The following is a 53171-nucleotide window of genomic DNA, read 5'->3' as shown; positions in this document are numbered from 1 at the left end:
CGTGCTGGTGACCCCGACCTTTACTGCTTCCTTGCTTCAACTCCGATCGGCGGCTAGGCCGAGGCGTTGTCCTCGTCCTCCGATTCATCCTGGCTGCGGGTCAGCTGCTTGGGGGTGGTGTGGCCAAGGACCTGGCCGCTGGCCGGGGTCTGGGCGGCGCTTTGCACCGTGCCTTGCGCGTTGGGCGCCACCGCGCCGGCGGAATTCACTGCGCTCAGGCTCAAGCCCAGGGTCAGCATGGATACCGAGGCAAGCATGGTGGTGAAGCGGCTGCGGTTATTGGCCCGCTGTTGGGCTTCGGAGGGGCCATCGAAATTCGGGGAGTACATCACTGTCGGAAGGTTCCTGATTCTGTCGTCGGGGATCCGTTTGGACCCGGTCGGCATGGTTCAACACGCGTTGCTCAGGGCCGGCGTGATGCGCAAGCAGGCGAAGGTAGTGCCTTGGTCATCAGTGTCCTCCTCATCTGTGGTGGATTGATTCCATCCTTTCTGTTCAAACTTTGTGTTAGCTGAGTTACTGACCCGGAACAGCTGAAATCCCACCGAAATCCGCGTCTTTACAGGTCAGCGCGTTCACGAACCGCGAACAGTTAAGAAACCTTAACTTTGGATCCCTGCTGCACCGACGCGGGATCAACTTTTCCGACTGCAGGGTCTTGTCGGATCTCGAGGCTGGTTATATGGTTAGTTACATGAGTAATGAACCGAGTAACAGGACGAGGGGAACCGCTGTTGTTCGGACACATAGAGGAGGCGTTCAGTGATCGACGACTCGAAGCCGATCTTCCTGCAGATAGCCGAGCTGATCGAAAATGACATCGTCTCCGGGGTGCTGGCCGAGGAGGCCCAGGTGCCCTCCACCAACGAATTCGCCGCGTTCTACCGGATCAACCCGGCCACCGCGGCCAAGGGCGTCAACCGGCTCGTGGAAAACGGGCTGCTGTACAAGAAACGGGGAATCGGCATGTTTGTTGCCCACGGAGCCCGCGACCGGCTGATCGAAGCCCGGCGCCAGCACTTCAGCAAGCAATACATCCAACCCCTGGCCGCCGAAGCCCAGAAGCTGGGCATCGGCACCCAGGAACTGATCGACATGATCCAGGCCGCCCACGGCCAACTATCGGGCAAGGAAGTGTAAGCCATGACCAACGCACCGGCGATCCAAGCCACCCACCTGACCAAGAAGTTCAAGGACGTGCGGGCCCTGGATGATGTGAGCCTCTCGCTGGAGGCGGGACGGATCTACGGCCTGCTCGGCCGCAACGGGGCCGGCAAGACGACACTGATGTCCATCCTCACCGGCCAGGGCTTTGCCACCGACGGCTCGGTGAAGATCTTCGGGCATGACCCGTTCGAGCACGATCCGACGCTGGCCCGCACGTGCTTCATCCGGGAATCACAGAAGTACCCGGATGACTTCAAGCCCTGGCAGGCCTTCAAGGCCGCGTCCCTGTTCTACGAAAACTGGGACGAGGACCTGGCCCAGGATCTGGTCGCGGCGTTCAAGCTGCCGCTCAAGCGCCGCATCAAGAAGCTCTCGCGCGGACAGCTCTCCGCGGTGGGCGTGATCATCGGCCTGGCCTCCCGGGCGGAGATCACCTTCTTCGACGAACCCTACCTGGGTCTGGATGCGGTGGCCCGGCAGATCTTCTACGACCGGCTGGTCGAGGACTTCGCTGAGTTCCCGCGCACCATCGTGCTCTCCAGCCATCTGATCGATGAGGTCGCGAACCTGCTGGAGCACGTGGTGGTCATCGACGGCGGAAAGATCATCGTCGATGAGGAGGCCGACGCGCTGCGCGGGGCGGCGGTGACCGTGACCGGCAACGCCGAGGCGGTCACCCAATTCATCGGCGGTTACCCGGTGATCCACCGGGACGCGCTGGGGTCCCTGGCCAGCATCAGCATCCGGGCAACACTCTCCGAGGCCGAACGCCAGCAGGCCAGGCAGCTGGGACTGGAGCTGACCCCGGTCTCCCTGCAGCAGCTGGTGGTCCGCAGCGCCATGGGCGCCATGGGCGAGGGTACGAGCAAGCAGAATGTTGAGGCAATGAAATGAACCGGATCATCCAAGTTGCACGCATGCAGCTGATCAACAAGTGGACGTTTATCGGCATCCCGCTGCTGATTTTGGGCGCATCGTTCATGTTCACCATGGCGATCTTCTGGCTGGTGCGCCAGGCCGGCGGGCAGAGCGAAGTGACCTACAGTGGTGGTGCCCAGGCCCCGATGTGGTACTTCCTGGCCCTGGGCATCCAGTCGCTGACGATGACCTTCCCGTTCTCCCAGGCCATGAGCGTCTCGCGGCGCAGCTTCTACCTGGGCACCCTGGCCCTGTTCGGGCTGTGCGCGCTGGTGCTCTCCAGCTTCTACTACCTGATGGGCCTGGTGGAGCAGGCCACGAACGGGTGGTGGCTGAACGGGCGGTTCTTCGCCCTGGAGTGGGTGGCGGAGAACAACTGGTTCATCCAGATCATGTTCTACTTCGCGCTGATGGTGCTGTTGTTCATGATCGGCTTCTGGGTCTCCACCATCTACCTGCGCTGGCGCACCACAGGGCTGCTGGTGTTCTTCATCGGCCTGGGCGTGCTGGTGCTGGGCACGGTGTTCTACATGACGCTGGGCGAGCGGTGGGGCCAGTTCTGGAGCTGGGCCGTCACCTGGACCGCCGGGGGAGTGGTGCTTGGCGCCGGCGCGGTCGCCGTGCTGATGGCCGGGGCCTCCTACCTCACCCTGCGCAGGGCCAGCGCCTAAAACCACCGGCCCCACCCGGGCCCCGCACCCCGCGAAGGCGTGCGGGGCCCAGCGCCGTCCGGACCCAGGAATGCCCCGGAGGTTGCCGACGGCGTGCAGACTGTGAGATCGTGTCGGGGCGCTGGCTGCGGCACAGAGCGGGCACGGGTCATGCTCCCAAGCGCGCGGCCCCAATAAATCCGCGAGTCACTGCGGAGGATTTACCCTGAGCACGTACCTGGTAACGGTGATCTTGGACCGCTTCCGCGGGCCCGTGGGTGTCCGGCCTGAACCGTTCGGTCGGGAAAGCGGAGTACAGTGAATATGTGGCTTTGGACTTCACCGCAGTTGATTTTGAGACGGCAAATGGATTCATCGGGTCGGCCTGTTCGGTCGGGCTGATCAAGGTGCGTGGCGGGCGCATCGTGGAAACCGAGCAGTGGCTGCTCAAGCCGCCGGCCGGTTTCGACCACTTCGACCCGCGCAACGTCTCGATCCACCACATCACCGAGGACATGGTGGCCACCGCCCCGCGCATTGGCGAGAAGCTGACCGACCTGCTGCAGTTCGTCGGGGATGACGTGCTGGTCGCGCACAACTCGGCGTTCGACTCCGGGGTGATCCGGGCCGCGGCCGAGGCCAGCGAACTGTCGGTCCCGCAGATCCAGCACCTGTGCACCGTGAAGCTCTCCCGCAAGGCCTATGACCTTCCCAGCTATTCGCTGCCGTTCGTGGCCGAGGAAGCCGGGCACCCGATCGAAAACCACCACGAGGCGCTCGCCGACGCCGAAGCCTGCGCCTGGGCCATGATCGATATCGCCGAACGCGGCCAAACCCCCACCGTGCACAACACTGCCGAACACTACTCGGTGCCGCTGGGCCTGACCCGTCCCTGGCAGCCGGGCGATGAGATTTCCCGGGCCATGCGTGACGCGCAGGGTTGGCTGGCCCGCGGTAATGCCATGCCCCCGCGCGACGCGTTCGCGTTCTGGCCGCAGGAGGGGGACAACCCGGCGCCGAACCTGGAGGCCGATGCCAGCCACCCGTTGTTCGGGCAAACCGTGGTGTTCACCGGGAACCTGGGCGTGCCGCGGCCCCAGGCCAAGGAATGGGCCGCCGCCCGTGGCGCACAGACCGCCTCGCGGGTTACCCGCGCCACGACCGCGCTGGTGGTCGGGGACGGCTTTGTCCCCGAGGACCTGGCCAATGGCCGGCTGACCAACAAGGCCAAGCACGTGCTGCGCCTGCGTGCCGCCGGGCAGAAGGTGGAGATCATTTCCGAGGGCGAATTCATGCAGCTGGTCGAAGGCTTCGCCCTGCAGTAATCTGCCGCGGGACGCGGCGCGACTGATCCTCCCGCAGTCTTCGCTCCAGTCCGCTGATCTGCAACGATGGGTCTATGACTTCTCGCGACCTGCTGACGCTGCGCATTGAATTGATGGAATCCCAGCCGCTGATCTGGCGGCGCATCCAGATTCCGGCCGACCTGGACCTGGCCGCTGCCGGTGACATCATCCAGATCGCCATGGGCTGGGACAACAGCCACCTGCAGTCCTTCCACAGCGCGGACCCCACCCAGGGATGGGGCAAGCCACAGACCGGAACCAGCTGGTATGACCAGCTTGCCCTGGACGAGGAGCTGGAGGGCCAGCCGCAGGAGGGCACCACACTCGGCCAGGCCCTGGCGGTCAACCCGGGAACCTTGTTCTACGTGTACGACTTCGGGGACAACTGGACGCACCGTCTGACCCTCGAATCATCAACCCCCTGCCCGGACGAGCAGTGCGCCGCCCGGGTGCTCGAGGGGGAAATGCGGGCGCCGGTGGAAGACAGCGGAGGATTATCGGGCTGGTACGACAAGCTGGAGGAGTTCCACGCCGAACAGCCCACCGAGGAGCAGCAGGAAACCATCGACTGGCTGCGCTGGCGCTCCGGCGATGAGCTCGACTTCGACCCGCTGACCTACAACCAGCAGGCGGCGAACCGCGAGCTGGAACTGTACTTCAGCCTCGTCTCGGGAGACTCGGTCTTCGGCCAGTGGCTGCGCGCCAAGCCCTCGGGGGTACGGCGCTACGCGCTGATCCTGGCCAGCGAGGCCGGAATCACCGACGCGGCGGAGGGGGCGCCGATTCCCGAATGGTTCTTCACGGAGATAGTTCGGCCTTTCCAGGTGCTCATTGAGCTGGCCCAGGGCGAAGGCATCAAGCTCACCCCCGCCAGCTGGATGAACCCGAAGGCCGTGGCGGAACTGGTGAACCGCCTGCAGTGGGAGGGCATCGACTACGAATCCTCCTCCCGCAAGCGTGAACACTCGATGCATACGGTGGCCCACTTGCGTGAGGTGGCGCGCATGGCCGGACTGGTGCGGGTCTACCGCGGGCGTGTGCTCGCCACGAAAAAGGGCAATGAACTGGCCGGGGATGAACAGCGCCTCGCCCGCCATCTGCTCAACGCCATCAACACGGCGGAAAAGGATGAGGGCCTGCGCGATGGCACCATCGCCTACTGGTTGTGCCGGGCCGCCGGGATCGAGGCGCTGAGCGACGCGGCGTCCGACTACATCACCGAGGTCATGAACTTGCTGGGTTACCGGATGGGGCCGCTGGGTCAGCCGTTGGGGCGCCATGCGGTCGTGCACCGCAGTACTCTCGCCCACCTGTTTGAGGAGCTCGCCCGGTGGCACCGACGCGACTCCGGGGGCTACTTCTCAAAGCCTGCCCAGGAACACGTGGACGAATTCGCGCGGATGGTGCTGCAGGCTCCCGTGTCCTGAGGCGCGCCGTAACGGGGCGAGAGACGAACCGGTCCACCGCCTGACTACGCTGTTGGCCTGCGGCCCCTAATGGGCCGTGCATTATGGCTTTGGTGTGCCCAGAATCTGGAATCCGCCTCATCCGTCGATTCACATGTCGTCACAGAAGCGGAAGATGACGGGATGTGACGCCCGAAATGTCGCCATAAGACTGATCATTGCAGCTTGTGACCTGCCCTTTGAGCCGTTCTCCATCCCTGCGCCAGACTGGTGGACAACGAAGGCGATGACCTTCAAACCATCCAGAGCGGCCGAGAGATCTGGCTCTACGACGTCGCGGCAACCACCCCCTGGGGCACGGTGCTACTGCCAGAAACGATGGAGAATTTCCTGGCTGACCCCTCCTCAGTGAGGCTGCGCGGCCGGGACGCTTCGTCGCGGTAAAGACGAGGAGTACACATGATCAGCCTGCGCAACGTATCGACAAGCTTCGGCACCGGCAGCGACGCTTTTACGGCCGTGGACAACGTGTCCCTGGACATTCCCCAGGGCTCGATCCAAGGAATTATCGGTTTCTCGGGAGCGGGAAAATCGACCCTGATCCGCAACATCAATCTCCTGCAGCGCCCGGACAGCGGTTCGGTCCAAGTTGGCGGCGTGGAATTGACCGAACTTTCAGAGGAAGAGCTGCGGCGCGAACGCCATCAAATCGGCATGATCTTCCAGCACTTCAACCTGCTCAATAACCGCACTGCCGCCCAAAATGTGGAGCTCTCGCTCAAGTTTGCCGGGGTTCCCGCCCGCCAACGGAGAGCGAAGGCCCAGGAGGCGTTGGCCATTGTGGACCTGGCCGACAAGATCCATTCCTATCCGGCCCAGCTCTCCGGCGGCCAAAAGCAGCGCGTGGCCATCGCCCGCGCCCTGGCCACGCAGCCCAAGGTGCTTTTGTGCGACGAACCCACAAGCGCCGTTGACCCGCGCACTACCGCCTCGGTACTCCAATACCTGCTGGACATCAACGCCAACCTGGGAATCACCACCGTGATCGTCACCCACGAAATGAACGTGGTCAAGGCCATCGCCGACAACGTGGCGGTAATGGAGGACGGGCGGCTGGTTGAACAGTTTGACCTGGCCGAGTTGAGGCAACCGGGTTTCAGCCCGCATACCGCGATCGGACGCTACCTGATCAGTGACGAGATCGTCCTGCAGCGCCCCACCGGCCATGAAGAACACCGCACCCCGCAGCTGTCGGCTGCCGCATCCTAGGAGACGTCTTGAGCACAATCTATCTTCCGCTTGCGGCCGCTGCGAGCAGCAACGGCGCAGTGGCCACCTTCAGCATTGACCGCCTGCTGGAACTGGGACCCGAGATCGGCGTCGCGATCGGCCAGACCCTGGCGATGCTGCTGGTCTCCATTCCCCTGGCGATCCTGATCGGTACCCCCTTGGGAATCTGGCTCTATTCCATGTCACCGCAGGGCCTGCGGTCCCGACCGCGGCTGCACCGCATCGTCGACGGTGCAGTGAACACCATCCGCTCCTTCCCGTTCCTGATCCTGCTGATCGCGATCATCCCGGTCACCCGGTTCATCGTCGGAACAACGGTGGGTACCGCCGCGGTGATTGTCCCGCTGACCATCAACGCGATTCCCTATTTTGCCCGCTTCGTGGAACAGAACATCACCCAGCTGGGGTCGGGCGTCGTTGAAGCCGCCAATGCCATGGGCGCCACCCGCGGGCAGATCATCCGCGACGTCCTGCTGGTGGAGGCCCGGCCGGCGCTGTTTGGCTCGATCACCATCATGACCGTCTCCTTCATCTCCTACTCGGCCATGGCAGGGCTGGTTGGCGGGGGAGGGATTGGCGACTTCGCCATCCGCTACGGCTACTACCGCTACGAGACCGGTGTCATGCTCCTGGCCATCGTGCTGATGATCGCGCTGGTGCACCTGGTGCAGGTCTCCGGCACGGCGCTGGCCCGGCGCTACGACAAACGATAGCCAGCACCCGTTACTTCACCTTCACTACTTCAAAGGAACACCATGTCACTGACTCGTCGCAGGATCATCACCTCAGCAGCCGCCTTGGCCGTCACCGGTCTGCTGGCTTCATGCGGTTTGACCGGCAATGTCAATGCCGGGAACGACAAGACCATCAAACTGATCGTCACCGAATCGGCGCCCACCCAGGAGCCCACAAAGATCGCCGAGCGCATCCTGGAGGAACAGGGATGGGATGTGCAGGCGACCTACGTCACCGACATTGTCCAGCCCAACCACGTGGTGGCGAACGGTGATTATGACGCGAATTTCTTCCAGCACGCAGCCTACCTGGAGCAGTTCACGGCGGATCAGAACATCGAGGTGGACCCGGCCTTTTACATGTACGGTTCACCGGCCGGGCTGTACTCGACCAAGCACAAGTCGGCGAAGGAACTGCCCGATGGGGCCAAGATCGCCATCCCGGTGGATCCCTCGAACAACGGCCGGGCCCTGGCCCTGCTGGCCAAGGAGGGGCTGCTGAAGATCACCGAGGGCAAGAGCGTCATCCACCTTTCGCAGAACGACATCCTGGAGAACCCCAAGAACTTCTCCTTCGTTGAGGTGGACCAGCAGTCGCTGTCCAAGACCCTGCCCGACGTGGATGCCGGCTTCCTGTTTGTGAGGCTCGGCGGGGAGATCGGGCTGACCCCGCAGGATGCGCTGCTGTTTGAGGAAGAGGAGGACGCCCTTCCCTACAACAACCTGGTGGCGGCAAAACCCGGTTTCATGGAGACCGAGAAGGGCAAGGCCCTGGAAGCCGCCTACCATTCCGATGAGGTGCGCGAATGGTACGAAGACTACCTCGACGGCGCACTGCCCACCCCCTGGGATCGCGACCCGGCAGCGGACCTCGCCACCTGGAACACCCAGAACTAACGAACACATCTAAAACGCCTGCGAGGGACAAGCCACCGGCTTGTCCCTCGCAGGCTCTACGCATTGCCGGGGTCATGGCCATCGCTCGTGCCCAATAACCCGTTCTCGTGAACGGTGGGCAGGAGCGCGTCACCCCGACGGGCCAGCGGGCCGAGGACCAACCGCTCGATCAGCCGACCAGGCCCATCCAGCGCTCATGCAGTTCGGAAATGATGTCATCGAGCACCGAGGCGGGGCGTTCGGCGATCAGGTCGGTGCCGTACACGGCGGCCAGCAGGGCGACGGCGTACGCGTCGGCTTCTGGATCCCGGGGCTGCTCGGCCTGCGGATCCTCGTCTTCGTTCTCATCGGCCCCGCCAAAGTAGGCGGCATAGGCTTCGGCGGCGGGACGGTCCAGGGAAGCGGCAACGGTGTCCACGATCCCGCGCAGGGCCTCGGCAGCGCTGCCTTCCAGTCCCTTCAGGTGCCCCTGCCAGTCCCCGGCTGCGGCGGTGGACTTCTCCAGGGCCGAACGCAGGATCAGTGCGGCGGCGGCGGCGGTATTCGCCGCCGGTTCCCCGTGGCTGAGGAACGCGGCCGACTTGGCCAGCGCCTTCGTGTTGGCCTGCGGTACCCGGGCGATGAGTGCGGTGACCGCGGCGCGCGGCAGCACCCCGGTGCTGTCGTTCTGGGCGCCCGTGGGACGTGCCGCATAGCCCATGTCCGCGCTGTCCAGCCCGCTCAGGTTCGCCGGGTCCCCGGCCGCGATGCCCTCGGGGCGCTCCACGGCGGCGAATTCGGTGTCGATCCAGCGCTCCAGCGGCTGCGGCGCGGATTCCGGGAAGGAGCCGGTCAGCTGCTTGTAGGCGCGCAGGGAGGCCAGCCACATGCAGGCGGCCTCATCGCTGGCGACCCCGCTGTTGGCCCACTCCAGGGCTTCGAGCAGACCGTCGGCCACGTACAGGGCCAGCAGTTCGGTGGCCCCGGGTTCGTGTCCCTCCCGGGCGTGGGTCGCGCCGTCGGCCAGGCCAAGCAGGACCGCGAAAACCTTGTCGGAGTAGTCGTCGGGCAAAACTTCAAAATCACCGGTTTGAGTCACGCCTCCCATTCTAGCCACGCCCCGGCCGCGCGCAGGTGCCCGGCCCCGGCCGGGTGCGGACCTAGGGTTCGGGGGAGGTGCAGATCTCCATGAAGCGGGCCACGGCCGCGGACATCGGGCGGCTGGCCTCCCAGATCGCCCGCAGCGGCCGGTTCAGGGCGGTGCCGGCAATGGGCAGCTGCACGAACCCGGGGTGGGCGGCGCTGCCTTCGATGGCCAGCCGGGAAATCACCGCCGGTCCCAGCCCGGCGGCCACCGCATGGGTGATGGCCGAGTTGGAGTTGAACTCCACGATCGGGGTGACCCGTTCGGTGCCCACATAGCTGTCCAGGAAGGCGCGGGTGCCCGAACCGGCCTCGCGCTCCACCAGCGCGGTGGCGGCCAGTTCGGCCAGGGTGACCGGGGTGCCGCGCTGCACCCACGGGTGGTGTTCGGGGGTGATGAGCACCAGCTGGTCGGTGTAGACGGTCAGGGCCACCAGCCCCTCGGGCACCTGCGGGGTTTCCACGAATCCCAGCGCGGTGTCGCGCTGCTGCACGGCGCTGATCACCTGGTCAGAGTTCATCACCCGCATCCTGGTGCGCACCGCCTGGTCGGCCTGGCGCAGCCTGCGGATCCAGGTGGGGGCCAGGTGCTCGGCAATGGTCATGGAGGCGGCGAAGCTGAACTCCTCGTCCGCCGAGGTGGCCAGCGCCTGCGCCCCGGTCCACAGGTTCTCCATGCTGCCCAGCACCTCGCGCGCCCACTGCACGGTGAGCTTGCCCTCGCTGGTCAGCTTCGAGCCGGTGCTGGCCCGCGCCACCAGCTGGTAGCCCAGGCGCCGCTCCAGGGTGCGCAGCGCCCGGCTGGCGTTGGGCTGGGCCATGCCCACCGCCCGCGCCCCGGCGCTGAGGCTGCCCCTGTCCTCGATGGCCACCAGCAGGGCCAGGGCCGCGGGCTGCAGCCAGTGTTCTATCCTTGGAGGCTGGTTCGGCAATTCGTCCATATCAAAATCATATGACAGTGATAGCCAGCGCGTGGCTACCGGCCCCACGCCAGGCATGAAAAGTTCGAGGTATGCAGAAAAATCAGCTCACCGCCCCCGCTAAGTCCACGTCAAGCCCCGCTGCCGCCAGCCGCCCGGGGACCTGGCGGGTGTTGGGGCCGGGGCTCGCGGCCTGCCTGGCCGGCGGGGCGATCTCCCTGCTGGCCGCCCAGGTGCTGCCGGTCAGCGCCCTGCTGATCGCGATCCTGCTCGGCGCACTGTGGCGCAACCTGTTCCCGGTGCCCGACGCGCTGGCCCCCGGGGTGGCCGTGGCGTCCAAGCGGCTGCTGCGCATTGGCATTGTGCTGCTGGGCCTGCAGCTGTCGCTGTCCACGATCCTCGGCCTGGGCGCCGGGGTGCTGGCCGTGGTGGTGGCCAGCGTGGGCATCGCCTTCTTCGCGAGCCTGCTGATTGGCAAGTGGCTGGGCCTGGAGCTGCCGCAGCGGCTACTGATCGCCGCCGGCTTCTCCATCTGCGGGGCCGCGGCCGTGGCCGCCACCGAGGGCACCGTGAAGGCCAAGCAGGAGCAGGTGGCCACCGCGATCGGCCTGGTGGTGCTCTTTGGCACGCTGATGATCCCGCTGGCACCGGCACTGGGCGCCCTGGTGGGCTTTGACGAGGAAGCCACCGGGATGTTCATTGGCGCCTCCACCCATGAGGTGGCCCAGGTGGTGGCCGCCGGCGGTGCGGTGGGCACCTCGGCGCTGGCCGTGGCGGTGACCGTGAAGCTGGCCCGCGTACTGATGCTGGCCCCGGTGATGGCCGGGGTGGGGCTGTACATGCGCCGCAAGCACTCGGTGACCGCCGACACCAAGCCGCCGGTGGTGCCGCTGTTCGTGGCCGGGTTCATCGTGGCCATGCTGGTGCGCACCGTGGGGATCCTGCCCGAGCCGGTGCTCGATGTCGCCGCGCTGATCCAGACCTTCCTGCTGGCCACCGCCATGTTCGGTCTGGGCCTGGGCGTGCACCTGCGCACCATCTTCAAGACCGGCGGCCGCTCGCTGGTGCTGGCCGCCGCCGCAACCGTGGTGATCATCCTGGTCGCCCTGGCCGGAACCTTCATCTTCCCGCCCGCCGGCTAGGCGTACACGGCGAAACCTGACGACAAGGCCTCCCTGTCACCTGCATACTCCAGGTGATGGGGAGGCCGTGTCGTGCACGGCACCAGTCAGCGAACCGCGCGCTGTTCACGCACAGCGCGCTCGCCGGTGGATCAAAGCGTCGCAGGGATTGCATAAGGTGAAGGTATGCGTTTGCTTCATACCTCGGACTGGCATCTGGGCCGGTCCTTCCACGGTGCTTCCCTGCTTGAGAACCAGCGGGCGGTGCTCGAAGAGCTGGTCCGCCTGGTGGAAGAGCGCCACATTGACGTGGTGCTGATCTCCGGGGACGTCTATGACCGCGCCCTGCCGCAGGTGGATGCGGTGAAACTGTGCAACTCCATTCTCGGGCAGCTGCGGGGCGCCGGGGCGAAGGTCATCATCACCAGCGGCAACCACGACTCGGCCGCCCGGCTGGGCTTTGCCGCCGAACTGATTGACGCTGCCGGGGTGCATATCATTGCCGATACCACCAGGATGAGCGCCCCGGTGATGGTGCAGGGTGAAGACCACCAGATCGCGGTGTACGGCATCCCGTACCTGGAGCCGCGCATGGTGATGGCCGAGTTGGAGGCCGAGAAGCTCTCCCATGAATCGGTCGTCGCCGCCGCGGTCACCCGCATCCAGCAGGACCTGGCGGCCCGCCGGGCCGCGGCCGACACCCCGGTGCTCGCCTTCTCCATGGCGCATCTGTTCGCCGCCGGTGGCGTGGGCAGTGACTCCGAACGGGAACTGAGCGTGGGCAACCTCGACGTGGTGCCGGTGGAGCTCTTCGGTCCCTTCGACTACTCGGCGCTGGGGCACCTGCACGGCCGGCAGCGGCTGAGCGATACCGTGCGCTATTCCGGCTCGCCCCTGGCCTACTCATTCTCCGAGGCGAACCAGCGCAAGGCCGTGTGGATCATTGACACCGACGCCAGTGGCGTAAAGGAAATCGAAGCAGTGGAGATGCCGGTTCCCAAGAAGCTGGCCGTCCTGAGCGGCAAGCTGCAGGACCTGCTGGAGGACCCGGAGCTGGCCTGGGCCGAGGAAGCCTGGTGCCAGGTGACACTGACCGACACCGACCGCCCGGCCGAGGCGATGACCCGGATCCGCACCCGCTTCCCGGACACCGTGGTGCTGCTCTTCGCCCCGGAAGCCTCCACCCGCAACACCCGGGAAAGCTACGCCCAGCGCCTGGCCCGGGCGAAGTCCACCGAGGAAGTGTGCACCGACTTCATTGACCATGTGCGCCACCGCCCGGCCGATGAACATGAGCAGGAACTGGTGGCTTCGGTCATCCGCAGTGTGCGTGAAGCAGGAAGTGAAAAATGAGGATCCACCAGCTGACCATCCAGGCCTTCGGGCCGTTCGCCGGCATCGAGCACATTGACTTTGACGAATTGGGCGCCGCCGGGCTGTTCCTGCTGGACGGGCCGACCGGCGCCGGAAAATCCAGCATCCTGGACGCCATCTGCTATGCCATCTATGGTGCGCTGCCCGGCAACCGGCAGGGCAACCGGCAGATTCGTTCGGACCACGCCGCCGCGGGCCTCGCCCCGGAAGTGGCCTGCGAACTGTCGGTGGGAACCCGGCGCTTTGAGGTGACCCGCTCCCCGGCATGGATGCGTCCCTCCAAACGGGCCAAGAGCGGCTTCACCGAGGAGAAGGCCAAGAGCGCGCTGCGTGAATACGTTGACGGGGAATGGCAGGCGCTGTCCACCCGCAACGACGAAGTCGGTCAAACCCTGGGCGCGGTGCTGGGCCTGGACAGGGAACAGTTCACCAAGGTCGTGATGCTGCCGCAGGGCGGATTCGCCGACTTCCTGCGCGCCAAGGACACCGAACGCGAAAAGCTGTTGGCCCGGCTCTTCGACACCAGTGACTACGCCAAGATCGAGGAGGAGTTCGCCGCCCGCCTGCACCAGGAACGCAAGCGCACCGAGACGATTGAAGCCGAACTGGCCGCCATGGAAAACCAGGTGCGTTCGGACGCAACCGGGGCACTACAGGCCGCCGCGGTCGAGCTGCCCGGCGCCGACGAACCGGACCTGGACTTTGACGGGCTTCAAGAGCGTCTGGAAACCCTGCGCCAGCAGCGGGCCGAAACGGCAAAGGCCCGCCGCGCCGATCAGGCCACGGCCTCACGGCGCCACCAGCAGCTACAGGAACGGCAACGGATCTTCGGACGGCTGGCCGAACTGCGGCAGCTGGAAACCGCGCACGCCGCCAACGCCGAAGCCGCGACGGCCGCCGAGGAACGCCTGCACTTGGACGCGAAGGCCACCCAGATCAGCGCCTACCAGCGGCAACAACGCGATGCACAGCAGAACGCATCCGCGGCCCGGCAGCAGCTTGAATCCCGTGCCGCTAACTTCACAGAGCGATTCCCGGAACGCGAGATCCAGTACACGCAGCAGACCCTGCAGTCCTTGGCGACCGAAGCCAATGAACTTGGCGAGCAGCTTGGCAGCATCCGTTCGGCCCTGCCCGCCGAGGAGCAACGCGAACAGTTGGCCCGTGAGCTGCTTCGCCAGCAGGAGCTGACCGGCAAGGAACAGGAAAAGTCCGAACGGGCCGAGGCAATGATTGCCACGTTGGCCAAGGAACGAGACGAACTGCAGGCCAAGGACCTGGATGAGGTGGCCGCAGCCGCCAGCGTGCAGCAGGCCGAGCAGGCCCTGCAAAAGGCCACCGAGCAGGTGGCCGCGGTGAAGCGGCGCGAGGAGCTGCGGGACATCAAAAACAAAGTCCAGGTTTTGTACGATGGGGAAGCCAGCAGGCTCCGGGACCGGCAGAGCAGCCTCCTGGAAGCGCAGCAGACCCTGCTGAATCAAAGTGCCGCGCGCTTGGCTGCGGGCTTGGTCGAGGGCGAGCCATGCCTGGTCTGTGGGGCCACCGAACACCCTGGGCCTGCCGTGGCCGAAGCCGGCGAGGAACTGGTCGATGAGGATGCAGTGGAGCATCTGCGCGAGCAGGTCGAAGCCCAGCGTGAAAAGACCAGGCAGGTGGAAGCAAAGCTGCATGCGGCCACCACCCGCTATGAGGAAGCCGCCGCGGTGGCTGGGCAGACCACTCGTGATGAGGCTCAGCAGCAGGTCGCGCAACACCAGGAAGCGCTGAAAGAGGCCCAGAACGTTCGGGCCGGTGTCGCCAAGCTGGTGGCCCAGCTGGCGAAGGTTCAGCATGAGAGCGAGAAGCAAGCACAGACCGCCGCCGCCGCGAAACTTGCCCATGGTGTTGCGGTGGAAAAGACCGAGGCGCTGGGCCGGGAACTCAATCAGCTTGATGCCCGGCTATCCGAACTGCGCGGCGGTTACGGGTCATTGGGGGAGAAGCTGGCAGACCTGAAGGCCGACCACTCGGTGCTCAGTGCGCTGCACCAGGCGCTCTCCAAGTCCCTGGACGCCACCGCGCATCTGGAGGATTGCTCCCGGCGCTGGGAAGAAGAACGGACCGCGGTCGGTTTCACCGATGACGCGGCCCAGGCCCAGGCGCTGCTGGAACCCGGTGTCCGCCAAGAACTGGAGCAGCTGCGCGCGACCCACCAAAAACGTGCTGCGGCCATCGAGACTCTGTCCGCTTCGGAGGATGTCATTCAAGCCCGGCAACTGGAAGCCGAGGGAAATACGGCACCGGACACCGGGGAGCTGGAACGGGACGCTGCAGCGCTGCAGGAAGCCGAGGAAACCTACGAGCAGGCCCGCCAGGCCGAAGTTGTTGCCGCTGCTTCCCTGCAGCGCCTGCAGGAAGGACGGGACAGGCTCGCCCGACGCATCAGCGATACCGGCCCGGTCATTGAGTCCTACCGGCGGCTCAAGGCGCTGGCTGAGGTGGTCCGCGGCGGCGGGGAGAACCGGCTGAAGATGACGCTGGGCACCTATGTGCTGGCCGCCCGGCTTGAAGAAGTCACCGCCGCCGCCACCGAACGGTTGCAGGTGATGAGTTCGCAGCGCTATTCACTGGAACATGACGACACGGCCCGGGGCAACGCCAAGTCGGGACTCGGCATCCGGGTGCATGACTCGTGGACCGGGAAGTACCGCGAAACCCAGACCCTCTCCGGGGGAGAGACCTTCATGGCCTCCCTGTCCCTGGCCCTCGGGCTGGCGGATGTCATCTCCCACCATTCCGGGGCCGTGGACATGCAGACGCTCTTCGTCGATGAGGGCTTTGGCTCCCTGGACACCGAGACCCTGGAACAGGTCATGGAGGCGCTGGAGTCACTGCGGTCCGGCGGACGCGTCATCGGGGTGGTCTCCCACGTCAGCGAGATGAAACAGCGCATCACCAACCGGTTGACCGTTACCAAGGCCAGGGAGGGATCCACCATCAGCACCAATGCGGAGCGGAGCTTGCTCACATTGAGCTAGACACCGGGGAAACTGGCACGTATCTTGAAAAGAGCGCCCAATGGCGTGTTTGGGTTTTCTGTGCGTTGAGGGGCGAGGGACAACGCACGCTTTAGTTATTGGAGAAAAGTTGACCCAAAAGTCTTTGTCCCAGGCCTCGGCCGCGGACAATTCGAGTTCTTCTGGATACTCTTCTTTGGTCCCGCTCGTGGGACGCGGCTACCTACCGTTGGCGTTCTTTGCACGCCTTCCGTTGGCCATGCTGACCATCGGGTCGATGACCCTGTTCACCGCGAGCACCGGCTCCTATGCCCTGGGTGGGCTTTCGGCCGCCATGGTGGGGCTCGGCTCCGCCGTGGGCGGACCAACGATCGGCTACGTGGCCGACCGGATTGGGCAGCGCAAGGTGCTGCTGACCGCGGCCCTGCTGCACACCCTGATGCTGGCGGTTCTGACCTGGTATGGCAGCCGCGGTGACGCCGTCACGGTGGCAGCGCTGGTGCCCGTTAGCCTGCTCACCGGGGCGACCGGCCCCCAAGTGGGTCCCATGTCCCGTGTCCGCTGGATCTCCATGACCCGAGCGCGCGGACTGCGGCCCAAGGTGCTCGGCGCGGCGCTGGGTCTTGAATCAATGCTTGACGAGCTGGGCTTCGTGCTGGGGCCGGTGGCCGTGGGCTTCCTGGCCTCGGCGCTGAACCCGGCGTTGCCGCTGATCATTGCCGCGGTGCTCACCATCATCCTGGTCCCGATCTTTGGCCTGCATTCCACCGAGCGTTCGGTGATTCCCAGCCCGAAGGATTCGCGGCACGCCAAGGCCACAAAGGTTCAGGTGGCCGCCATCAGCGCCATGGTGCTGGGCATGATCGGCCTGGGCACCGTGTTCGGTTCCTCCGCCGCCGGCACCCTGGCCTTCGCCGGCGCCATGGGTGACTCCAACCGCGGCGGCATGCTCTATGGTGCCGTGGGCCTGTCCAGTGCCATCGCCGCGATCTCCGTGGCCATGTGGCCCGCCGCGTTCCCGCATACCTCCCGCTGGATCGCCTCCGCCTCCTTCCTGGCGTTGACCAGCCTGCTGCTGCAGCTGCCCCAGTCCACCGGATTCATGCTCGCCATGCTGTTCCTGGTCGGCTTCGGCGTGGGACCGATCATCGTGGTGGTGATGACCCTGGGCGGCGAGGTGGCGCCGGCCGGACGGCTGTCCACGGTGATGACCATGCTCTCGGCCGGAATTGTCGTTGGAACCGCCATCGGCAACGGTCTGGCCGGCCTGCTTGCCGAATCCATGGGTTACTCCGGGGCCTTCTGGGTGTGCACCGGTGCCGCCGTTGTGATCGCCCTGGCCGCCATGTTCATGAAGATGCTGGTGGCCCGCTCCGAACAGCTGGTCAACGTTCGCTAGCACCGGCCCTTGATGGGAAGCAGCAGCGGCCCAGGACGTATCGTGTCCTGGGCCGCTGTTGCCGTTTAAACCCGGTTTGCTGGCTAGAAGCGATGTTCGTGCTTAGTTGATCGCCACGCCGAAGAGCAGACCGATGATGTAGGTGGCGGCCATGGTGGCGCTGCCCATCACGACGTTGCGCAGGATGGCCCGCAAGCGCGGGGCGCCGCCCAAGGCGGCGCTGATCCAGCCGGTCAGCAGCAGACCGATGACGACGGCCACCGCGGCGACGATGATCCGCGCCGATTCCGGCGGCAGCAGGATCATGATCAGTGGAATCAGGGAACCGACGGTGAAGGCGATAAAGGAGGAGAATGCGGCAGCCCAGGGGCTGGTGTACTCCTCGGGATCAATGCCCAATTCCACTTCGGCATGGGCAGCGAGCGCGTCATGGGCGGTCAGCTCCGCTGCCACCTGATGCGCCAGCTTCGGGCTCAGGCCCCGGGCCTCGTACATTCCGGCCAGTTCCTGCAGTTCTTCCTCCGGCATCTCGGCCAGCTCACGCTTCTCCTTGGCAATCAGCGCCTGCTCGGTGTCGCGCTGGGTGCTGACCGAGACATACTCGCCGCCGGCCATGGAGAACGCGCCGGCGACCAGGGCCGCGATGCCTGCCGTGGCAATCGCTCCCAGATTTCCCGGGGTGGCGGCTGCGACGCCGACGACCACGCCGGCGGTGGAAACGATCCCGTCATTGGCTCCAAGAACCCCGGCCCGCAGCCAGTTCAGCTTCTGGCCGATGCGGTTGTCGTGCGGTTCGTTGGGGTGGGTGTGCGGCATTGACCCATCCGGGGTGTGGCTCTCGGACGTGGACACGATGACCTCCAGATTCTGGTCTGGCCGCGCGATGCAGCCAGTACCGTGATTCAACCGGCCGCCATCCGGCGGCCAGCCGATGCTCCTTGTTGTCACTCACCGATATTGCCTGGAGACCTCATTGTCCGTTGATGAGTGGGTCTTGTGGGTGGATCTGCTTTCGGTGTTCCAGTCTTCCTAGGAAAGATCCTCGCTGATGACCAGCGCTGATTCCTTTAACGCCCGGACGATCTTCTCGTGTTCCTGCACGGTGCTGGTTGCGAAGACGACGGCCAGCGCGGCTGGCAGCGTGTTGGAGGTGTGCAGGGGCACGGCCAGGGACGTCACGCCGCGGATGACCTCATCCACGCTGCTGGCATACCCGTTGATCTTCGCGTCACGCACCTGCTCGCGGTAGTCCACCCCGGTGTTCATGGCATCCCATTGGCTGTGGGTGTAGTTGGATTGAATCGCGATGGGCGGGGCGCCCACGTCCATGCCGTGCCGGGTTCCGGGACGGTGCACAATGGCACGATGGGAGTGGGCCGGCTCCACCGACACCAAGGTGGTGCACAAGTCATGCTCCCACACCGCGACGAACGCGGTCATGGACAGGGTGTTGGCCAGCTTTGTCAGTTCCGGCAGCGCCGTGTTCTGCAGATCCCGCTGCACCGAGCGGGCCAGGGTGGCCAGGCCCGAGGCGGGTCGGATCCGCCCGGCCTCGTCCCGGGCCAGCAGGCGGTGATCCTCCAGGGTGCGCAGAATCCGGTAGGCGATGGAGCGGTGGACTTCCATCTTCTCGGCGATCTCGGCAATGCTCAGGTTCGTGGGGGAGTCCGCCACGATTTCGAGCATCCGTACACCGCGGGAGAGAGTCTGGGAAGCTGACATGATCCTTGTCCTGCCGAGGGGCGGTGGCCCGCCCAAAAGAATGGGTGCAGGGTCTGGCGCCCAAGGCGTGACCCTACCTGCATCCTAGTCATTCTGTAATCGAACAGCCAGTTCGATTTTTGAACTGCTGACTGCTTTCGTTCACATATTTTCAGCCGGGTTCACGTTCCCGCGCCGGTCGCCGGGAATGGCAATAGAGGCCTCTGCCCGCCCCTATGGAAACGAACCGTGTTTTGCTAGCCTACAAGCCACGATCGCGGGCATCACCGCCGGCGGGTCGACACCGATCGGTCAGGAAGAACAGGGGAGTGGGATCATGATGGCGACGCCGACTGGAAGCAAAACCGAGGATGGGGCACTGCGCCTGCTGCGGGTCTTCCCCATCGACCAACAGGAGCTCTGGAAATTACTGACCGAACCAGCCCAAACCGACCGGTGGATCGGATCGTGGTCCGGGGATCCGGCCAGCGGGAGCGTAGAGCTGACGTTGAATGCCGAAGAGGGGAGGCCGGCGATGGAAATGCGCATCATTGACTGTGATGCCTCCTCCCATCGTCTCGTGGTTGAATCCTCCCCCCAGAACGGGGAGGTTTGGAGGCTGCAGCTGCAGGTGCTCAGCGACCCGGAGGGAAGCCTGCTGGAATTCGTGATGCCGAACCTCGAGCCCACCCAGGCCGGCTCCATTGGCCCAGGGTGGGAGTTCTATCTGGACCGTCTGCTGGCCGCGGCCGCAGGCCAGGATCCACAGGCGATTCGCTTTGATCCCGATTACTACCCGGCGCTCCGCGATTATTACGAACTGCTGTTCAAGCCCTGATCCGTGCGGCAAAACCACTCGTCAAGAGTCCGTTCTCGGAGTGTAGAAAAATCTTGTTGTGAGCAGCCTCACCCGTAGCCTATGATTGTGATCTGAGTTACCGTCTGAACGGTCGGTAATCAGATATTCGGAATCTCGCAAACTCAAGGGCACTCATGACTACCTCGCTTGTTACCCGCAGACAGGAAGAACGGCGCGTTCTGGCCGGCACCCTGGTGGGCACCACCATCGAGTGGTACGACTTCTTCATCTTCGCGCAGCTGACCGCGACCCTGCTCACCCCGCTGTTCCTCGCCCCGCTGGGTGAGTCGAACCCGGGCATCGCGCAGATCCTCTCCTTCGCGATGATCGGCATTTCCTTCTTCTTCCGTCCGCTGGGCGCCGTGATCGCCGGACACCTCGGTGACCGGTTCGGGCGCAAGCGGATCCTGGTGATGACCCTGATCCTGATGGGCATCGCCACCTCCCTGATCGGCCTGCTGCCCACCTACGCGCAGATCGGTGTTGCCGCACCGATCCTGCTGGTGCTGCTGCGCGTGCTGCAGGGCTTCTCCGCCGGCGGCGAATGGGGCGGCGCGGCGTTGATGAGTGTGGAGCACGCACCGAAGGGCCGCCGCGGCTACTTCGGCGCCTTCCCGCAGATCGGTGTTCCGATCGGCATGATCCTGGCCACCGGCATCCTGTACGTGCTGCGCGTGTCGATGACTCCCGAACAGTTCATGGCCTGGGGCTGGCGTATTCCGTTCCTGCTCTCGGTGGTGCTGATCCTGGTCGGTCACCTGATCCGCCGCGCACTGGAGGAATCCCCGGTCTTCAAGGAGATGGCCGAGCGCAAGAGCGAGGAACACACCCCGCTGAAGGACTTGATGAAGACCAACTCCAAGCAGGTCATCCAGGCCGCGTTGATCTTCATCTCGAACAACGCCGCCGGCTACCTGGTCATCGCGTTCTTCATCGCCTACACCACCAAGGTGCTGGGCCTGGAGATGGCCCCGGTGTTGCTGGCCACCACCATCGGCTCCTTCGGCTGGTTGATCTTCACCCTGGTCGGCGGCTGGCTCTCGGATAAGATCGGGCGCCGCAACACCTTCGTCATCGGCTACGGCATCGTCTTCGTGTGGATGATCCCGATGTTCATGCTGATCGACACCGGCTCGATCGTGCTGTACACCGTGGCGATCTTCGTGCTGACCATCGGCCTGGGCCTGTCCTACGGACCGCAGTCGGCCATGTACGCCGAAATGTTCCCGGCGCACATCCGCTACTCGGGCATCTCGATCGGCTACGCCATCGGCGCGATCCTCGGCGGCGCCTTCGCCGCCACCGTGGCCCAGGTGCTGCTGGAGACCACCGGCTGGTCCGGCTCGATCGCCATCTACATCATGGTGCTGACCGTCATCTCCACCGCGGCAGTGCTGTGGGTGGGTGAGACCCGCCACCGCTCGCTGGGTGTGGAGGGCTTCCACGCGGACGGCACCGCCAAGATCCCGAGCGTGCACTAGGCAAGGACAACCGGCGGCGTGCTGGCGCCGCCACCGGCACCGGGCCGGGTGGGACGGGGAGCAGGTCCCCGAACCCACCCGGCCCGGTGCCTTTGTGTTCGGGAACCCAGACGGCAAACCGCTGGATTGCGCCGGCGATATGACACGATAAGAAAAACCCGCCTTCCACCACCGCAGGAGCATTGATGGCCGCCCGCTTGCCCAAAGCCGCCCGGCAGTACCTCGACGAATTGCGACAGGCCCTTTCCGGACTAAGCGCCGCCGAACGCGAGGACGTGCTGGCCCACACACGGGCCCAGTTGGTCAGGCTGCCGCGCCGGGGACGGCACAAGCAGGACATCCTGGACAGCCTCGGCCCGGTGCAGCGGATCGCCGCGGGCTTCGAGCGGGTCGAACCGCAGGAGCTGAAGGTCTCCAGCGGGTTTGAGTTCCTCACCCGGATCCTGGCCTGGCCCACGTTCGCGTTCTCGCTTCTGACCGCCGCGGTGCTGCTCTTCGCCCCGCAGGCGCCGATGAGCGTGGACGTGGCCGGTGCCCTCGGCCTGGGCTTCGAGGGGGAAGTCAGCTTTGGGTACATTGAGGCACGGCAGGCCGGAATCTGGTTCAACGCCGAACTGTTGCCGGCCGCGCTCGTTGCCCTGGTCCCCGCCTTGTTCAGCCTCACCCCGCTGATCCTGCGTGACAAGGCTGCGATCTGGCTGCAGCTGCTCGGGGCCGTGGTGATGAGCGTGGTCTCCATCCTGGCCGGGCTGGGTATTGGCATGTTCTATTGGCCGGTGACGGTCCTGCTCTACTCCCAGGCGATTGTCCCGTGGGTGCTGCTACGCTCGGCGATGGGCCGGGCGGGGTGGATCTGGCGAACCATTGGCGCGGTGCTGCTCTTGGCGACCCTGCTGCTGCATGGCCAGGCGGTCTTCACGCTGTATCACCAGCTGTGGCTGCTGGTGTTCCCGGCGATCCTGCTCCTGCCGGTCTTCGGTCATTTCCTGCGCTGGTGGTGGGCCGATATCGCGCTGATCGCCGTGGGGCTCGGGGTGATTATCTACGCCTCGCTGGCCTGGCCGGTCATGATTTACGGCTTCATCGCCGGCGGCCTGTTCTTCATCGTGGGGCACCTGGGCCTGGCGGGGAGCATGTGGCATCGCCGTTCAAGGGATCTGCTGGCTCTGCTCTAGGGGCCATCATTGGCCCCAGGCAACGGTGAGGGTACGGGCCAACCTGCTTCGAGTCGGCGGCCTGGTGATGTTTTTCGTTTCCCGGATTTGCGCTTCCGTTCCTTCTCGCCAAGAATATAGCTAGCTAAGCTAGTGAATATCGAGGTTCTCCTTCGCCAGACCCTATGGCAGGGGCACCTCAACTTTCTGCTGGATCTATCGCGCACCCGAAGAGTGGACCATTGGCGACACCCGATGGTCGTTATCGCTTTCCATTTCTGAAGAAAGGACTGGCCGACTGCCCGCTGTGCACGGGCCAGGCCAACAAACCAACATGAGCAATGCCAGCCTTGAACCCTTTGACGCATTGATTCTGGTGTCCTTCGGCGGACCGGAAAAGCCGGAGGATGTCTTGCCCTTCCTGCAAAATGTCACCCGGGGCCGCGGCATCCCCGATGAGCGGCTCGTGGAAGTGGGCGAGCACTACTACAACTTCGGCGGCCGCTCACCCATCAACGAGCAAAACCGGAATTTGCTCGATGCCCTCAACCAGGAGCTGCAGCGGCGCGATATCCGGATCCCTCTGCTGTGGGGGAACCGGAACTGGGATCCCTACCTCACCGATGAAGTGCGAAAGCACGCCCAGCAAACCGGAGCCACCCGATTCCTGGCCATCACCACTTCTGCCTATTCAAGCTACTCCTCCTGCCGTCAGTACCGTGAAGACTTCGGCGGGACGGTTCAGGCATTGGCCGAGGATGGCATTGAGGTGTCCTTCGACAAGGTCCGCCAGTACTACAACCACCCCGGTTTCGCTGAGGCAGAACTGCAGTGCGTCCGCCGTGCCTTGAGCGAATTCCAACAGAACGTGGGGGAGCTGGACCCCGACACGCACCGGGTCCTGTATGTCACCCACTCCATTCCCGCGACCATGCAAGACGCCTCGCAGCGGTACACCGCCGGCTACCAGGCCGAGCACGAACAGCTCATCCAGTGGATTGAGGGCCAGCTGCCCGAAGAGCAGAGGCTGCCTTCGGAATTGGTTTACTGCTCACGCTCGGGATCCCCGCATACACCGTGGCTCGAACCGGACGTCAATGACCGCATGCGCGAATTGGCTGTGGAGGGCATCGATGGCGTCGTCGTGGTTCCGCTGGGATTCGTCTCGGATCACATGGAAGTTAAATACGATTTGGATACGGAAGCCGCCGCCACGGCCGAGGAACTGCAGCTGCAGTTCGTGCGGGCGGACACCGTGGGTACTTCCGCATCCTTCGTGAGCGGGCTGGTGGACCTCGCCCTGGAGCGGGCGGCGCAGGTTCGCGGGGAATCGCCGGAGCTGCCAGCCGTGACGCCCGGCGGTCCGCTCGCTGCGGGCAGTGGAGCGTGCTCGCTGAACTGCTGCCTCGGCGCCAAGCTGAAGCCGACCGCACCACAGTGGCCGGCCGAGGGGAGCGCGACCGTTTAGACAGTCCGGCAGGGCGGGGACCAGTTACCCGCCCTGTCGGTCTCATTTCCTGCGGCGGTTCATGACTGGTTAGCAGGTCAGGGAATAATTTGCCGACGCAACGGAGTTGAGCAGTACGAGGCTAGGCCCCAACGCGACCACCAGGTTCATTTTCGTCCCGACGCCCGTTTTTCACATTGAGGAACGTGGCATCGTCTGGGCTCAATGTGTCGGCTAGTTCGACCCCGTTCATGGCGGCACGGAGCATTTCAGATAGCCTTCCTATGGAAGTAATCCCGGCGTTGAGCCGGCAGGTGGTCGTGAAGGGATGGAATGGCTGAGAATCGTGCTGCCGGTGAGGCACCCATGGATGAGGCAACCCGCTGGCGGGTGCTGATGGTCCTCTTGGCCACCATGTTCATGTCCCTGGTCGGAGTGAGCATTGTCAATGTCGTCCTGCCAGCCATCCAGAACACCCTGGGCGCCAGCGAATCGGATATCCAGTGGGTGCTCTCCGGCTACGCCCTGACCTTCGGCGTGGTGCTGGTGGCCGCTGGACGCGCCGGGGACGTCTTTGGGCGAGGCGCCATCTTCCTCAGCGGCCTGGTCATCTTCACGCTCTCCTCGATCCTGGCCGGATTTGCCCCCGATGCCACCAGCCTGAACATTGCCCGCTTCATCCAGGGCCTGGGCTCGGGCCTGCTGAACCCGCAGGTGCTGGGCATGATTCAGCAATACTTCCACGGGCCAGAACGAGGCCGTGCCTACGGCGCTCTGGGCACCGTGGTCGGTTTTTCGGTTGCCATTGGCCCGGTACTTGGCGGCTTCCTGGTGCAGGGACTGGGGGAGGACCTGGGGTGGCGCTCCACCTTCCTGGTCAACGTGCCGATTGGCCTGCTGGCCATAGTCTTGGCGCTGCGCTGGCTGCCGCGGCCGCTATTTCGCAAGCTTCAGGTTCCTGCCAGTGACCCCTCGGACGCCGCAGCTGCGGCCGTGGTGAAGCACAGGCATGGGGTGGACCTCGACCCGGTGGGCAGCATCATGCTTGGCCTGTCGATCCTGGCCCTGATGCTTCCCTTCGTCCAGGGCCGGGAGACCCCGTGGACCTGGTGGCTGCTGCCCGCCGCCTTTGCACTGCTGGGCGGTTGGATTCTCTGGGAGAAGAACTACAAGCGGCGTGGCCGCGAACCCATGGTGGACCTGCAGCTGTTCAAGATCCGCTCCTTCACCCTGGGCAACATCATTGCCGGGCTCTACTTCATGGGCGTGACCAGCGTCTGGGTTTTGGTGGCGGTGTACGTCCAGCAGGGCCAGGGACTGACCGCGCTGCAGGCGGGCATGGTCGGTCTTCCGGCCGCTTTGGCCTCCGCAGCCAGCTCCCATATTGCAGGCAAGTACGTGGTCCAGTTCGGGCGGCGACTGGTGATCTGGGGCATCCTCAGTGCACTGGTCGGCTTGGTGTCCACCATTGCGATTGTGGAGCTCAACGCCCAGGACCAGGTGAGCATCTGGTGGCTGCTGCTGACGCTGAGCTTTATCGGCGTGGCACAGGGTTCGATCATTTCCCCGAACCAGGCGCTGACCCTCATGGATGTTCCGGTGGAGAACTCGGGCAGTGCGGGCGGTCTGATGCAGACGTCCCAGCGCATCGGTACCGCGGTGGGGATCGCGGTGATCACCGCAATCTTCTACGGCACCCAGCACCTGACCGGCGAATGGAACACCGCCATGACCGTGGGCTTCATCGCCATCACGGTAATGGTCGTGCTGACCCTGGTGGTCGCCATCATTGACCAGCGCAAGGGGCACGGGATCGCCACCGTGGTGGGGCACTAGGACCCGCCTGCTGGCATAGCGTCTTCGAACCATCCAGGACCGATGACCGGTGGCTCACGCCTTGCTGTGCAGCAGCGCGAGCACCTGGTCCCGCTCCACCGGCTGGAACTGCTCATAGTAGGCTCCCACGGCGGTGAAACCCCCTGGCTTCAGCAAGGCGACGGCTTCGTCGGCGACCTGCGACAACTCGTTGAGCACCTCCGGGGGTGCCACCGGTGCGGCAATGATGATCCGCTCGGGTTCCAGCTGCTGGACCAGTTCGACCGCCGCCTTGACGGTGGCTCCGGTGGCCAGCCCGTCATCGCAGATCACCACGATCCGCCCGGCCAGGTCCGGTGAATACTCCTGGAACACCTCGGCCAGCTCGGCCAGCGCCTGTTCGGTTTCGGCCTCCACCCGGTCCAGCTGGGCGCTGCCGAAGCCTTCCTTGGCACGACGGTGGATTCCCTCATTGAGGTAGCGTCCGGAGAAACCGCGGTAGGAGGCCATGGCACCGTAGGCCAGCTCCGGGTTGCTGGGCACCCCGAGCTTGCGTACGGCCAGCGCGCCTAGTTCCGCGCCCAGCGCCCTGGCCACTTCCGCGGCGATGGGCACGCCCCCGCGCAGCAGCCCCAGCACGACGTACTCGCCGGCCTCCAGCCGAGTTGCCAACGCCAGCCCCAGAGAAGTGCCGGCCTGTTCCCGATTCTCGAATCTTTGGTTCGCCCGTTGTGTCATGGTTCCAGTCTTGCCCAGATCAGTCGATTGCAACAGACCTCACAGAAAATATCCTGACTAGTCACTATGGGCTCGACGGTCGGTCAAAGAGGCCGAGCGCGCCCAGCAATATGCGCCGGGTGTTTCAGACATACCGCTGCTCTCGAACGCAACTGCGCACATTGCCGGCAACAAGCCGCCCGAAGCTTTCCCGCCCGGGGGTTCGGACTAGAACTGCCGGTAGGCGGACACCATGGGGCAGTCGAAGGGATCGCGGGCCGAGAGTCCAACCTTGTTCAGGTATCGGATCACCTGCGCGTAAGACTGGCGCACCGAGGCCACCGTGTAGGTGATCTGGTGTTCGGCACAGTAGGCGCGCACAATCCGGGAGACCTCGGCCAGGTTGGCTCGCGGCATCGAGGGGAACAGATGGTGTTCGACCTGGTAGTTCAGCCCGCCGTAAATGATGGAGAGCAGTTCGTTGCCCCACCGGCTCTTGGCCATGACGTTGCGGCTGGTGAGTACCTGCCGGGAGAAGAAGTCAATGCGCATGTTGTTCGGGACCATGGGCATGCCCTTGTGGTTGGGGGCAAAGGAGCCGCCCATGTAGATGCCGAAAACCGCGAGTTGCACGCCGATGAAGGCGAACGCCATGCCGATCGGAAGGAAGGCGAAGATCAAGGCCAGATAGATGGCCACGCGCAAGACAATCACGGTGATTTCGCGGCTGCGGTTTTTCACTCGCTTGGCCACGAACAGGTACTTGATGGACTGAAAATGCAGGTTCAGCCCTTCCAGGGTCAGCAGCGGAAAGAACAAATACCCCTGGCGTTCGGTGATCCACTTCAGCAGACCCTTTTGCCGCTGTGCGTCGGCCGGCTGGAAGGAGATGGTGTCCCATTCAATGTCCGGGTCCTTGCCCACCGTATTTGGCGTGGCGTGATGCTTGTTGTGCTTGTTCATCCACCACTGGTAGCTGATGCCGACCACGCCGTTGGCCAGCAGGCGTCCGAGTTTGTCATTGGTCTTGGCGGAGGAGAGGATCTGGCGGTGTGCGGCCTCGTGGGCCAGGAACGCGAACTGGGTAAGCAGGATTCCCAGCGCCCCGGCCATCAGCAGCTGCAACCAGCTGTCACCAAGCAGGATGAACCCGGTGATGGTCCCACCGAGCAGACCCAGCAGGACCAGGCCCATGCCTAGGTAGTGGCCGCGGCGCCGTCCATTGAGTCCCGCGTCGCTGACCAGGGCCTTGACGTGGAAGAAGCTTTTGGGATCCCCGGGCCGCACTGAAGTGGCCGGTGGAGGGGTGGGCAGGGTGGAAGTGATGCTACTCAAGTGCAGAGTCCTTGGGTGGTAGCGGCGACTTTTCAGTCGAAAGAACTGAAAGTCTCAACTCCTATAGCTTCAGTCTATCTACGCTGGATGTGAGTTGCCAGAGTAATGTGCTGGCATCCCCTGTGACCACAATCGAGAGAGTCGGCGTGGGGCTTCGAAGTACCCAAACAACGGACAATGACGTGCAGGTGATGGAACCACTGATTGAGGTCTACATCTGCCTCCAATTACTTCCGCTCGATAGTATCGGGCAAGCAAACTGATATGCTCAAAACGCTGCTAACTTTACGCCGCGAGTACCGAAGTATCATCCAAATTCATCGTCAACGACGGGAACACTTCATGAGTAACAGCCCGGAAGCAGCACTAGGAATCGCTTTACTCACCTCTCTAGTTCGCCAGGACAGAGAAGCTTTTCTCCTCATCGCATCTGAGCTCGAGGGCGGTAATGCGCAAGCTGTGGCGATACTGGCTCGACTAGGGGAAACAATGGTCAGTATGATCGCAAGCCTCTTGCAACTCAGTAGCGAGGAAGCGTTAACGCGCGTGGCGGCTGCGATTGCGCTCAGCGAATAACCGACAGGTTCGACTGTAAAGCGGAAAAAGAACGACGCGGAGTCCGCTTCGTGTGATACCGTAGTAGTAATTAGTCTCCTCGAGATGAAATATCATCCATCTCGTTTCAGATCTTTCTTGAATTTTTCATAAACGTCTTTGCGCTGGTATTCCCGGCAAAAAGGGAATAGCGTTACCTGAAATAATTGTCCCTATATCTTAAATAGGGCAGTCGGTAGAGGGCTTTCGGTCTCAGAACTCTAGCTCGGTCGACAATCTATCTCTCGGATAAAATTTTTGAGCTCGTGAACTCAGTATTCGATGTTCACCCGGCCTCTGGGCCTGCTCAAGCTTTGCATTATCACGGGATTCATCAGAACTCTTGCTGTGTAGCCGATGTGGCGTACACGCGTACTGCCGTTATCTACGGCTCGATAGGAATTTACATGACCACCGGCATCGTAAAATGGTTTAACTCCGAAAAGGGCTTCGGATTCATTGCTCCGTCCGACGGATCCGCTGACGTCTTTGCTCACTACAGCGCGATCCAAAGCTTTGGATTCAAAAACCTTGAAGAGGGCCAGACTGTGGAGTACAAGCTTGAAGCTGGGCCTAAGGGTCCTCAAGCAACTGAGATCCAGGTGCGCTAGCTACTTTTCATAATTAACAAAGGGCGGGACAAGAAGAATCTTGTCCCGCCCTTTGTCGGCTCTTAAAACTTCAGCGTGGTGCTGACAGTGGGCACCAAGCTACACTTCTAGGCGGCATTGACCGGGGCGCCTAGTAGCCAGTCCCGCGTGAAAGACGCCGGGTGGCCCGTGATTTCTCTCCGCGGGGTGGGAAAGGCCCGGTAGACTTGATCACCAAAAAGTGATCCTCGAACCGGTGAATGTGGAGCTTAGATGCCATTATTTTCGCACTCTAAGATCAGCTTTTCGTCTTGGCCACCCTTAACGACGATCTCGCCATGAAAATCGTCGAGCTGGTGTGGGGTATGAGACGCATTCCATTTTTTCGTTCGTGGGCCATATTCATGATGCTGGCCAGTTCCTGCGCCATATCCGGCGGGAAGTCGCAGGATCCCACGGGATTGTGGGGACAACAGGAGCAGGGCCAGCCCTGGCTGAAACTGTTCAAGGAGGGCAAGGCAGCGGGAAGCGATGGCTGCAACAACCTGATGTCCACCTGGAGCCAGGAGGCCGAGAAGATCAGCTTCAGCGCGATGGCCAGCACGATGATGTACTGCCATGGCGTGGACACCTGGCTGAGCACCGCCGACCACGCAACCATCCAGGACGGCTCCCTGCTGGTCTTCGATGCGAATGATCAGCAGATCGGTACCCTGCAGCGCGGGGAACGTTAGCTCAGGCGTCGGTGGCCGGGCGGCTGGTTGAGCTGCGCACGATGAGCTGGTGCTCAAGGTGGTGGGCCCGTGCCGGCGCCTCGCCGCGGATGGCCTTCAGCAGCATGGCCACGGCAAATTCGCCCTGCTGGTGCGGCTGCTGGCGGATGGTCGTCAGCCCGAAGAGTTCGGCCAGTTCATGGTCATCCACGCCGACCACCGACAGGTCCTGCGGCAGCTGCAGGCCCAGGTCGCGGGCTGCGAGGATCGCCCCGATGGCCATTTCATCGCTGGCGGCGAAGATGGCGGTGGGCCGGGTCGCCGGGTTGCCCAGCAGCTGCTTGCCCACCGTGTAGCCCTGGCCCATCGTGAAGTCCGCGCTGACGCACAGCTGCTCATCGACGTCGATCCCCGCCTCGGCAAGGGCACGCTCGTAGCCGATGCGCCGATGGGAGGGTACGCGGAAGTCGAGGTCGGTTTCCGAGGATCCACCGATGTAGCCGACCCGGACATGGCCCAGGGACAGCAGGTGGTTGGTGCCCAGGGCGGAGACCGCCTCATCATCCACGTGCAGGGTGGGTACGCCGGGCAGGGGTCCGCCCACCCCGACCAGGGGCTTGTTCAGTGCGTGCAACGCCACCAGCTCCTGCTCGCTGAGCTCCACGTTCACGGCGATCACCGCATCCACCCGTTGGCGCTGCAGGAAATCGGAAAAGATCTGGTGGCGCTGGCCCGGATCCTTGGTGAGTTGGTAGAGCGTGGTGTCATAGCCCTCGCGCATCAGGGCCGTGCAGATCCCCTCCAGCACGCTGGCGTAGAACCAGTGGTTGATCACCGGAACCAGGACGCCGATATTCCGGGTGCGCCCCGAAGCCAGTCCCGAGGCACTGGAGGAGACGACGTAGCCCAGCTCGCTCGCGGCGCGCTGCACCGCGGCCTGTGCCGCGGCCGAGACATTGCCCCGACCGGAGAGCGCGCGCGAGACGGTCGCCACCGAGACGCCCGCGGCCCGAGCTACGTCTTTGATGCTGGCCACGTGGTTCCTTCCGACGCAGTTGTGGGGGCAAGTGAGGGCAATGGGGCGGCAGGGCGCGACGGGACGGCTGGGGCCCGCGGCGGCCACGGCACCAGATTACCCGGGAGCCTGATCAGGCGCGGAACCATATGGTCGATTCCGCGGCGATGCGCCGTCCCGCGGGCTGCTGCGCGCTGGTGGCGGCAACGGCCAGCCCGGTGGTCTGTGGGGGCAGTTCCAGATCGGTGCCCGCGAAGTTGGACACCACCAGCACATCACGGTTGGCAAAGGCCAGCAGATCCGGGTTGCCGGTTTCCAGCCAGCTGAGCGAGCCGGTGCCCAGTTCATGCTCCCGGCGTACGCGCAGCAGTGTGTAATACAGGTTCAGGGTCGAGTCCGGATCCGCACGCTGCACGTCGCGCGCGTAGTCCTGCCAGCCCTCGGGCTGCGGCAGCCAGCTGCTGCCGCTGGGGGAGAACCCGGCGGCGGGGGAGCCGGCTTCCCACGGCAGCGGGACCCGGCAGCCGTCGCGGCCGTAGCGTTCGCCGTTGGTGCGGAACCAGGTGGGGTCCTGCCGCGCCTCATCGGGCAGGTCCACCGCCTCGGGCAGCCCCAGCTCCTCGCCCTGGTACAGGTAGGCGCCGCCGGGCAGCGCAAGCATCAGGGCACTGGCCGCACGCGCCCGCCGCAGGCCCACGGCCGGATCCGGCAGGTTCGGGGTCAGCGGGCCGATGCCCTCACCCTGCGGGTTCTCCTCGGTCAGCGCCAGCCGGGTGGCGTGGCGCACCACATCGTGGTTCGACAGCACCCAGGTGCTTGGCGCGCCGACCGCCCCGAACTCCCGCAGCGACTCGTCGATCGTGGCGCGGATCTGCCCGGCGTTGAAATGGCAGGACAGGTACGGGAAATTGAACGCCTGGTGCATCTCATCCGGACGCACCCATTTGGCCATCAGGGACAGCGGGCTGACCCAGGCCTCGGCGCACAGCACGCGCTCGCCGCCGTACTCGTCCAACACGGTGCGCCAGTCGCGGTAGATCTCGTGCACGGCCTCCTGACCCCACCAGGGGGCGAGCTCCTCGGTGCCGCCCATGGACGCGGCGGCGGGGTCCACAACGTAATCCGGCAGCCCGTCGGCCTTGATCAGGCCATGGGCGACATCCACCCGGAAACCGTCGGTTCCCCGATCCAGCCAGAAGCGCAGCACATTGCGGAACATTTCCCGAACCTCGGGGTTGTGCCAATTGAAATCCGGTTGCGAGGAATCGAAGACGTGCAGGTAGTACTGTCCCGGTGTGCCGTCCGGGTTGGTGGTCTGCGTCCACATGGGACCGCCGAAGACCGATTCCCAGTTGTTGGGAAGACCGCCGGGAGCCGCGTCGCGGAAGATGAACCGGTCCCGCTCCGGGGAGCCTGGCGCGGCGGCCAGGGCCTGCTGGAACCACGGATGCTGATCCGAGCAGTGGTTCGGCACCAGGTCAACGATGACGCGCAGGTCCAGCTCGTGGGCGCGGGCGACCATGGCGTCGTAGTCGGCGAGCGTACCGAAGCGCGGATCCACGTCGCAGTAGTCGCTCACATCGTAGCCGGCGTCCTTTTGCGGGGAGGTGAAGAAGGGGGAGAGCCAGATGGCGTCGACCCCGAGGTCTGCCAGGGACTGCAGCCGCGCAGTGATGCCGGGCAAATCCCCCATGCCGTCGCCGTTCGCATCGGAGAAGGAACGAGGATAAATCTGGTAGATCACCGAGGAGCGCCACCATTGGGCGCCGGCCTCGGTCCTCCGGGAATCAGCGAGGGAACGGATTTGAGTCATGACGGTAACCCTAAACGAATTCCCATCGGTTGTAAACGCTTTCAGTTTGGACGCCGCCAGCCACCTTGGAATGCGGTTCCCTTATCGCCAGTACGACGGATTGAAGCGATTTTCCTGAGGTTCTTGTCATCGTTCATGATCTATGCCACTCTGGAAACGCTTACAATCGTGGTGGCACACGCACCTCGAACGAACCGACCGGCCACACCGCGCAGCATCGCAGTCAAACCGGTTCTTTGGACAAAGTTGTCACGAAAGGACACCCCATGATGGTGAACAAGCGCTCCCTGCTGCTGGGCGGGGCGATGACCGCGATTGCCGCGCTGTCCCTGACGGCCTGCAGTGGTTCGAACCCCTCGTCCACGCAGCCTTCCGAAACCGCCGCGCAGTCCTCCTCGGCCCCGGCCGAGGCTGGCTCGCTGAGCGTGTGGGTCGACGCGAACCGCGAGCCGGTCCTGAAGGAGGCGGCCGCCGACTTCCAGGCGAAGTCCGGGGTGAAGGTCGACCTGGTGATCAAGGACTTCTCCAAGATCCAGGAGGACTTCCTCAAGCAGGTTCCCACCGGCAAGGGGCCGGACATCACCATCGGCGCCCACGACTGGCTGGGCAACCTGGTCACCAACGGTGTGGTCCAGCCGGTCGAGCTGGGCGAGAAGAGCTCCGAGTTCCAGGATGTGGCCATCGACGCGATGCGCTACGAGGGCAACACCTATGGCGTTCCGTATGCCACGGAGAACCTCGCGCTGCTGCGCAACAAGGACCTGGTCGACAAGGCCCCGGCGACCTTCGATGAGATGATCGCCGAAGGCAAGAAGGCCGGCACCGACTTCCCGTTCCTGGTCCAGGTCACCGAGGTGGGCGACCCGTTCCACGCCTACCCGTTCCAGACCTCCTTTGACGCGCCGGTGTTCGGCACCGACGACACCGGGGCCTATGACGCCAATGACCTGCAGATCGGCAACGCGGGCGGGCTGGAGTTCGCCCAGTGGCTGGCTGAGCAGGGCGAGGCCGGCACGCTGAAGACCTCCGTGGACGCCGACATCGCCAAGGAGAAGTTCATCTCCGGCGACTCCCCGTTCCTGTTGACCGGCCCGTGGAACGTGGACGCCGTCCAGGAGGCCAAGATCGATCTGGCGATCGACCCGATCCCGAGCGCCGGCGGTGAAGAGGCCCAGCCGTTCGTGGCCGTCCAGGGCTTCTTTGTCTCCTCGAAGACCGAGAACCTGCTGGCCGCCACCGAGTTCCTGGCCAACTACATCGGCACCGAAGAAATCCAGACCAAGCTCTACGAGGTTGGCAAGCGTCCGCCGGCGAACAAGGAGGCGTTCGAGGCGGCCAAGTCCGATGAGACCATCGCGTCCTTCGGCGCGGTGGGCGAGAACGGCGTGCCGATGCCCAGCATCCCGGAGATGGCTGCCGTCTGGGAGTACTGGGGTGTGGCCGAAGCCGAGATCATCTCCGGCAAGGCCGAACCGGCCAAGCGCTGGAAGCAGATGACCGCGGACATCGAAAAGGCCATCGCCAAGTAGCGCCGCAGGCCGCCACCGGGCCTGGCCGGCGCAGCGGGCGCCGGGGCAGCAGGACGCTGCCTCGGCACCGCGCGCCGGCCGCCAGGCCTGCTTCTTGAACCAGCACCCGCCGCCATTCGACCCAGAAACCAGCCAAAGATGTCATTGACCCATCACAAGCCGCCGCCCGCCGGCGACGCCGCCCAGCAGGCCAAGCTCTCGCCGGCCGCATCCCGCTTTGCCGCCGCGTCCTCCACCTCCACCGGGGCGATGCTGGCCAAGATCGCCATGATCGCCATCGTGGACGCCACCGCCGTGTTCGCGCTGTTCACCGCGATCGGCCGTGAAGCCTGGGCCATCGCCGCGGTGCTCGCGGTGATCACCCTGGCCATCAACGTGGTGTACTTCAAGCGGGGCTGGCTGCCGGCCAAGTACCTGCTGCCGGGCACCATCTTCCTGCTGATCTTCCAGGTCTTCGTGATCGGCTACACCGGCTACATCGCCTTCACGAACTACGGCTCGGGCCACAATTCGGACAAGGACGACGCCGTCATGGCGCTGCTGCAGTCCAACCAGAGCCGTGTGCCGGACTCCCCGGCGTTCCCGGTGACGGTGCTTGATGACGGCCAGGAGCTGTCGCTGCTGGTCCAGCGCGACGGCGTGCAGCAGGTGGGGTCCGCCGATCAGCCGCTCGAGCCCACCAGCCCGGAGCAGCTGGAGGGCTACACGCAGCTGGGCTTCGCCGACCTGCTCGGACGCCAGTCGGAAGTGACCTCGCTGACCGTGCCGATCAGCCAGGACCCGGCCGAGGGCTCGCTGCGCACCTCGGACGGGCGCACCGCCTACCAGTACACCTCCAACCTGGTGTACGACCAGGCCGCGGGCACCATGACGGACTCCACCACCTCGGTGGTCTACCGGGATACCGGGGTGGGCGCCTTCACCGCCGAGGACGGCACCCAGCTGATGCCCGGCTGGTCGATCAACGTCGGGTTCGAGAACTTCACCCGCGCGTTCAGCGACCCCTCCATCCGCACCGCGCTGTCCTCGGTGACGCTGTGGACCTTCGCCTTTGCCCTGCTCTCGGTGGCCACCACGTTCTTCATGGGCCTGTTCCTGGCGCTGGTCTTCAACGACCTGCGGATGAAGGGGCGCAAGATCTACCGGGTGATCTCCATCCTTCCCTACGCGTTCCCGGCGTTCCTCGGTGGCCTGGTCTGGGCCGGCATGCTCAACAAGGACTTCGGGTTCGTGAACCAGGTGCTCTTCGGCGGGGCGCAGATCCCGTGGTTGACCGACCCGTGGCTTGCGAAGTTCTCCGTGCTCTGGGTCAACCTGTGGCTCGGCTTCCCGTACATGTTCCTGGTGTGCACCGGCGCGCTGCAGTCCATCCCCGACGAGCTGGCCGAGGCGGCCAAGATTGACGGGGCCAAACCGTTCCAGGTGTTCCGCCTGATCAAGCTGCCGCTGCTGCTGGTCTCGGTGGCCCCGCTGTTGATCAGTTCGTTCGCCTTCAACTTCAACAACTTCAATGTCATCTACATGCTCACCGAGGGCGGCCCACGCCTGGAGGGAGCGGGGCTGAACGTGGGTGCCACCGACATCCTGATCTCGATGGTCTACAAGGTCGCCTTCGTCGGTTCGCAACGCGACTACGGTTTGGCCAGTGCGTTCTCCATCATCATCTTCGTGCTGGTCTCCATCATCGCGGTGATCAGCTTCAAGCAGACCAAGGCCCTGGAGGAGCTGAACTAATGTCGACGCCAACTCCCGTGCGCCCCGCCGCCCGCCGCGGCTTTGGAAAGTGGTTCGCCGCCACCGGCTGGCGCCACCTGATCGGCGTGGCCCTGTGCATCTATGCGGCGTTCCCGCTGCTTTATGTGCTGTCGGCCTCACTGAACCCCAACGGAACGCTGCTCTCATCCAACGGACTGTTCACCGAAGTGGGGCTGCGCAGCTACATCGACCTGTTCCGCAATGAGCAGCGGCCCTTCGCCGCCTGGTTCGGCAACACCCTGGTGATCGGGTTGACCACGGCCGCGGCCTCGGTCTTCCTCGGGGCGCTGGCCGCCTACAGCTTCTCGCGCATGCGCTTCACCGGACGGCGCTTCGGCCTGATGAGCCTGCTGGTGGTCCAGATCTTCCCGCAGCTGCTGGCCGTCGTGGCCATTTTCATCCTGCTGACCTCGCTGGGCGAGGTCTACCCCATGCTGGGCATCGACAACCAGGTCGCGCTGATCATGGTGTACCTGGGCGGCGCGCTGGGCGTGAATACCTACCTGATGTACGGGTTCTTCAACACCGTCCCGGTGGAGATCGACGAGGCGGCCAAGATCGACGGGGCCGGGCATGCACGGATCTTCTTCACCATGATCCTGCGTCTGGTGGCACCGATCCTGGCGGTGGTGGGACTGCTGTCCTTCATCGCGAGCACCTCGGACTTCGTGATCGCCTCGGTGGTGCTGGTCTCGCCGGAGAACCAGACGCTGGCCGTGGGGCTGTATTCCTACGTTTCGGAGGAATTCAGCTCCAACTGGTCCGTCTTTGCCGCCGGTGCGGTGCTGGCCGCGCTGCCGGTCATGGCGCTGTTCCTCTTCCTGCAGAAATACATCGTCGGCGGCCTGACCGCCGGTGCGGGGAAGTAGCAGGCCCCGGCAAAGCGGCCGGCGGAGCGCGTCCCGGACCGCAGCGGTACGTCGCGGATAAAAAGCTATCGGGATGCACCTGCAAAAGCAGGGCCCGGCCCCGGAAGGCGCAAAAAAGGACCTGCGGAACGCACTGTGTGCGTTCCGCAGGTCCTGCTGGCTGCCCAGGAGTTGCCCCGGCGTGGGGGTATCTAGAGCTGGTTGCCCAGCTTGAAGCCCTTGGAGGCTTCGCCCACGTAGGTGCCCTCGTCATCCCCGGCACGGGTGTAGGAGAACCCGTCGGCGCCGATGGTGACCTCCAGCTCGGAGTCATCGGTGCGCTCAACGATTTCCTGCACGTTGCCGTCCAGGTCCAGGACCTTGGAGGCCTCGGTGTACCAGGACGGGACGACCGGGTTGCCCCACCAGTCACGGCGCTGGTTGTCGTGCACGTTCCAGGTGATGGTCGGGTTGTCCGGGTCCCCGGTGTAGTAGTCCTGGGTGTAGATCTCGATGCGGTGGTCATCCGGGTCCAGGATGTACAGGTAGAACGCGTTGGACACGCCGTGGCGGCCCGGGCCGCGCTCGATGCGGTCCGAGATGCGCAGGGCACCCATCTTGTCGCAGATCTGGATGATGTTGTGCTTCTCGTGGGTGGAGAAGGCCACGTGGTGCAGGCGCGGGCCGTTGCCGCCGGTCAGGGCGGTGTCGTGCACGGTGCCCTTGCGGTGCATCCAGGCGGCGTAGGTGGTGCCCTCGTCATCCTGGATGTCCTCGGTGACGTGGAAGCCCAGGTCCTCCAGGTACTTGCGTCCGCGCGGCACGTCCGGAGTCACCTGGTTGAAGTGGTCCAGGCGCACCAGCTCGCCGGCCGAGTACAGGTCGTAGCGCATGTGCAGGCGCTCGACGTGGGTGGTCTCGAAGAAGAACTCGTACGGGAAGCCGAGCGGGTCCTCCACGCGCACCGCGTCCCCGATGCCCTTGACGAAGCCGTCCTTGCGGCGCTCGGTGCGGCAGCCCAGCTCCTTGTAGTAGGCCTCGGCCGCGTCCACGTCCTCGTTTGAGCGCACGCGGAAGGCCATGGCCTTCAGTGCGGCGACCGGGCCCTGGGTGAGCACCAGGTTGTGGTGGATGAACTCCTCGAAGGACCGCAGGTAGACCTGGTTCTCATCCTCGTAGCTCACGTGCAGGCCCAACACGTCCACGTAGAACTCGCGGGACTTGGCCAGGTCGGTGACGACCAGTTCGGCGTACGCGCAGCGCAGGATGTCCGGGGCCGGGACCGAGGGCTTGGGGATCTCGTTGCTCATGTTCTTGCTCCTTTGCAAATAATTCTTGGGATACTAGCCGTCGATCTTGGCTGCGTCGGCGGCACCGAACTTCGGGGTGTGCACCTCGCCCAGGGTGATGTGCACGGCCTGCTGGTCGGTGTAGAAGTCGATCGAGCGGTAGCCGCCCTCGTGGCCCAGGCCCGAGGCCTTCACGCCGCCGAACGGCGATCGCAGGTCACGCACGTTGTGGGAGTTCAGCCACACCATGCCGGCCTCGATGTTCTGGGCGAAGTTGTGGGCCCGCTGCAGGTCGTTGGTCCACAGGTAGGCGGCCAGGCCGTACTTGGTGTTGTTGGCCAGCTGCAGGGCCTCTTCCTCGGTGTCGAACGGGGTGATCGCCACGACCGGGCCGAAGATTTCCTCCTGGAAGATCCGGGCGTCGGGCTTCACGTCCACGAACACGGTCGGTGCGACGTAGGAGCCGTTCTCCTGGCCCTCGGGCAGGTTCTCCGGACGTCCGCCACCGGCGACCAGGCGGCCCTCGGACTTGCCGATTTCCACGTAGCTCATGACCTTGTCGTAGTGCTCGGGGTGCACCAGCGCGCCGACCTGGGTGTCCGGGTCGTGCGGGTCGCCGACCTTGATGTTCTTGGCGCGCTCGGCGTAGGCCTGGATGAACTTCTCGTAGATGCCGCGCTGGACCAGGATGCGCGACCCGGCGGTGCAGCGCTCACCGTTCAGCGAGAACACGCCGAACAGGGTGGAGTCGATGGCCGCATCGAAGTCGGCGTCCTCGAACACGATGGCCGGGGACTTGCCGCCCAGCTCCATGCTCATGCCCTTCAGGTTCTCCGCGCAGTTGCGGAAGATCAGCTGGCCGGTGGAGGATTCGCCGGTGAAGGAGATCAGCGGCACGTCCGGGTGCTTGACCAGCGCGTCGCCGGCTTCCTCACCGATGCCGTTGACCAGGTTGAACACGCCCTTGGGCAGCCCGGCGTCCTCAAAGATCTTGGCCCACAGGGAGGCCGAGAGCGGGGTGAACTCCGCCGGCTTGAGCACCACGGTGCAGCCCGAGGCGATCGAGGGGGCCAGCTTCCAGGATTCGAGCATGAAGGGGGTGTTCCACGGGGTGATCAGCCCGGCCACGCCGATCGGCTTGCGGTTCACGTAGTTCAGCTGGGAGCCGGGGACCTTCAGCGCGGTGTCGTGCTGGGCCACGACCAGGTCGGCGAAGAAGCGGAAGTTCTCCGCGGCGCGGCGGGCCTGGCCGCGGGCCTGGGTGATCGGCAGGCCGGTGTCGAAGGTTTCCATCTCGGCCAGGCGGTCCTCCTGGGCCACCACGGCGTCGGCGATCTTGTACAGCACGTTGGCGCGCTCGCGCGGCTTCATGCGCGGCCACGGGCCGTTCTTGAAGGCCTCGGTGGCGGCGGCGACGGCGGCGTCGATGTCCTCCTTCTGCCCGGCGGCGGCGTTCACGTACGGCTTGTTGGTCACCGGGTCCAGCACCTCGAAGGTCTTGCCGCCGATGGAATCGACGAACTCACCGTTGATGTAGTGCTGGATCTTGCTGGGCAGGTTCTCCGGAACGAAGTGCTTGCTCATGGCTGTGTCCTTTCGCGTTGCGTTGCAAAGACGGTCAAAAAACTTGTGGTCGAAAATCTTGGGTGCTGGTTTGCCTAGATGGGGGAGGGCTCCATGCCCGCCGCCTTGAGGTAGGCGTTCAGCGTGTTGGTGCGGTGCCGCCGGGCGGCCTGCTCGATCTGCTCGGCGGACGCCCCGTCCTCCAGCAGGTCCAGCAGGTGCTCGTGCTCCTGGACCGACTGCAAAGCCCGGTGCGGGATGTGCGAGAAGGAGGAGGAGCGCATCGCCGCCAGGCGCCGCCACCCGCGCTGGACCAGGTCCAGGATGTGCGGGTTCGGGCACTGGCAGTACAGCAGCTTGTGGAATTCGGTATTCAGTTGGGTGAAGGCCACCGGGTCGAAGCTGTCCAGGCACTCGCGCATCTTCTGGTTCACCTCACGCGCGGCCTGGCGCAGGGACTGATCCATCAGCGGTGCGGCCAGCGCGGTGGCGGCCGGTTCGATCACCGACAGGGTCTGCATGGTGTGCAGGTAGAGGGTGGAATCGATTTGCGCCACCGTGGCCCCCACGTTGCGGGTGAAGTTCACCAGCCCCTCGGCCTCCAGCCGCCGGATCGCCTCGCGCACCGGAACCACCGAGCAGCCCAGCTCCTCGGCAATGGTTCCCAGCACCAGGCGGTATCCGGGGGAGTAGGCCCCGTTGTTGATCCGCTCGGAGATGGTGGCATAGGCCGCTTCGGACTTCGAGGGGGTCATGGCTAGAGTTCCCAGCTGTCCAGGTCCGGGCTGCCGGCCTGCTGCCAGGCCTGGTACTTGGCCTTCCAGTCCGCGTTCATCGGGAACAGCCCGTCGATGACGTGCCCGCGCTGGACCATGGCGAAGATGAACTCATCGGACTTCTCGGTGGCCAGCGCCGCATCGGCGACCTCGGCGACCAGGTGCGGCGGGATGACCACGATGCCATCCGAATCGGCCACGATCACATCCCCGGGCTGCACGGTAACCCCACCGCAGGCCACGGTGATGTCCTTGTCCCAGGCCACGTGGCGCCGGCCCAGCACGGCCGGGTGGGCGCCGTTGTAGAACACCGGAATATCCAGTCCGGTGACCGCGTCCAGGTCGCGCACACCGCCGTCGGTGATGATGCCGGCCGCGCCCAGGGTCTGGCTGCGCAGGGCCAGGATGTCGCCCAGGGTGGCGGCCCCGGTTTCCCCACGCGCCTCCATGATCAGCACCTCGCCGTCGCCCAGCGAATCGATGGACTGCTTCTGGGTGTTGTAGCCGGCCCCGTGCTTCTTGAACAGATCCTCGCGGTTGGGCACGTAGCGCAGCGTGCGGGCGGTGCCGATGACCCGCTGCATGCCCTTGGTGGCGCCGGGCACCTGGATGTTCACGTTGTTCAGCCCCAGCTTGCGCAGGGTGGCGGACAGGGTGGCGGTGGCCACGGCCTCCAGCTTGGCGCGCACCTCATCGGTGAGCACGTCCTTGCCGGTGATGATCGGCTCCAGTCCGGCGGCGGCGCGGTCACCGTAGGCGTCTTCCTTGTCCTTCTCGGTGACCTTGGGCTGGTTGCCAAAGGCGGCGAAGGCATCGGTCCCCTCCACGGCGGTGGTCTTCAGCTTGCCGGTGCTGGCCCCGGAGACCAGGTCGGTGACCTCAACCTCGACGACATCGCCGGGGAAGAAGACGGTGGAGCCGGCAGGGGTGCCGGTGAGGATGACGTCCCCAGGCAGCAGGGTCATCTGCTGGGAGAGGTCGGCAATGATCTGGGCGAAGGAGAAGAGCAGCTCGGAGGTGTCGGCATCCTGGGCGAGTTCACCGTTGACCCAGGTCTGCACGCGCAGCTTGGCCGGATCAATGCTTGCCGCCTCTAAAGCGTTCGGGCCCATCGGGGTGTAGCCGTCCCCGGACTTGGAGCGGATGTTCGAGCCCTTGTCGGCGTACTTCATGTCATGCACGCCCAGGTCGTTGGCGGCGGTGACCTGGCCAACGTGGCCCCAGGCGTCCTCGACGGAAACGCGGCGGGCGGCCTTGCCGATGATCAGGGCGATCTCACCCTCGAAGGCCAGCAGCTCGGTGCCGGCCGGGCGCTCGACGGTCGAGCCGGAAACTGCCAACGAGGAGGAGGCCTTCATGAAGTAGCTGGGGTACTTCGGGGTGCGTCCGCGCTGGGCGGCCCGCGAAGCGTAGGACAGGTGCACGGCCAGCACCTTCCCTGCCTGCGCGAAGGTCGACTCGTTGACCGAAACCGAGGTGCTCATTGATTCTCCCACTTCTTCGTACATCAAATCGTATACGATCAGTGTGCGCTGAATCTCTTAGGGTGTCAAGCGGGAAAAATTCGACGGTCGGTACGCGACGAAAATCGGCGGGTACAGGGGAATGGCCTTGCGCGGCTAGTCTTCCCATGGGTCAAATGGAACGCATCCTCGTGACTTTCCAGTTGTATCGAGCAAGCGCCCGTATATTTTCGTCATTCGAGTGATAACTCGCTGATCGGCCACCTCAATCTCGGGAAAGGTAGTTGTTAGACGATCAATCATTGTCCCGACGTCTGGGAGATCGTGAAGACCTGCGATCCAGACTATGTTTGTACTACTTACTACTGCTGCGCAAAAACGAGTTTCCTTCCAAGCGCCTAAGTCGCGTGCTATACGCTCGCTATCTAGAGAAGGCGTCCTAACCAAGACGAATAAGCCGAGTGGCAGATCAAACGACGGCCTCGCTACATCGCATCTATAAGTGATCTCGTTGGAAGCCTGCAGTTGAAAGAGGCGCCGACGTACAATTTCTGTCGATAAGGACAGCTCCGCAGCTAAATCGGCCAACGGTTTTCGGGCGTCTCTTGCGAGAGCGAGGAACAACCGTCTGTCTTTTTTGCTAAGAGGTGGAAACCTGCGCGTCGTATGCCCCTCTGAATGGACTCTAAGGTGCGATTCATCGCCAGCGGGCAAGATTCCTTGCCGCCAGTCCACCCCACCTGTGATTTGCCAAAAGATGCTGAATTTCACTTGGGATGTCTTCGTCAGGTCTGGAAGTCGCTCATGAATAGTGTGTATGACACCGTTGACATTTGTGGACCCAATTATGCAGAACAGATTGTATTCGCCTGTAGTTTGACCCACTGTAAAGATCTGTGGGTGCTGGTTCAGCTGATTAAGCAGGTGCTCTAAACGATCTAGCTCGCATCGAATCTCAACTACGACCCCATAACTTTGCGAGGGATGAAGCGCAATGCTCGTCCAAGCTAACCCAAGCGTATGTAGCCTGTTCCATCTTCGCGCAACGGTGACTTCTGAGAGACCAAGAGCTTTTCCGACTGACGCCCATGTAGCTCTCGGAGATGCTTGAAGCGCATCCACGATCTCCAAATCCGTTGCATGAACCTTATAGCTCATCCTTTAAGTCTCCAGACAGAGAGTGTCGAATCCGTCTTTATCATCCACTTCTGAACGATTTTCCTTCAATTTTTAAAATGGTGTGATTCACATCCTAGTGTGGCTGTAGTCAGAGAGGACATTCATGAAACGACTATCGTCACCCCGTTCCGCGGTAGCTTCGAGCCGATCGTCGGCAGAAGAAAGCGTCTATCGAAAAATCAATAGAAGGCTACTCCCGTTCCTGCTGCTCTGTTATACATTCGCGTACCTCGATCGCGTGAACATCGGTTTCGCAAAATTGCACATGCAAGAGGACATCCCGGCTATCACTGAAGCGGTCTTCGGTATCGGTGCCGGACTGTTTTTCTTGGCCTACGCGATCCTAGAAATCCCCAGCAACATGGTCATGCACAGAATTGGAGCTCGCAAGACCATTACACGCATCATGGTTCTGTGGGGAATTGTCTCCGCCTCGATGCTCTTCGTTCGCGACGAATTTAGTTTTTACGCTTTGCGGATCTTACTGGGAATATTTGAGGCCGGATTTGCTCCAGGTATCATCCTGTATCTCACGTATTGGTTCCCTGCTAAAAGAATGGCAGCAGCGATGGGAATCTACATGCTGGCTGGTCCAATTGGTTCTATTCTCGGGTCGGGAGTATCAGCCGCGATTATTTCTGCCATGGATGATCTACTTGGCATGGCCGGTTGGCAGTGGATGTTCCTTGTCCAGGGTATCCCGTGTCTCTTGCTTGGGTACCTATTTTGGAAACTCATGTACGATCGACCAGATGACGCGCCTTGGCTCACTGCTGCCGAAAAGGCCATAGTCCGTCGTGTCATAACCGAAACGGATGCTGCCCGCAGTGACCATCGTTTCGTAGATGTTCTCAAAAACCCAGCAGTCTATGTGATGGCGGTTGCGTATTTCGGTATCATGTGCGGAATCTATGCCGTCAGTTTTTGGCTACCGACAATTCTTAGTGACAACGGAATTAGAAATAATTTAACTGTTGGTTTATTGGCGGCAATACCTTACGTACTTACTATCCCTACGATGATTTTTTTGAGTAAGAGTTCGGACAGGACGCAAGATAGGCACTGGCACACCATCTTCCCAACCATCCTCGCCGCAGTCGGCTTGACATTAGCTGCATTCACCAGTTCAAACTTCTTATTTTCGTTCACGGCACTTTGCGTCGCCATCTGTAGCGCGTGGGGTGCTTACACAGTCTTTTGGGCGGTTCCGAGTCAGCACTTTGGTGGAACTGCAGCTGCTGGGGGAATTGCTCTGATTAACACCGTAGGAATCTTGGGCGGCTTTGTCGCACCTACGCTCTTGGGCTTTGTCAAACAGGCGACTGGCTCTACCCAGGGCGGGTTGCTCGCCATGGTTGGACTCTTGGGCCTTTCCGCCCTTGCGTTGTTCCTTCTCCCCAAATCGTTGAAGCTCAAAAGAAATGAGGTTTTAAATTGAAACGTATTATAATTGCTGGGTTCCTTCACGAGACTAATACCTTTGCGCGATCCGTAGCGGATTGGGCAAACTTTGAGAATGGCGAGGGATTTCCTCGAATGCATAGAGGAGGGGAAGTTCTTGAACTTAGAAAAGTAAATGTCCCTATAGGTGGTTTCATATCAGCAGCAAACGACGATTGGAGTCTCCTTCCTGTCATTTGGTGTGCTGCTTCACCTTCGGGGCCAGTGACTAATACCGCTTATGAACGGATCGTACGTTTAATAACTGACGCCTGCGAAGAATCTCGTCCTGATGGTGTATATCTTGATTTGCATGGTGCCATGGTGACTGAGAAATACAATGACGGTGACGGAGAGCTTATTCGGCGGGTAAGAGCGGTCGTTGGTCCAAATATCCCCATAGTTGTTAGCTTGGATCTTCACGCGAATATAAGTGACGGAATGCTCAACCACGCTGACGCCATGGTGGCCTACAGAACGTACCCCCACATCGACATGGCAGAAACAGGAATTGCAGCCGCGCGCTTGCTTGGCCGTTGCCTGGCGGGCGAACGATTGGTGATGGCGCGAGAGCGCATCGACTTCCTTATACCTACTATTTCCGGCAGTACCATGTCTACTCCAGCGAGGGACATCTTCTCGGCTCTGTGTGCTTCGGAAGGGGAAAGCGTTTTATCAGTAGCGATGGCCTTTCCGGCCACAGATGTTCCAGATTGCCAGCCTTGCGTTTTTGGATACGGCTCGGACGAAACCCTGCTAAAGGCAAGAATCCACGAACTGGCAGAGACAATCCGAAACCTAGAAGCGGATTTTGCCTTGCGCGCCCTACCGACGGCAGAAGCCCTGGATGCGGCCGAGGCTGCCGTCGCGGCAGGTCGTGCCCCTGTCGTTATTGCGGATACTCAAGATAATCCGGGCGCTGGAGGCGATGGAAACACGAACGGTCTACTAGCGGAACTACTTCTCAGAGACGTTCCGAAAAGCGCTGTTTGTTCCATTTTTGATCCTCACGTCGTTGCTACGGCTATTGAAGCGGGCGAAAACGAGACTGTGACAATTAAGCTGAAAGGATCCCAGATTGAAGGAGACCCCGAAATAGAGGGGATTTTCACGGTGGAGAGGATCACTGCCGGGTTCGTGCGTTTTGAAGGACCAATGATGAATGGCAACGAACTGTCCGTCGGGCCCTCGGTGCTACTTCGCAAGGGGAATATACGAATCATTGTTAACAGCCACAAGGCGCAAACTATGGACAGGAACCAATTCCGCGCACCAGGGGTAGAGCCCGAGACTCAAAACATTCTAGTAGTTAAGAGCTCAGTTCACTTCAGGGGCGATTTTGAGGATATCGCTGGGCAGGTGATTGTCGCCCTCTCGCCTGGCCCGTTCCCCGCCGATCCAGCCAAGTTGCCATGGAAGAACCTGAAAAATGGGGTCCGTCTCGGACCGAAGGGGCCCGCTTTTGCGTCCAGTACGGGTGCGGGGCGAAACCAAAAGCCATAAGAGTTGCCCGGGAATTGCGGTCCTTCAGCAGCTGAGACATTCCACATTGAGAGATTGTTACATGCACGCGCATGGATTGTGACAGGATCTACCAGCAACGATTCTGGGAATCTTCTACTAAGAAATTGAGTCAAAGGTACTTCTTCTCTCGTAGTCTTTTTCACCGGGGGAGATAAGTCAGCCAAATGTGTGTAACCGGTATCCGTGCATTGACTACCAGTACATGACGGATAAGCGTACGGCAAAACAGTTATTGGGGTGCAGGCGTGTTCAAGCCGTTGGATTGAGTAGGGTTGCTGCCTTAAGAAAGCACGCGGTGAAACAGCGTTTTTCCTGAGACTTCGGATTTTGGAAACTTGGGGGTTCCCCTATCATTATGAGTATTGGTCGGGCGAAGTTCACCGCAACCGGATATGCCTACTAGGCCCATGGGGATGGGGTACCGAGTTGGCAGACGCATTGGGGAATGCCTTCCGGGCGCGTTATGCGAGACTTCGCCCGACCCAAGCTCTTAAGCCGTCGCTCGCTAATAGGGCGCAGGCACAAAACAGGCTGGCTGTAGTTTTCAGGGACTACAGCCAGCCTGTTTTTCGTCCGACCGAACTCATTGGAATTCGGAAGCTGGAGGACTATGCGTCGAGGAACTTCAGTGCCGCGGTCTTGAACTCGCGACTGGTTACTGCGCTGGCGTGATTCCGCCCGGCCAGCCATACGACTTCGGTGTCCGCTCCGGCTTCACGAAGCAGGCGCCGCAGGTACGGCATGGTGGTGGCCAAGTCGTCCTGGTCCCCGGCGACGAGCAGGGTCGGCGTGGTCGGCACCGCTTCGGCCGGATCGTAGGGTTCGGTCTTGATGCCGTCGATCAGCTTGAACAGCGCATTGAAATCGTTGGCTTTCTCGTTGATCGCAATCGACATCACCTTTGCCGTGTATTCATCAGCGATTGACTCACCGGTGGCCACGAAATTGCGCGCCTCATTCAAGGCGAAGGCGGCCAGCGGGTCCAGGCTGCCGGGGCCTCCGATGATCAGGCGGCGGACGAGCTCGGGATGCTTGGCGGCCAGCTCCCAGCCCAGGCGCGCGCCCAGGGAGTAGCCCAATACGTCAACCGGGCCACCCAGAGATTCGACCACCTTGGCCAGGGCAAGGTGGATGCGGCTCGGGGCCCAGCTGCCGTCGTTGCGGTTCGGGTCCTCTCCGTGGCCGGGCAGATCCACCAGCGCCACATTGCGCCCATTTTCGGTGAAGTGCCGAACCCATCCGGAGCGTTCCCAGTTTAGGTCTGCGGAGGAGGCGAAGCCGTGGATCAGCAGCACGGTTGGTGCACTGGCCTCGGTGTTCGCGGGGATAACTCGAAGATTAAGATCCAAGGTCATGCTCAAAACTATATGTCACTGCGGTCACAAATCGTTCTTCGGGTGGAAGCCTCGGAGAGTTAATGTCAGAATGACTCTAACCAAATTCCAATCGGCCGGTCATCACCCTAAACAAGCAGCCGGCAAATCAGGAGGCCTTGATGAGCATCCCGCTGGGATCAGCCAACGTGGCAGAACGGCGCAACATGCCACCGGCGTTGGCCGTTTCCACGGTGATCTTCGGTATCCGGCCCATCGACGGCGGCCGAGCACAATTGTGGCTACCGCTGGTGCGCCGCGTTCGCCAACCCCACGCCGGACAGTGGGCGCTGCCCGGTGGCCCCGTGGGACCCCGCGAGTCCCTTGGCACCGCCGCCAGCCGCACCCTGGCTAGCACCACAGGGCTGCGGCCCAGCTACCTGGAACAGCTCTACACCTTCGGTGACCCGGATCGTTCACCCACCCAGCGATTGGTGACCATCGCGTATTTCGCGCTGGTCACCGAGGCCCAGGTGGGTGCCACTGTGGAGGACGAGAACGTGGCCTGGTTCGCGGTGGACGATCCCGTCCTGGAGAACCTGGCCTTCGATCACCGGCAGATCATCGACTACGCGCTGTGGCGGCTGCGCAACAAGGTCGAGTACGGGCAAATCGCCCACCGGCTGCTCGGCGAGCGCTTCACCCTGGCCCAGCTGCGGGCGGTGTACGAGGCCATGCTGGGCAAGGAACTTGACCCAGCCAACTTCCGCCGCCAACTCAAAGCCACCCAGAGCATTGTGGCCACCGACGAATACCTCGCCGGCGGCCAGCACCGACCACCCCGGCTCTACCGCTACGCGGGCAGCGGCCATGACCCACTGGAAGTAGATACCAACCATGAGTAGCCCTACCCTTTCCTCGACCATCACCCGGCTGACCCTCAACGCTCCGGGCTCCACCTGCTCATCCGAACTCTCGGCCAACCCCTGGGACACCCCATCCGGTTACGGCCCCGGCGCCTCCCAGGGGGACCAGGCCCCGGCGAACTTCCCGCGGCAGCAGAAGTTGCCCCAGCAGTACCTCAGCGCCAGCGAGGAGGAACTTGATGCCCGCATCCGTGCGGCGAAGGAGACCCTGGGCGATGACGTGGTGCTGCTGGGGCACTTCTACCAGCGTGACGAGGTGGTCAAGTACGCCGACTTCGTGGGGGATTCCTTCCAGCTGGCCAATGCGGCACTGACCCGTGACGAGGCCAAGTACATTGTCTTTTGCGGGGTGCACTTCATGGCCGAAACCGCCGATGTGCTCTCCCAGGATGACCAGGCGGTGATCCTGCCGAACCTCTCGGCCGGATGCTCCATGGCGGACATGGCCGATGCCCCCAGCGTCCAGCAGTGCTGGGATGAGCTGATGGAGTTGTACCGGGACGAGGAGGATGACGGGCGCGCCGCGGTGATCCCGGTGACCTACATGAACTCCTCCGCGGCGTTGAAGGCGTTCGTGGGCCGCAACGGGGGATTGGTGTGCACCTCCTCGAACGCGAAGACCGTGCTGGAGTGGGCGTTCGAGCGCGGCCGGCGGGTGCTGTTCTTCCCGGACCAGCACCTGGGCCGCAATACGGCCAAGGCGATGGGGATCCCCCTGGAGCAGATGCCGCTGTGGACCCCACGCCGGGAACTGGGCGGCAACGATGCCGACACCCTGAACACCGCCAAAGTGATCTTGTGGCACGGCTTCTGCTCCGTGCACAAGCGCTTCACCACCGCGCAGATTGACAAGGCGCGGGCCGAGCACGAGAACCTGCGGGTCATTGTGCACCCCGAATGCCCCATGGAGGTGGTGGATGCGGCGGATGAATCGGGTTCCACCGACTACATCTTCAAGGCCATCGCCGGGGCCACCGAGCCGACCACCTTCGCCATTGGCACGGAGATCAACATGGTCAACCGGCTGGCCGAGCAGTACCCGCAGCACACGATCTTCTGCCTGGATCCGGTGATCTGCCCCTGCTCCACCATGTACCGCATCCACCCCGGCTACCTGGCCTGGGTGTTGGAGGAACTGGTGGCCGGGCGCATTGTGAACCGTATTGAGGTGCCGCAGGCCGAGCAGGCCGATGCCAAGACCGCCCTGGAGCGGATGCTGGCTGCCCGGCCATGACCCGGATCATCATTGTCGGCTCCGGGGCCGCCGGGCTGCTGGCCGCCTTGAGCGCGGTAGGCCGCGGCGTGCACCCGGTGCTGCTGACCAAGGACGGACTGGGCACCGGCAACACCGAATGGGCCCAGGGCGGCATCAGCGCCCTGACCTCCCAGGGACAAGTGGCCGGGGACACCGTGGCCAACCACGTCGCCGATACCCTGGCCGCAGGGAACGGGCACGGCTCGGTCCAGGTCGTACAGACCCTGTGCGCCGCGGCACCGGAAATCATTGATCAGCTCGAACAGCACGGGGTGGCCTTTGACCGCAGTGGGGACGGCGCCTACCAGCTGGGGCTGGAGGCCGCGCACAGCGCCCACCGGATCCTGCACATCAACGGGGACGCCACCGGTCAGGGGCTGACCCGCGCACTGGTCGCCGCCTGCCGCAGAGCAGAGCAGGCCGGAAACCTCAGCGTAATCGAGCACGCGCTGGTCACCGCCCTTGAACGCCGGCAGGATTCTGGGCACGCCGTGCGCTATCTGCGACACGGCAGCGATCACACGCTGGCCGGGGACCGGGTGCTGCTGGCCACCGGCGGCATTGGCGGTCTCTACCGGCACACCACCAACCCGGTGGGCGCGACCGGGGACGGGATCGCGCTCGCCGCCCGGGCCGGGGCAATAATTAGCGACATGGAATTCGTGCAGTTCCACCCCACCATGGTGGACACCGAAGCCCACCCGGGCGCGGGGATGATCAGCGAGGCGGTCCGCGGGGAAGGCGCCGTGCTGGTCACCGGCACCGGCGAGCGCTTCATGCCCGGGATTGATCCACGGGCCGAACTGGCGCCACGCGATGTGATTGCCCGGGCCATCCACGCGCAGAACATGGCCGACCACCCGGTCTACCTGGATGCCCGGGCAGTGGAGCAGAACCAGGGCAGAGGTTTCCTCTCCCGCCGGTTCCCCTCCATTACACGTCGACTGCAGGCCTGCGGGCTGAACCTGGCACACGATCTGATCCCGGTGCGCCCGGCCCAACACTACCTCATGGGAGGGATCCTCACCGACCTGTACGGACGCACCACCGTGCCCGGGCTCTATGCGGCCGGAGAGTGCGCGAACACCGCAGTGCACGGGGCCAACCGGCTGGCTAGCAATTCCCTGCTCGAAGCCCTGGTTTTCGCCCGCCGTGCCGTGAACGCCATGCTCACCGACCCGCCGCTGGCCCGGGCGGATTCGCTGGCGCTCGCCGTCCATCCACTGCCCGAAACCCAACCAGGCCAGGGGATGGACCTTGGACAGCTGCGCCAGCTGGCCACCGACCAGCTGGCGGTGCACCGCGACGGTCCTGGCCTGCAGGAAGCCATCGCCCGGCTACGGCAGGCCCAACCGGTGGCCGCAAGCCCCCGCGCCCGTCACGAGCTGGAGAACCTACTGCTCATTGCCCGCCTGAGCGCCCACGCCGCGCAGGAACGCACCCACAGCCTGGGGGCGCACTACCGGACCGATCACCCCGAGCCGCACCCGGCAGCACGCACCTGCTGGCAGCTTCCGCTCAGCGAACAGACCACCACCAACACCTTCGAGGAAATCTACGCCTGATGAGTTCCATCCACCCCGTCCCGCGCTCCGTCATTGATGCCATTGTGTCGCTCGCCCTGCTGGAGGATTGCCCCCGCGGGGACATCACCGCCACCACCGTATTGGACGCGGCGGTCACCGCCCGCGCCGCCGTGGTGGCCCGCCAACCTGGCGTGCTTTCCGGCAGCGGCGTGTTCGAACGGGTCATGCATCAGGTGGATCAGGACATCCAGATCACGGCCCACCTCGCTGAAGGGCAGCGCTTCGAGGTGGGGGACGAGCTGATCACCGTGAGCGGGCCGGCCGCCAGCATCCTCACCGCCGAACGGGTGGGGCTGAACCTGCTGCAGCGGATGAGCGCCATTGCGACCGCCACCGCCGAACTGGTGGGGAAGGTGGCGCACACCAAGGCGCGCATCGCCGACACCCGCAAGACCACTCCCGGCCTGCGGGCCCTGGAACGCTATGCGGTGCGTTGCGGCGGGGGAGTGAACCACCGGGACAACCTCTCCGAGGCGTTCATGGCCAAGGACAATCACCTGGCCCTGCTGGGGGACGGTGAGCAGTTGACCAGTGCGCTGCGCCGTGTGCGTTCCCGGCTCGGGCACACCACCGCCATGGAGGTGGAAGTCGATGACATCAGCCAGATCCCCGCGGTGTTGGCCGCCGGGGTGGATGTGATCATGCTGGACAACTTTGCCCCGGCGGACATCCCGGCCGCCCTGGAACTCATTGACGGCCAGGCCATCGTCGAGGCCAGCGGGAACGTCAATGCCGCCACGGTCGCCGAGATCGCCGAAACCGGGGTGGACATCATTTCCTGCGGCGCCATTACCCATTCGGTGGCGGCCGTCGATCTGGGATTGGATATGGTGATCGGATGATCTACATGGATGCCGCGGCGACCGCGCCCGCCCACCAGCAGGTGCTGGACACCATCAGTCCCTTGCTGACCCATGACTTTGGCAACCCGTCCTCCCGCCATGAGCTGGGGCGCAACGCCGAACGGGCGGTCAGCTGGGCCCGCAACACCGTGGCGAATGAGCTGGGGGTGGGGGAGCATGAAATCTACTTCACCTCCGGAGGCACCGAGTCCGACAACCTCGCCGTCATCGGTGCGGCCCTGGCAGCCCCACGGGGACGGAAGATCATTACCAGCGCCATAGAGCATCCCGCGGTGCAGGACGCGGCCGCGTTCCTGGCGGAACACCACGGTTTCACCCATGAACTGATCCCCGTGGACCACGAGGGCGTGGTGGACCTGGCGGCCGCCGAGCGGCTGATCGATGCGAAGACCGCGGTGGTCTCGGTCATGGCCGTGAACAACGAGGTCGGCACCATCCAGCCCATTGCGGAGCTCGGACGCCTGGCCAGCGCGGCCGGCGCGTTCATGCACACCGACGCGGTGCAGGCCGCCGGATGGCTGGATTTGAGTGAATTGACCCCGCACGTGGATGCGCTGAGCATCTCCGGTCACAAGATTGGGGCGCTGAAGGGCACCGGGGTGCTCTACTACGCTGCCAACCACCCGATCGTGCCGCTGCTGCACGGCGGCGGCCAGCAGCGCGGGGTGCGTTCGGGGACCGAAAACCCGGCCGGTGCCGCCGGGATCGCCCGGGCCCTGCAAATCGTGCGCGAACAACGCGAGGCCGGGGCCGGGGAGGGCTACGGCCCCTACCTGATTGAGCGGATCACCGGCCAACTCAACGAGCAGTTCCCGGGATCGGTGGCGCTTACCGGGCACCCGACCCAGCGCATCGGCGGGATCGTGTCCCTGGTCTTCCCGCGCACCGCCGGGGAGACCGTGCTGATTGAGCTGGAACGCCACGGGGTGCTGTGCTCCTCGGGCTCGGCCTGTGCCGCCGGCTCCACCGATCCCTCCCCGGTGCTCAGTGCCATGGGGTACGAGCCGGAACTGGCGCATACCGCCATCCGGCTCTCCTTTACCCGTGGAATGAAGGAAAACGAGATCAGCCAGGCGGCTTCGGCGGTGATCAGCGTGATGCGCGGGTTGCTCGGCGAACGCTAGGCATCATCCGCAAAGCTGGGACGTTAGGCAGGCAAGGGGTGGGACGAATCGGCTTCGTCCCACCCCTTGCCTGCTGTTTTGCTTGCGGTACCCCGGCTGCCCGCTCTCACCGGGGCGGCAGCACCGGTCAGCGCAGGTACTTGCCCGAAACCCAGCCGGTCTTG

General features: G+C 63.8%; 44 protein-coding genes and 1 riboswitch. Of the genes, 30 read left to right on the top strand and 14 right to left on the bottom strand.

Translation table 11 applies throughout. From position 1 onward, the window contains the following. Positions 1-53: 53 nt before the first annotated feature. Positions 54-329, bottom strand: a complete 276-nt coding sequence (locus FDN03_RS14245) for a hypothetical protein (RefSeq protein WP_054820970.1) — start codon at positions 327-329, stop codon at positions 54-56. 433 nt (positions 330-762) lie between these two features. On the opposite strand from FDN03_RS14245, the gene FDN03_RS14240 reads away from it, so the two are divergent. The 8 genes from FDN03_RS14240 (at position 763) to FDN03_RS14205 (ending at position 8408) form a co-directional block, all read left to right on the top strand. Further along, the gene (locus tag FDN03_RS14240) at positions 763-1140 is read left to right on the top strand and encodes a GntR family transcriptional regulator (RefSeq protein WP_138178203.1); all 378 of its coding nucleotides are present in this window, start codon (positions 763-765) and stop codon (positions 1138-1140) included. Between the two features lie 3 nt (positions 1141-1143). Next, on the top strand, positions 1144-2061 hold the full coding sequence (locus tag FDN03_RS14235) for an ABC transporter ATP-binding protein (protein WP_138178201.1): 918 nt from the start codon (positions 1144-1146) through the stop codon (positions 2059-2061). Beyond that, positions 2058-2756, top strand: a complete 699-nt coding sequence (locus tag FDN03_RS14230; RefSeq protein ID WP_138178200.1) for a hypothetical protein — start codon at positions 2058-2060, stop codon at positions 2754-2756. The genes FDN03_RS14235 and FDN03_RS14230 overlap by 4 nt, the downstream gene beginning before the upstream one ends. Positions 2757-3061: 305 nt before the next feature. Next, complete coding sequence (locus tag FDN03_RS14225) at positions 3062-4060, top strand: exonuclease domain-containing protein (RefSeq protein ID WP_138178198.1); 999 nt, start codon at positions 3062-3064, stop codon at positions 4058-4060. 74 nt (positions 4061-4134) lie between these two features. Next, positions 4135-5508, top strand: a complete 1374-nt coding sequence (locus FDN03_RS14220) for a plasmid pRiA4b ORF-3 family protein (RefSeq protein ID WP_138178196.1) — start codon at positions 4135-4137, stop codon at positions 5506-5508. A 274-nt stretch (positions 5509-5782) separates the two neighbouring features. After that, positions 5783-5872, top strand: a riboswitch (SAM riboswitch). A 74-nt stretch (positions 5873-5946) separates the two neighbouring features. Continuing rightward, positions 5947-6756 (top strand): ATP-binding cassette domain-containing protein, encoded by an 810-nt coding sequence (locus tag FDN03_RS14215; RefSeq protein ID WP_138178194.1) that lies wholly within the window; start codon positions 5947-5949, stop codon positions 6754-6756. Between the two features lie 8 nt (positions 6757-6764). Next, entirely contained in the window at positions 6765-7490 is a 726-nt protein-coding gene (locus FDN03_RS14210) for a methionine ABC transporter permease (protein ID WP_249354602.1), read from the top strand. Between the two features lie 42 nt (positions 7491-7532). Then, positions 7533-8408, top strand: a complete 876-nt coding sequence (locus FDN03_RS14205; RefSeq protein ID WP_138178192.1) for a MetQ/NlpA family ABC transporter substrate-binding protein — start codon at positions 7533-7535, stop codon at positions 8406-8408. Between the two features lie 169 nt (positions 8409-8577). Here FDN03_RS14205 and FDN03_RS14200 read toward each other — a convergent pair whose 3' ends face one another. Beyond that, positions 8578-9486, bottom strand: coding sequence for a hypothetical protein (locus FDN03_RS14200; protein ID WP_138178190.1), 909 nt, complete (start codon positions 9484-9486; stop codon positions 8578-8580). A gap of 61 nt (positions 9487-9547) precedes the next feature. Next, entirely contained in the window at positions 9548-10471 is a 924-nt protein-coding gene (locus FDN03_RS14195) for a LysR family transcriptional regulator (protein WP_138178188.1), read from the bottom strand. A 71-nt stretch (positions 10472-10542) separates the two neighbouring features. Between FDN03_RS14195 and FDN03_RS14190 the strand changes: the two genes are divergently transcribed. From FDN03_RS14190 to FDN03_RS14175, 4 genes are all read left to right on the top strand, one after another. Beyond that, positions 10543-11592: a putative sulfate exporter family transporter gene (locus FDN03_RS14190; RefSeq protein WP_138178186.1), complete on the top strand. Its 1050-nt coding sequence runs from the start codon at positions 10543-10545 to the stop codon at positions 11590-11592. Positions 11593-11757: 165 nt separating this feature from the next. Further along, positions 11758-12924 carry an exonuclease SbcCD subunit D gene (locus tag FDN03_RS14185; protein WP_138178184.1) on the top strand — a complete coding sequence of 389 codons (1167 nt, stop codon included), beginning with the start codon at positions 11758-11760 and terminating at the stop codon, positions 12922-12924. Then, positions 12921-15962, top strand: coding sequence for an SMC family ATPase (locus FDN03_RS14180; RefSeq protein WP_138178182.1), 3042 nt, complete (start codon positions 12921-12923; stop codon positions 15960-15962). The genes FDN03_RS14185 and FDN03_RS14180 overlap by 4 nt, the downstream gene beginning before the upstream one ends. Before the next feature lie 109 nt (positions 15963-16071). Continuing rightward, the gene (locus tag FDN03_RS14175; protein WP_349291718.1) at positions 16072-17340 is read left to right on the top strand and encodes an MFS transporter; all 1269 of its coding nucleotides are present in this window, start codon (positions 16072-16074) and stop codon (positions 17338-17340) included. A 102-nt stretch (positions 17341-17442) separates the two neighbouring features. Here FDN03_RS14175 and FDN03_RS14170 read toward each other — a convergent pair whose 3' ends face one another. After that, entirely contained in the window at positions 17443-18156 is a 714-nt protein-coding gene (locus FDN03_RS14170) for a VIT family protein (RefSeq protein ID WP_138178207.1), read from the bottom strand. Between the two features lie 213 nt (positions 18157-18369). Further along, positions 18370-19062, bottom strand: coding sequence for a helix-turn-helix domain-containing protein (locus tag FDN03_RS14165; RefSeq protein WP_138178179.1), 693 nt, complete (start codon positions 19060-19062; stop codon positions 18370-18372). 316 nt (positions 19063-19378) lie between these two features. On the opposite strand from FDN03_RS14165, the gene FDN03_RS14160 reads away from it, so the two are divergent. The 5 genes from FDN03_RS14160 (at position 19379) to FDN03_RS14140 (ending at position 25818) form a co-directional block, all read left to right on the top strand. Then, positions 19379-19879, top strand: a complete 501-nt coding sequence (locus tag FDN03_RS14160; protein WP_138178178.1) for an SRPBCC domain-containing protein — start codon at positions 19379-19381, stop codon at positions 19877-19879. A gap of 155 nt (positions 19880-20034) precedes the next feature. Then, the gene (locus tag FDN03_RS14155) at positions 20035-21381 is read left to right on the top strand and encodes an MFS transporter (RefSeq protein ID WP_138178177.1); all 1347 of its coding nucleotides are present in this window, start codon (positions 20035-20037) and stop codon (positions 21379-21381) included. Between the two features lie 185 nt (positions 21382-21566). Beyond that, positions 21567-22556: a hypothetical protein gene (locus tag FDN03_RS14150; RefSeq protein WP_138178175.1), complete on the top strand. Its 990-nt coding sequence runs from the start codon at positions 21567-21569 to the stop codon at positions 22554-22556. A 313-nt stretch (positions 22557-22869) separates the two neighbouring features. Continuing rightward, positions 22870-24003 carry a ferrochelatase gene (locus tag FDN03_RS14145; protein WP_138178174.1) on the top strand — a complete coding sequence of 378 codons (1134 nt, stop codon included), beginning with the start codon at positions 22870-22872 and terminating at the stop codon, positions 24001-24003. 312 nt (positions 24004-24315) lie between these two features. Beyond that, positions 24316-25818, top strand: coding sequence for an MFS transporter (locus FDN03_RS14140; RefSeq protein WP_212743916.1), 1503 nt, complete (start codon positions 24316-24318; stop codon positions 25816-25818). 54 nt (positions 25819-25872) lie between these two features. On the opposite strand, the gene FDN03_RS14135 is transcribed toward FDN03_RS14140, so the two are convergent. Continuing rightward, entirely contained in the window at positions 25873-26535 is a 663-nt protein-coding gene (locus FDN03_RS14135) for a phosphoribosyltransferase family protein (RefSeq protein ID WP_138178172.1), read from the bottom strand. Between the two features lie 207 nt (positions 26536-26742). Continuing rightward, positions 26743-27849 carry an acyl-CoA desaturase gene (locus tag FDN03_RS14130; RefSeq protein WP_246049793.1) on the bottom strand — a complete coding sequence of 369 codons (1107 nt, stop codon included), beginning with the start codon at positions 27847-27849 and terminating at the stop codon, positions 26743-26745. Between the two features lie 342 nt (positions 27850-28191). Here FDN03_RS14130 and FDN03_RS14125 point away from each other — a divergent pair, with 342 nt between their 5' ends. The 3 genes from FDN03_RS14125 (at position 28192) to FDN03_RS14115 (ending at position 29767) form a co-directional block, all read left to right on the top strand. Continuing rightward, complete coding sequence (locus FDN03_RS14125; RefSeq protein ID WP_138178170.1) at positions 28192-28425, top strand: hypothetical protein; 234 nt, start codon at positions 28192-28194, stop codon at positions 28423-28425. Positions 28426-28850: 425 nt separating this feature from the next. Then, positions 28851-29054, top strand: coding sequence for a cold-shock protein (locus tag FDN03_RS14120; protein ID WP_138178168.1), 204 nt, complete (start codon positions 28851-28853; stop codon positions 29052-29054). Between the two features lie 317 nt (positions 29055-29371). After that, the gene (locus FDN03_RS14115; protein WP_138178167.1) at positions 29372-29767 is read left to right on the top strand and encodes an META domain-containing protein; all 396 of its coding nucleotides are present in this window, start codon (positions 29372-29374) and stop codon (positions 29765-29767) included. 1 nt (position 29768) lies between these two features. Here FDN03_RS14115 and FDN03_RS14110 read toward each other — a convergent pair whose 3' ends face one another. Both FDN03_RS14110 and FDN03_RS14105 read right to left on the bottom strand, forming a co-directional pair. After that, positions 29769-30782 carry a LacI family DNA-binding transcriptional regulator gene (locus FDN03_RS14110; protein ID WP_138178165.1) on the bottom strand — a complete coding sequence of 338 codons (1014 nt, stop codon included), beginning with the start codon at positions 30780-30782 and terminating at the stop codon, positions 29769-29771. A 112-nt stretch (positions 30783-30894) separates the two neighbouring features. Beyond that, positions 30895-32574 carry a glycoside hydrolase family 13 protein gene (locus tag FDN03_RS14105; protein WP_138178164.1) on the bottom strand — a complete coding sequence of 560 codons (1680 nt, stop codon included), beginning with the start codon at positions 32572-32574 and terminating at the stop codon, positions 30895-30897. A 266-nt stretch (positions 32575-32840) separates the two neighbouring features. On the opposite strand from FDN03_RS14105, the gene FDN03_RS14100 reads away from it, so the two are divergent. From FDN03_RS14100 to FDN03_RS14090, 3 genes are all read left to right on the top strand, one after another. After that, positions 32841-34103 carry a maltose ABC transporter substrate-binding protein gene (locus FDN03_RS14100; RefSeq protein ID WP_138178162.1) on the top strand — a complete coding sequence of 421 codons (1263 nt, stop codon included), beginning with the start codon at positions 32841-32843 and terminating at the stop codon, positions 34101-34103. A gap of 138 nt (positions 34104-34241) precedes the next feature. After that, on the top strand, positions 34242-35837 hold the full coding sequence (locus tag FDN03_RS14095) for an ABC transporter permease subunit (RefSeq protein WP_138178160.1): 1596 nt from the start codon (positions 34242-34244) through the stop codon (positions 35835-35837). Next, positions 35837-36727, top strand: coding sequence for a sugar ABC transporter permease (locus FDN03_RS14090; RefSeq protein ID WP_138178158.1), 891 nt, complete (start codon positions 35837-35839; stop codon positions 36725-36727). The genes FDN03_RS14095 and FDN03_RS14090 overlap by 1 nt, the downstream gene beginning before the upstream one ends. Positions 36728-36918: 191 nt before the next feature. On the opposite strand, the gene hpaD is transcribed toward FDN03_RS14090, so the two are convergent. The 4 genes from hpaD to FDN03_RS14070 all read right to left on the bottom strand — a co-directional run bounded on the left by hpaD (position 36919) and on the right by FDN03_RS14070 (position 41818). Continuing rightward, complete coding sequence (gene hpaD / locus FDN03_RS14085) at positions 36919-38016, bottom strand: 3,4-dihydroxyphenylacetate 2,3-dioxygenase (RefSeq protein WP_138178156.1); 1098 nt, start codon at positions 38014-38016, stop codon at positions 36919-36921. 33 nt (positions 38017-38049) lie between these two features. Then, positions 38050-39579: a 5-carboxymethyl-2-hydroxymuconate semialdehyde dehydrogenase gene (hpaE, locus tag FDN03_RS14080; RefSeq protein ID WP_138178154.1), complete on the bottom strand. Its 1530-nt coding sequence runs from the start codon at positions 39577-39579 to the stop codon at positions 38050-38052. A gap of 74 nt (positions 39580-39653) precedes the next feature. Further along, positions 39654-40313 (bottom strand): GntR family transcriptional regulator, encoded by a 660-nt coding sequence (locus FDN03_RS14075; RefSeq protein ID WP_138178152.1) that lies wholly within the window; start codon positions 40311-40313, stop codon positions 39654-39656. A gap of 2 nt (positions 40314-40315) precedes the next feature. Further along, complete coding sequence (locus tag FDN03_RS14070; protein WP_138178150.1) at positions 40316-41818, bottom strand: fumarylacetoacetate hydrolase family protein; 1503 nt, start codon at positions 41816-41818, stop codon at positions 40316-40318. Between the two features lie 1261 nt (positions 41819-43079). Here FDN03_RS14070 and FDN03_RS14060 point away from each other — a divergent pair. Then, entirely contained in the window at positions 43080-44414 is a 1335-nt protein-coding gene (locus tag FDN03_RS14060) for an MFS transporter (protein WP_138178146.1), read from the top strand. Continuing rightward, on the top strand, positions 44411-45919 hold the full coding sequence (locus tag FDN03_RS14055) for a M81 family metallopeptidase (protein WP_138178144.1): 1509 nt from the start codon (positions 44411-44413) through the stop codon (positions 45917-45919). The genes FDN03_RS14060 and FDN03_RS14055 overlap by 4 nt, the downstream gene beginning before the upstream one ends. A gap of 629 nt (positions 45920-46548) precedes the next feature. On the opposite strand, the gene FDN03_RS14050 is transcribed toward FDN03_RS14055, so the two are convergent. After that, positions 46549-47295, bottom strand: a complete 747-nt coding sequence (locus FDN03_RS14050) for an alpha/beta fold hydrolase (protein ID WP_138178142.1) — start codon at positions 47293-47295, stop codon at positions 46549-46551. A 140-nt stretch (positions 47296-47435) separates the two neighbouring features. Here FDN03_RS14050 and FDN03_RS14045 point away from each other — a divergent pair, with 140 nt between their 5' ends. From FDN03_RS14045 to FDN03_RS14025, 5 genes are read left to right on the top strand one after another with little or no spacing between them, the layout of a single operon-like run. Next, entirely contained in the window at positions 47436-48158 is a 723-nt protein-coding gene (locus FDN03_RS14045; protein ID WP_138178140.1) for an NUDIX domain-containing protein, read from the top strand. Further along, a complete protein-coding gene (gene nadA, locus FDN03_RS14040; RefSeq protein ID WP_138178138.1) occupies positions 48151-49413 on the top strand; it encodes a quinolinate synthase NadA in 1263 nt (420 codons plus the stop codon). Before FDN03_RS14045 ends, nadA begins: the two co-directional genes overlap by 8 nt. Next, positions 49410-50999 (top strand): FAD-binding protein, encoded by a 1590-nt coding sequence (locus FDN03_RS14035; RefSeq protein WP_171021266.1) that lies wholly within the window; start codon positions 49410-49412, stop codon positions 50997-50999. The genes nadA and FDN03_RS14035 overlap by 4 nt, the downstream gene beginning before the upstream one ends. After that, on the top strand, positions 50999-51862 hold the full coding sequence (gene nadC, locus FDN03_RS14030; protein ID WP_171021265.1) for a carboxylating nicotinate-nucleotide diphosphorylase: 864 nt from the start codon (positions 50999-51001) through the stop codon (positions 51860-51862). The genes FDN03_RS14035 and nadC overlap by 1 nt, the downstream gene beginning before the upstream one ends. Beyond that, positions 51859-53007: a cysteine desulfurase family protein gene (locus FDN03_RS14025; RefSeq protein WP_138178136.1), complete on the top strand. Its 1149-nt coding sequence runs from the start codon at positions 51859-51861 to the stop codon at positions 53005-53007. The genes nadC and FDN03_RS14025 overlap by 4 nt, the downstream gene beginning before the upstream one ends. Positions 53008-53171 lie beyond the last annotated feature (164 nt).

Source organism: Glutamicibacter sp. V16R2B1 (assembly GCF_005774635.1).
GTDB lineage: Bacteria > Actinomycetota > Actinomycetes > Actinomycetales > Micrococcaceae > Glutamicibacter > Glutamicibacter creatinolyticus.
Note: the sequence above shows the minus strand (reverse complement) of the source record. Positions and strands in the feature narration are given on the sequence as shown.

Bases quoted from the DNA above. Each gene is read 5' to 3' on its own strand.
- FDN03_RS14245 (WP_054820970.1), bottom strand. From the start codon at position 329: ATGTACTCCCCGAATTTCGATGGCCCCTCCGAAGCCCAACAGCGGGCC.
- FDN03_RS14235 (WP_138178201.1), top strand. From the start codon at position 1,144: ATGACCAACGCACCGGCGATCCAAGCCACCCACCTGACCAAGAAGTTC.
- FDN03_RS14230 (WP_138178200.1), top strand. From the start codon at position 2,058: ATGAACCGGATCATCCAAGTTGCACGCATGCAGCTGATCAACAAGTGG.
- FDN03_RS14220 (WP_138178196.1), top strand. From the start codon at position 4,135: ATGACTTCTCGCGACCTGCTGACGCTGCGCATTGAATTGATGGAATCC.
- FDN03_RS14215 (WP_138178194.1), top strand. From the start codon at position 5,947: ATGATCAGCCTGCGCAACGTATCGACAAGCTTCGGCACCGGCAGCGAC.
- FDN03_RS14205 (WP_138178192.1), top strand. From the start codon at position 7,533: ATGTCACTGACTCGTCGCAGGATCATCACCTCAGCAGCCGCCTTGGCC.
- FDN03_RS14195 (WP_138178188.1), bottom strand. From the start codon at position 10,471: ATGGACGAATTGCCGAACCAGCCTCCAAGGATAGAACACTGGCTGCAG.
- FDN03_RS14190 (WP_138178186.1), top strand. From the start codon at position 10,543: ATGCAGAAAAATCAGCTCACCGCCCCCGCTAAGTCCACGTCAAGCCCC.
- FDN03_RS14185 (WP_138178184.1), top strand. From the start codon at position 11,758: ATGCGTTTGCTTCATACCTCGGACTGGCATCTGGGCCGGTCCTTCCAC.
- FDN03_RS14180 (WP_138178182.1), top strand. From the start codon at position 12,921: ATGAGGATCCACCAGCTGACCATCCAGGCCTTCGGGCCGTTCGCCGGC.
- FDN03_RS14170 (WP_138178207.1), bottom strand. From the start codon at position 18,156: ATGCCGCACACCCACCCCAACGAACCGCACGACAACCGCATCGGCCAG.
- FDN03_RS14165 (WP_138178179.1), bottom strand. From the start codon at position 19,062: ATGTCAGCTTCCCAGACTCTCTCCCGCGGTGTACGGATGCTCGAAATC.
- FDN03_RS14160 (WP_138178178.1), top strand. From the start codon at position 19,379: ATGATGGCGACGCCGACTGGAAGCAAAACCGAGGATGGGGCACTGCGC.
- FDN03_RS14155 (WP_138178177.1), top strand. From the start codon at position 20,035: ATGACTACCTCGCTTGTTACCCGCAGACAGGAAGAACGGCGCGTTCTG.
- FDN03_RS14150 (WP_138178175.1), top strand. From the start codon at position 21,567: ATGGCCGCCCGCTTGCCCAAAGCCGCCCGGCAGTACCTCGACGAATTG.
- FDN03_RS14145 (WP_138178174.1), top strand. From the start codon at position 22,870: ATGAGCAATGCCAGCCTTGAACCCTTTGACGCATTGATTCTGGTGTCC.
- FDN03_RS14140 (WP_212743916.1), top strand. From the start codon at position 24,316: ATGGCTGAGAATCGTGCTGCCGGTGAGGCACCCATGGATGAGGCAACC.
- FDN03_RS14135 (WP_138178172.1), bottom strand. From the start codon at position 26,535: ATGACACAACGGGCGAACCAAAGATTCGAGAATCGGGAACAGGCCGGC.
- FDN03_RS14125 (WP_138178170.1), top strand. From the start codon at position 28,192: ATGAGTAACAGCCCGGAAGCAGCACTAGGAATCGCTTTACTCACCTCT.
- FDN03_RS14120 (WP_138178168.1), top strand. From the start codon at position 28,851: ATGACCACCGGCATCGTAAAATGGTTTAACTCCGAAAAGGGCTTCGGA.
- FDN03_RS14115 (WP_138178167.1), top strand. From the start codon at position 29,372: ATGAAAATCGTCGAGCTGGTGTGGGGTATGAGACGCATTCCATTTTTT.
- FDN03_RS14105 (WP_138178164.1), bottom strand. From the start codon at position 32,574: ATGACTCAAATCCGTTCCCTCGCTGATTCCCGGAGGACCGAGGCCGGC.
- FDN03_RS14100 (WP_138178162.1), top strand. From the start codon at position 32,841: ATGATGGTGAACAAGCGCTCCCTGCTGCTGGGCGGGGCGATGACCGCG.
- FDN03_RS14095 (WP_138178160.1), top strand. From the start codon at position 34,242: ATGTCATTGACCCATCACAAGCCGCCGCCCGCCGGCGACGCCGCCCAG.
- FDN03_RS14090 (WP_138178158.1), top strand. From the start codon at position 35,837: ATGTCGACGCCAACTCCCGTGCGCCCCGCCGCCCGCCGCGGCTTTGGA.
- hpaD (WP_138178156.1), bottom strand. From the start codon at position 38,016: ATGAGCAACGAGATCCCCAAGCCCTCGGTCCCGGCCCCGGACATCCTG.
- hpaE (WP_138178154.1), bottom strand. From the start codon at position 39,579: ATGAGCAAGCACTTCGTTCCGGAGAACCTGCCCAGCAAGATCCAGCAC.
- FDN03_RS14075 (WP_138178152.1), bottom strand. From the start codon at position 40,313: ATGACCCCCTCGAAGTCCGAAGCGGCCTATGCCACCATCTCCGAGCGG.
- FDN03_RS14070 (WP_138178150.1), bottom strand. From the start codon at position 41,818: ATGAGCACCTCGGTTTCGGTCAACGAGTCGACCTTCGCGCAGGCAGGG.
- FDN03_RS14060 (WP_138178146.1), top strand. From the start codon at position 43,080: ATGAAACGACTATCGTCACCCCGTTCCGCGGTAGCTTCGAGCCGATCG.
- FDN03_RS14050 (WP_138178142.1), bottom strand. From the start codon at position 47,295: ATGACCTTGGATCTTAATCTTCGAGTTATCCCCGCGAACACCGAGGCC.
- FDN03_RS14045 (WP_138178140.1), top strand. From the start codon at position 47,436: ATGAGCATCCCGCTGGGATCAGCCAACGTGGCAGAACGGCGCAACATG.
- nadA (WP_138178138.1), top strand. From the start codon at position 48,151: ATGAGTAGCCCTACCCTTTCCTCGACCATCACCCGGCTGACCCTCAAC.
- FDN03_RS14035 (WP_171021266.1), top strand. From the start codon at position 49,410: ATGACCCGGATCATCATTGTCGGCTCCGGGGCCGCCGGGCTGCTGGCC.
- nadC (WP_171021265.1), top strand. From the start codon at position 50,999: ATGAGTTCCATCCACCCCGTCCCGCGCTCCGTCATTGATGCCATTGTG.
- FDN03_RS14025 (WP_138178136.1), top strand. From the start codon at position 51,859: ATGATCTACATGGATGCCGCGGCGACCGCGCCCGCCCACCAGCAGGTG.